At 38.8% G+C, this 57,671-nt stretch carries 51 protein-coding genes (1 of these 51 running past the window's edge); 27 read left to right on the forward strand and 24 right to left on the reverse strand.

The window, feature by feature from the left end:
• The 3 genes in view from BLR60_RS05850 to BLR60_RS05860 are tightly spaced (at most 20 nt apart) and all read right to left on the reverse strand, a layout consistent with a single transcriptional unit that may run on beyond the window.
• Nucleotides 1-623, reverse strand: the 5' portion of a protein-coding gene (locus tag BLR60_RS05850) for a DUF4957 domain-containing protein (protein ID WP_090497742.1). It extends 1,030 nt beyond the left edge of the window; 623 of the gene's 1,653 nt are visible here — the first part of the coding sequence; the start codon lies at nt 621-623; its stop codon lies beyond the left edge, outside the window.
• A 20-nt stretch (nt 624-643) separates the two neighbouring features.
• Nucleotides 644-2,488 carry a RagB/SusD family nutrient uptake outer membrane protein gene (locus BLR60_RS05855; RefSeq protein WP_090497744.1) on the reverse strand — a complete coding sequence of 615 codons (1,845 nt, stop codon included), beginning with the start codon at nt 2,486-2,488 and terminating at the stop codon, nt 644-646.
• Between the two features lie 18 nt (nt 2,489-2,506).
• The gene (locus BLR60_RS05860) at nt 2,507-5,737 is read right to left on the reverse strand and encodes a SusC/RagA family TonB-linked outer membrane protein (RefSeq protein WP_090497746.1); all 3,231 of its coding nucleotides are present in this window, start codon (nt 5,735-5,737) and stop codon (nt 2,507-2,509) included.
• A 263-nt stretch (nt 5,738-6,000) separates the two neighbouring features.
• Here BLR60_RS05860 and BLR60_RS05865 point away from each other — a divergent pair, with 263 nt between their 5' ends.
• Together BLR60_RS05865 and BLR60_RS05870 are read left to right on the forward strand one after the other, a co-directional pair.
• Nucleotides 6,001-7,011, forward strand: coding sequence for a LacI family DNA-binding transcriptional regulator (locus BLR60_RS05865; protein ID WP_090497748.1), 1,011 nt, complete (start codon nt 6,001-6,003; stop codon nt 7,009-7,011).
• A 175-nt stretch (nt 7,012-7,186) separates the two neighbouring features.
• Nucleotides 7,187-8,371, forward strand: a complete 1,185-nt coding sequence (locus BLR60_RS05870; protein ID WP_090497750.1) for a class I SAM-dependent rRNA methyltransferase — start codon at nt 7,187-7,189, stop codon at nt 8,369-8,371.
• A gap of 111 nt (nt 8,372-8,482) precedes the next feature.
• Here the strand turns inward: BLR60_RS05870 and BLR60_RS05875 are convergent, their stop codons facing one another.
• The 4 genes from BLR60_RS05875 to BLR60_RS05890 form a co-directional block, all read right to left on the reverse strand.
• Nucleotides 8,483-8,917 carry a carboxymuconolactone decarboxylase family protein gene (locus BLR60_RS05875; RefSeq protein WP_090497751.1) on the reverse strand — a complete coding sequence of 145 codons (435 nt, stop codon included), beginning with the start codon at nt 8,915-8,917 and terminating at the stop codon, nt 8,483-8,485.
• 276 nt (nt 8,918-9,193) lie between these two features.
• Complete coding sequence (locus tag BLR60_RS05880; RefSeq protein ID WP_090497753.1) at nt 9,194-9,763, reverse strand: Crp/Fnr family transcriptional regulator; 570 nt, start codon at nt 9,761-9,763, stop codon at nt 9,194-9,196.
• A gap of 97 nt (nt 9,764-9,860) precedes the next feature.
• The gene (locus tag BLR60_RS05885; RefSeq protein WP_090497756.1) at nt 9,861-10,634 is read right to left on the reverse strand and encodes a GLPGLI family protein; all 774 of its coding nucleotides are present in this window, start codon (nt 10,632-10,634) and stop codon (nt 9,861-9,863) included.
• Between the two features lie 53 nt (nt 10,635-10,687).
• Nucleotides 10,688-13,498 carry an outer membrane beta-barrel family protein gene (locus BLR60_RS05890; protein WP_090497760.1) on the reverse strand — a complete coding sequence of 937 codons (2,811 nt, stop codon included), beginning with the start codon at nt 13,496-13,498 and terminating at the stop codon, nt 10,688-10,690.
• Nucleotides 13,499-13,785: 287 nt separating this feature from the next.
• Here BLR60_RS05890 and BLR60_RS05895 point away from each other — a divergent pair, with 287 nt between their 5' ends.
• Entirely contained in the window at nt 13,786-14,424 is a 639-nt protein-coding gene (locus BLR60_RS05895) for a GIN domain-containing protein (RefSeq protein WP_090497763.1), read from the forward strand.
• Nucleotides 14,425-14,566: 142 nt separating this feature from the next.
• Here BLR60_RS05895 and amaB read toward each other — a convergent pair whose 3' ends face one another.
• Complete coding sequence (gene amaB / locus BLR60_RS05900) at nt 14,567-16,108, reverse strand: L-piperidine-6-carboxylate dehydrogenase (RefSeq protein WP_090497765.1); 1,542 nt, start codon at nt 16,106-16,108, stop codon at nt 14,567-14,569.
• Nucleotides 16,109-16,225: 117 nt separating this feature from the next.
• Here amaB and BLR60_RS05905 point away from each other — a divergent pair, with 117 nt between their 5' ends.
• Both BLR60_RS05905 and BLR60_RS05910 read left to right on the forward strand, forming a co-directional pair.
• Nucleotides 16,226-17,104 (forward strand): TraB/GumN family protein, encoded by an 879-nt coding sequence (locus BLR60_RS05905; RefSeq protein WP_090497768.1) that lies wholly within the window; start codon nt 16,226-16,228, stop codon nt 17,102-17,104.
• Nucleotides 17,105-17,183: 79 nt separating this feature from the next.
• The gene (locus BLR60_RS05910; protein WP_090497770.1) at nt 17,184-19,691 is read left to right on the forward strand and encodes a M1 family aminopeptidase; all 2,508 of its coding nucleotides are present in this window, start codon (nt 17,184-17,186) and stop codon (nt 19,689-19,691) included.
• A 93-nt stretch (nt 19,692-19,784) separates the two neighbouring features.
• Here the strand turns inward: BLR60_RS05910 and BLR60_RS05915 are convergent, their stop codons facing one another.
• Genes BLR60_RS05915 through BLR60_RS05925 form a run of 3 tightly spaced genes read right to left on the reverse strand, consistent with a single transcriptional unit; the run spans nt 19,785 to nt 25,324 of the window.
• Entirely contained in the window at nt 19,785-20,681 is an 897-nt protein-coding gene (locus BLR60_RS05915; protein ID WP_167354695.1) for a DUF1735 domain-containing protein, read from the reverse strand.
• A gap of 13 nt (nt 20,682-20,694) precedes the next feature.
• Entirely contained in the window at nt 20,695-22,197 is a 1,503-nt protein-coding gene (locus BLR60_RS05920; RefSeq protein ID WP_090497775.1) for a SusD/RagB family nutrient-binding outer membrane lipoprotein, read from the reverse strand.
• Nucleotides 22,198-22,213: 16 nt separating this feature from the next.
• A complete protein-coding gene (locus tag BLR60_RS05925; protein WP_090497777.1) occupies nt 22,214-25,324 on the reverse strand; it encodes a SusC/RagA family TonB-linked outer membrane protein in 3,111 nt (1,036 codons plus the stop codon).
• A gap of 269 nt (nt 25,325-25,593) precedes the next feature.
• Between BLR60_RS05925 and BLR60_RS05930 the strand changes: the two genes are divergently transcribed.
• Nucleotides 25,594-26,241 carry a hypothetical protein gene (locus tag BLR60_RS05930; protein ID WP_090497779.1) on the forward strand — a complete coding sequence of 216 codons (648 nt, stop codon included), beginning with the start codon at nt 25,594-25,596 and terminating at the stop codon, nt 26,239-26,241.
• A gap of 11 nt (nt 26,242-26,252) precedes the next feature.
• Here BLR60_RS05930 and BLR60_RS05935 read toward each other — a convergent pair whose 3' ends face one another.
• Entirely contained in the window at nt 26,253-26,435 is a 183-nt protein-coding gene (locus tag BLR60_RS05935; RefSeq protein WP_090497780.1) for a hypothetical protein, read from the reverse strand.
• A gap of 518 nt (nt 26,436-26,953) precedes the next feature.
• Between BLR60_RS05935 and BLR60_RS05940 the strand changes: the two genes are divergently transcribed.
• From BLR60_RS05940 to BLR60_RS05970, 7 genes are all read left to right on the forward strand, one after another.
• Nucleotides 26,954-28,357: a tetratricopeptide repeat protein gene (locus BLR60_RS05940; protein ID WP_090497782.1), complete on the forward strand. Its 1,404-nt coding sequence runs from the start codon at nt 26,954-26,956 to the stop codon at nt 28,355-28,357.
• A 60-nt stretch (nt 28,358-28,417) separates the two neighbouring features.
• A complete protein-coding gene (locus BLR60_RS05945; RefSeq protein WP_090497784.1) occupies nt 28,418-29,185 on the forward strand; it encodes a phosphosulfolactate synthase in 768 nt (255 codons plus the stop codon).
• 84 nt (nt 29,186-29,269) lie between these two features.
• On the forward strand, nt 29,270-30,013 hold the full coding sequence (locus BLR60_RS05950; RefSeq protein WP_090497786.1) for a shikimate dehydrogenase family protein: 744 nt from the start codon (nt 29,270-29,272) through the stop codon (nt 30,011-30,013).
• Between the two features lie 77 nt (nt 30,014-30,090).
• Complete coding sequence (gene gldD, locus BLR60_RS05955) at nt 30,091-30,678, forward strand: gliding motility lipoprotein GldD (RefSeq protein WP_090497788.1); 588 nt, start codon at nt 30,091-30,093, stop codon at nt 30,676-30,678.
• 48 nt (nt 30,679-30,726) lie between these two features.
• Nucleotides 30,727-31,365 carry an MBL fold metallo-hydrolase gene (locus BLR60_RS05960; protein ID WP_090497790.1) on the forward strand — a complete coding sequence of 213 codons (639 nt, stop codon included), beginning with the start codon at nt 30,727-30,729 and terminating at the stop codon, nt 31,363-31,365.
• An 88-nt stretch (nt 31,366-31,453) separates the two neighbouring features.
• Complete coding sequence (locus BLR60_RS05965; RefSeq protein ID WP_090497792.1) at nt 31,454-32,689, forward strand: ABC transporter permease; 1,236 nt, start codon at nt 31,454-31,456, stop codon at nt 32,687-32,689.
• 1 nt (nt 32,690) lies between these two features.
• Nucleotides 32,691-33,074, forward strand: a complete 384-nt coding sequence (locus tag BLR60_RS05970) for a hypothetical protein (protein WP_090497794.1) — start codon at nt 32,691-32,693, stop codon at nt 33,072-33,074.
• Nucleotides 33,075-33,509: 435 nt separating this feature from the next.
• Here the strand turns inward: BLR60_RS05970 and BLR60_RS05975 are convergent, their stop codons facing one another.
• From BLR60_RS05975 to BLR60_RS05985, 3 genes are all read right to left on the reverse strand, one after another.
• Nucleotides 33,510-35,177 (reverse strand): sodium/sugar symporter, encoded by a 1,668-nt coding sequence (locus BLR60_RS05975; RefSeq protein WP_090497796.1) that lies wholly within the window; start codon nt 35,175-35,177, stop codon nt 33,510-33,512.
• Between the two features lie 194 nt (nt 35,178-35,371).
• The gene (xylA, locus tag BLR60_RS05980) at nt 35,372-36,703 is read right to left on the reverse strand and encodes a xylose isomerase (protein ID WP_090497798.1); all 1,332 of its coding nucleotides are present in this window, start codon (nt 36,701-36,703) and stop codon (nt 35,372-35,374) included.
• Nucleotides 36,704-36,815: 112 nt separating this feature from the next.
• Nucleotides 36,816-38,297: a xylulokinase gene (locus BLR60_RS05985; RefSeq protein WP_090497801.1), complete on the reverse strand. Its 1,482-nt coding sequence runs from the start codon at nt 38,295-38,297 to the stop codon at nt 36,816-36,818.
• A 189-nt stretch (nt 38,298-38,486) separates the two neighbouring features.
• Here BLR60_RS05985 and BLR60_RS05990 point away from each other — a divergent pair, with 189 nt between their 5' ends.
• The 4 genes from BLR60_RS05990 to BLR60_RS06010 all read left to right on the forward strand — a co-directional run bounded on the left by BLR60_RS05990 (nt 38,487) and on the right by BLR60_RS06010 (nt 40,980).
• Nucleotides 38,487-38,822, forward strand: a complete 336-nt coding sequence (locus BLR60_RS05990) for a tRNA-binding protein (RefSeq protein WP_090497803.1) — start codon at nt 38,487-38,489, stop codon at nt 38,820-38,822.
• Nucleotides 38,823-39,072: 250 nt separating this feature from the next.
• Entirely contained in the window at nt 39,073-39,540 is a 468-nt protein-coding gene (locus tag BLR60_RS06000; RefSeq protein ID WP_090497807.1) for a nucleoside deaminase, read from the forward strand.
• Between the two features lie 274 nt (nt 39,541-39,814).
• Complete coding sequence (locus tag BLR60_RS06005; RefSeq protein ID WP_090497809.1) at nt 39,815-40,423, forward strand: superoxide dismutase; 609 nt, start codon at nt 39,815-39,817, stop codon at nt 40,421-40,423.
• Between the two features lie 95 nt (nt 40,424-40,518).
• Nucleotides 40,519-40,980, forward strand: coding sequence for a hypothetical protein (locus tag BLR60_RS06010; protein ID WP_090497811.1), 462 nt, complete (start codon nt 40,519-40,521; stop codon nt 40,978-40,980).
• Nucleotides 40,981-41,288: 308 nt separating this feature from the next.
• Here the strand turns inward: BLR60_RS06010 and BLR60_RS06015 are convergent, their stop codons facing one another.
• Nucleotides 41,289-42,221, reverse strand: a complete 933-nt coding sequence (locus BLR60_RS06015; RefSeq protein WP_090497813.1) for a hydrogen peroxide-inducible genes activator — start codon at nt 42,219-42,221, stop codon at nt 41,289-41,291.
• 227 nt (nt 42,222-42,448) lie between these two features.
• On the opposite strand from BLR60_RS06015, the gene BLR60_RS06020 reads away from it, so the two are divergent.
• Nucleotides 42,449-43,576 (forward strand): glycoside hydrolase family 130 protein, encoded by a 1,128-nt coding sequence (locus tag BLR60_RS06020; RefSeq protein ID WP_090497815.1) that lies wholly within the window; start codon nt 42,449-42,451, stop codon nt 43,574-43,576.
• A 186-nt stretch (nt 43,577-43,762) separates the two neighbouring features.
• Here BLR60_RS06020 and fcl read toward each other — a convergent pair whose 3' ends face one another.
• Complete coding sequence (gene fcl, locus BLR60_RS06025; RefSeq protein ID WP_090497817.1) at nt 43,763-44,689, reverse strand: GDP-L-fucose synthase; 927 nt, start codon at nt 44,687-44,689, stop codon at nt 43,763-43,765.
• A 113-nt stretch (nt 44,690-44,802) separates the two neighbouring features.
• Here fcl and trmB point away from each other — a divergent pair, with 113 nt between their 5' ends.
• Both trmB and BLR60_RS06035 read left to right on the forward strand, forming a co-directional pair.
• The gene (gene trmB / locus BLR60_RS06030) at nt 44,803-45,453 is read left to right on the forward strand and encodes a tRNA (guanosine(46)-N7)-methyltransferase TrmB (protein WP_090497819.1); all 651 of its coding nucleotides are present in this window, start codon (nt 44,803-44,805) and stop codon (nt 45,451-45,453) included.
• Entirely contained in the window at nt 45,453-45,785 is a 333-nt protein-coding gene (locus tag BLR60_RS06035) for an MGMT family protein (protein WP_090497821.1), read from the forward strand. Before trmB ends, BLR60_RS06035 begins: the two co-directional genes overlap by 1 nt.
• Here the strand turns inward: BLR60_RS06035 and BLR60_RS06040 are convergent.
• Nucleotides 45,775-46,134, reverse strand: a complete 360-nt coding sequence (locus BLR60_RS06040; RefSeq protein WP_090497823.1) for a hypothetical protein — start codon at nt 46,132-46,134, stop codon at nt 45,775-45,777. The genes BLR60_RS06035 and BLR60_RS06040 overlap by 11 nt on opposite strands.
• Before the next feature lie 52 nt (nt 46,135-46,186).
• On the opposite strand from BLR60_RS06040, the gene BLR60_RS06045 reads away from it, so the two are divergent.
• The 3 genes from BLR60_RS06045 to BLR60_RS06055 all read left to right on the forward strand — a co-directional run bounded on the left by BLR60_RS06045 (nt 46,187) and on the right by BLR60_RS06055 (nt 47,891).
• Nucleotides 46,187-46,540, forward strand: a complete 354-nt coding sequence (locus BLR60_RS06045; protein WP_090497825.1) for a carboxymuconolactone decarboxylase family protein — start codon at nt 46,187-46,189, stop codon at nt 46,538-46,540.
• Nucleotides 46,541-46,761: 221 nt separating this feature from the next.
• Nucleotides 46,762-47,349, forward strand: a complete 588-nt coding sequence (locus tag BLR60_RS06050) for a DNA-3-methyladenine glycosylase I (RefSeq protein WP_090497827.1) — start codon at nt 46,762-46,764, stop codon at nt 47,347-47,349.
• Nucleotides 47,349-47,891, forward strand: a complete 543-nt coding sequence (locus BLR60_RS06055) for a GNAT family N-acetyltransferase (protein ID WP_090497829.1) — start codon at nt 47,349-47,351, stop codon at nt 47,889-47,891. The genes BLR60_RS06050 and BLR60_RS06055 overlap by 1 nt, the downstream gene beginning before the upstream one ends.
• A gap of 36 nt (nt 47,892-47,927) precedes the next feature.
• Here the strand turns inward: BLR60_RS06055 and BLR60_RS06060 are convergent, their stop codons facing one another.
• Nucleotides 47,928-48,608 (reverse strand): hypothetical protein, encoded by a 681-nt coding sequence (locus BLR60_RS06060; RefSeq protein ID WP_090497831.1) that lies wholly within the window; start codon nt 48,606-48,608, stop codon nt 47,928-47,930.
• Nucleotides 48,609-48,664: 56 nt separating this feature from the next.
• On the opposite strand from BLR60_RS06060, the gene BLR60_RS06065 reads away from it, so the two are divergent.
• The 4 genes from BLR60_RS06065 to BLR60_RS06080 all read left to right on the forward strand — a co-directional run bounded on the left by BLR60_RS06065 (nt 48,665) and on the right by BLR60_RS06080 (nt 53,328).
• Nucleotides 48,665-49,363: a CPBP family glutamic-type intramembrane protease gene (locus tag BLR60_RS06065; RefSeq protein WP_090497833.1), complete on the forward strand. Its 699-nt coding sequence runs from the start codon at nt 48,665-48,667 to the stop codon at nt 49,361-49,363.
• Between the two features lie 95 nt (nt 49,364-49,458).
• Entirely contained in the window at nt 49,459-52,269 is a 2,811-nt protein-coding gene (polA, locus tag BLR60_RS06070; RefSeq protein WP_090497835.1) for a DNA polymerase I, read from the forward strand.
• Between the two features lie 63 nt (nt 52,270-52,332).
• A complete protein-coding gene (locus BLR60_RS06075; protein ID WP_090497838.1) occupies nt 52,333-52,803 on the forward strand; it encodes a hypothetical protein in 471 nt (156 codons plus the stop codon).
• A 183-nt stretch (nt 52,804-52,986) separates the two neighbouring features.
• Entirely contained in the window at nt 52,987-53,328 is a 342-nt protein-coding gene (locus BLR60_RS06080) for a hypothetical protein (protein ID WP_090497841.1), read from the forward strand.
• 294 nt (nt 53,329-53,622) lie between these two features.
• Here the strand turns inward: BLR60_RS06080 and BLR60_RS06085 are convergent, their stop codons facing one another.
• The 5 genes from BLR60_RS06085 to BLR60_RS06105 form a co-directional block, all read right to left on the reverse strand.
• A complete protein-coding gene (locus BLR60_RS06085) occupies nt 53,623-54,300 on the reverse strand; it encodes a metal-dependent hydrolase (protein ID WP_090497844.1) in 678 nt (225 codons plus the stop codon).
• 74 nt (nt 54,301-54,374) lie between these two features.
• Complete coding sequence (locus BLR60_RS06090; RefSeq protein WP_090497846.1) at nt 54,375-54,680, reverse strand: YbaB/EbfC family nucleoid-associated protein; 306 nt, start codon at nt 54,678-54,680, stop codon at nt 54,375-54,377.
• Between the two features lie 20 nt (nt 54,681-54,700).
• Entirely contained in the window at nt 54,701-55,684 is a 984-nt protein-coding gene (locus tag BLR60_RS06095) for a hypothetical protein (protein WP_090497848.1), read from the reverse strand.
• Nucleotides 55,685-55,688: 4 nt separating this feature from the next.
• A complete protein-coding gene (locus tag BLR60_RS06100; RefSeq protein WP_090497850.1) occupies nt 55,689-56,918 on the reverse strand; it encodes a serine hydrolase domain-containing protein in 1,230 nt (409 codons plus the stop codon).
• A gap of 68 nt (nt 56,919-56,986) precedes the next feature.
• Entirely contained in the window at nt 56,987-57,538 is a 552-nt protein-coding gene (locus BLR60_RS06105; protein WP_090497852.1) for a cupin domain-containing protein, read from the reverse strand.
• Between the last annotated feature and the right edge of the window lie 133 nt (nt 57,539-57,671).

Raw genomic sequence — 57,671 nt, forward strand, 5'->3', positions numbered from 1 at the left:
GTGCCAGCAAAAAGTTCGGCCGTATATTTTGTGCTGGCAGTTAAGCCTGCTATCGCTTTAAAGCCATCTACAGTAGCCTCATTGTTGCTCAATAAAACAGTTATGGCTGTACCAGTGGTTGGGGTTAATACAATAGAGGTTAAGCCTGTTGTTTTGGTAAAATACAGTTTGGCAGTTATTTCTTTAATTTCATTGTCGCGAACCGCGGTAAATAATTGAATCCCGGTTAACTGAAAAGCACTGCTACGTACGTATTTAGATTCTGGCTGACTTTCGGTTGCATTGGCCTTAACCCTTGCATAATATTTTGTCCTAACAGCTAAATTGTCTTCAGTTACTGTTACGCCTGCCGTATCGGCTGTCGTAGTATAGTTTACCGTTGCAAACAACGAATCGGTAGAAACATCGATACTGTATTTGAAGGTTTTTCCTGTCGACATTAAAGGGGTGGTCCAGGTTAATTTAGCAGAAGTTTCTGCTGCCGTAATTTTGATATCGCTCGGCTTAAATATCCTTGCCGGATCTGTTGGTACATCATCTTCCTTTTTACAAGCAGAAACCATCACAACCATTAATGATAAAATGATCAGTTTAAGCCCTAATTGATTGATAATTCTTTTCATGATTGATAATATAAATTGCGTTAGTAACCAAAGTTTTGAACCATGCTTGGGTTTTCGATCAATGTCGTTTTTGGATATGGGAAAAGCTCTTTTTTGTTGGCTTCGAAGTAAAATGCAATACCGGTTGAAGTACTGGTAATTGAATTGTCTTCAGTTACTGCTTTACGCCAGTTCTTGGTAGTATATCCCGTTGGGGCTGTTGAAGTATTCAGGCCCGGAGACGCAAAAACATTGTTTGGAACGCCGCCATAAAGGTCGAGCGTGGCCACTTCATTTACGCTGGTTCCCAATAAATAATTGCCCTCTTTAGCATAAATATAATTAGGTACGCTGGCATAATCGCCTGTGCCGGCAATTAATGCACGTATTTTGGTGCGCGTTTCATCAAATTTGCTGGCCAGTAAATTCCAGCGGATTAGATCATATTTGCGGATTCCCTCACCACCAAATTCTAGTAAACGTTCTTTAACGAGAGCATTAAAAAAGCCTGTTTTATCCGTTGGTGTTACCGGAATTTGGCTTTCAAATCCTGCATAAGCTCTTTTTTGTACCTCTTGCAAAGCACTAACCGCTGTTGCAGATGGAGCACCATTAATTTCATTGTCAGCTTCTGCATACATCAGCAGCACATCTGAGAAACGGAGCATAGGCCAGTTTACCCCAAAAGTTTGCGAAGCAGATGAATTGCTAAAGGTAGTCCAAGATTTACGGAACTTGCCATCTGTCATGTTAAACAGCGTATTAATGATTTTTTTTGATGATGCCACAATTTCAAAAACACCAATGGTTACATCTCTGCGGCAATCTTTTGTTACGTCAAATTCGTAAAAATAAGTAGGGATGGCATTCATCCCGCCACCGCCAGAACCAAAAGTAGAGGCAGAGTTAAAACGGATCCCATTGTAATAACCCAGTTTACTATCAGTAGATGCATTACCGCCAAAAGCAGGTACTTCAAACATAAGTTCATGGGCGTCATCATAACGGGTTGTAGTATGCAGGGTTCTAAATACATTCTCATACACCGGATTTAGATTATGTTCCGAACGGTGGTTCATAATGTCCAGGCACTCATCAAAAGCAATTTTATAGTAAGTTAAATAATCAGAACTGCGTTCCATGGTATGGCTCGCTGATCTTAAAGAATAACCACCTCTTGCTAAGGCTATTCTGGCCCTTAAGCCTTTAATTGCTCCTTTTGTAAAACGGAAACTGCCATATTCGGTAATGCCACTTCTCCAGGGCACCAGGTCTTCAGCCATTTTTAAATCGGCAATAATCTGGTCGTAAGTTTTATCGCGGTTTACATTTGGGCCATATAAAGTTTCTGCATCTGCCGATGGTACGAAAGATGCAGGTACATCTCCCCAGTTGCGGATCAGTTCATATAAAAACTGTGCCCGTAAGGTAAGCGCTTCGCCATAATAGCGTTTCATGATGGTTTTCTCCGCGTCTGATCCATTGGCATAAAGTTTAGATGCCGGAATAAATTTAATGCAGATATTTGCTCTTTCTACACCTGCATACAATTGTAAAAATGGATTAATTAGATCGGTATTGTCAGAACTTGCCCCATACATGCTAATCCCCCTGCGGTCAGAAGAACTGTAGCTTCCTGATGTTTTAAAATCATCGGCAGTAAGACCAAATAAGGTCGAGATCCGGCTACCGTAACCGTTATCGCCGCATAGGCGGTTATAAATAGCAATAATAGCCGCATTTGTGTTAACAGTACTTTCGAAAACCACATCAGGTGAAGAGGTTGAGGGCGATTGTACATCTAAATATTTCTTGCAGGAAGTGGTTATGCTCAACGCTCCAACAGCAATTACCATTAAAGCCGATTTTATCAATTTATTGTTCATTTTCTTTAATGTTAAGAATTAAAATATCATGTTAATTCCAGCCAGAATGTATCTGCTGCGTGGGTAAGCCGCATAATCTATACCCGGTGTAAGCGGATTTGAACGACGCGTATTGGCTTCCGGATCGTAACCGGTATAACCTGTTATGGTATATAAATTGTTAACTGTCCCATACACCCTCAGCTTTGAGATAAAGCCTGTTTTTTTTATCAGTTTTTTCGGTAAATTATAACCCAATGTTAAGTTACTGATCCTTAAAAAGGAGCCACTTTCAACGGCGTAGGAGGTTAAGGCATAGTTTCCTCCTGTTGGCGTCCATAAGGTGGTATTGGCATTCATGGCCGTTAATAATGCCGGGTCAGTTACCTTTATGCCGTTGGCATCAAAGTTCTGCCATCTATCGTTCATCACTGAAAGTAAATTATTATCTTTTACATTGTATTGCGAAGTAAACTCTAATTTGTTGGCGTTGTAAACCTTATTGCCGTAGCTAAAGTTTACGAACACGGTTAAATCGAAGTTTTTATAGGCAAATTGGTTGTTCAAACCACCTGTAAAGTTCGGCTGAGCGGTACCCAGTACGGTCCGGTCGTCATCTCCGATCATCATGCTCGCTGAAGAAGAAAGTTTCTTAACTTTCATATCTCCCGGCTGTGGATCACGGCTTCCCAATAATACCCTGCTGTTGGCAACCGTTGGCTTAAGCGTATAGGTATAAGCACCTGTAGTTGTATTTTGGACATAGGTAAAATCATCAACCGTGTATCGCCCATCAGATATAAAACCATAAAATTGTCCTACAGGCTGACCTACCTCCACTTTAAAATCGCCTAAGCTGTTTACCCAGCCCGATTGCGTAATGTAAGAGTTTACGCCGTTCTGCAGTTCAACAATTTTATTTTTATTGAATGAGATGTTGAAACTAGTATTGTAAGTGAAGTTTCTGGTTTTAACGGCCTGATAGTTTAACTGTATTTCAAAACCTTTATTCTGGGTTTTACCAACATTTTGCTGCTGTGTAGAATATCCTGTAGTTTGTGGTACGTTTGCATTCAACAATAGGTTTTTGGTTCGGTTATCGTAATAATCTAAATTTAGTGATAGCTTGTTTTTAAATAAATCGATATCAATACCCAGGTTTTTTGAAATATTGGTTTCCCATGTGATGTTCGGATTGGATAAAATGTTTCCGGTTGCTGTACCCGAAATCAGGCCTGTTGAAATGGCGCCATCTGTAGCAGCATAACCTCCAGTAGTAGAACTTAGGTAAAACAGGGTTCTGAATAAATCCTGGCCAATACGGTTATTCCCGGCAGCACCATAACTAAACCTCACCTTAAAATTTTCCAGCCAGTTTAGCTGCATGTCTTTGATAAATTTCTCTTCTGTAACCCGCCAGGCCACCTGCGCTGATGGAAAATAGCCCCATTGTTTGCCTGCTGCAAATAATGATGAAGCATCGGTTCTAAAATTTACCGTGGCCAGGTATTTATTTTGGAAACCATAAGATGCCCTTCCAAAAATCGAAAACTGTCTGGTGCCTGAAATTAATGATGTGGGCCTATCTTGAATGGTATTTGCCGGAGCGCCGCTCACAAAAGCATCATCGGGAGAGATATTGACAGGTAAAAATTTAAGTACTGTTGTTCTTGAATCAATATCAACCATGTTGATTTCCTGGCCAACTAATAAGTCTAAACTGTGGTCTTTGCCCAGGTTAGGTTTATAGTTGATGGTATTGGTGTTGATAAATGATTTTTGAGCTACCGTATCTAACTGAATGGCTGGTAAGCCCGCATTGTTTCTGGCCACATTACTTACCGGACCATTAAAAGTATTGGTATGTCTGCTGGTTCTGTTATAACCCACGGTACTCTTTATCGTTAAGTTTTTAAGGATTGAATATTGAACATAACCGCTCGAAATTAAATCATTGCGGTAGTCGTATTTTAATTCCTGGTTGGCCAAAGTAATGGGGTTTGTCAATCCTGTAGTTAAATAATCGGCATCAAATAAATCGCCTGAATCTGATCCGCCCGAATAAGGTTGGTAACGCACTGAATTTCTTAAACGGTTGGTGCCTTGCGAGCCGGTAGAGCTTGTGCCTACACCATCAACCCGCTGACGGCTGTAGCGTGCATTTAATCCGGCCCTGAATTTATCTGAAAATTTATGGTCCAAACGCATCGAAGCAAATGTTCTTCTATAACCGGAATTAAGCATAATACCATCTTCCTTGGTATTGTTTACCGAAACATTATAGGTAGTTTTAGAAGTTCCGCCCGATAAATTTAAAACTTCCGTATTGCTCCATGCCTGACGGCCAAAAACCTTATCCTGCCAATCGATATTTGGAATATTTTTGTAAATGTCAAGATCTTCAAAAGTGCCGTATTTCTTGGTAAAAGTATCTTTTACATCCTGATTGGTATTGTTGTTATATAATTCATATTGATATTTGATAAACTCATAAGGGTTCATCACATCCAGCTTATTTACAATCTGTCGCGCACCTGCATAAGCATCAAACGAGACAATCGGTCTTCCTTTTTTACCGCTTTTTGTGGTAATGATCACTACACCATTGGCACCTCTGCTACCATAAATGGAAGTTGAGGCAACATCTTTTAACACATCAATGGATTGGATTTCGTTTGGAGATAAAATGGATAAGGCATTTTCAACCTGGATCCCGTCTACAATATACAAAGGAGAGTTATCGCCCGTAAGGGAGCTTCCACCACGTACTTTAATTACGATTTCGGCACCAGGGCTTCCCTCTGTTGTGGTAACTGATACTCCGGCAAGTTTGCCTGCCAATGCCTGTGCGGCAGTACTTACTGGAAACTGGTCGATATCTTTCCCGGTAATGGAAGAAACAGAGCCAGTTAAAGCCTCTTTACGTACAGAGCCGTAACCGATATTCACCGTCACCTCTTGCAGAGTGTTGGCATCTTCATCTAAGTTAACATCAACTTTGGTTTGATCGGTAATGGTTACATTTTTGGTTTTATAACCCACATAGGTGAAAATGACTACTGCGCCTTTTGCAGAAATACTGATTTTGTAAACACCATTGGCATCTGTGCTAGCGCCTGTCTTCGAATCTTTAACAGTTATGCTAACGCCAACCAAGGGTTCTCCCGTAGTTTTATCCTTTACCGTTCCGGTAATCTGCCTAGTTTGTGCGTGTGTTACAGAAGATCCAAAAAAAGAGAAAAATGCTAAAAAGAGTAGAACTCTGCTCATAAAGTTATTTATTTTGAAGTGATTTGGTTATTTAAGCTGTTGCAATTGCTTGCATATAGAATATAATTCTATTTCGAGATGTTATAGTTGATTTATATTTGGTTACATTAGCTTAACAATTTTACAAACTAAAAAGCAATTGAAATCAGATTTAACTAAAAAAGTGTGCAAACGTTCCCAAAAACGTTACATCAACGTTTATTAATGTTGTGGCGTAAATCGGCCTTAAGAGATATTTTTTGTAACTTGTACGCAATACGAACATGAGATTTGAAACATCTACCATCAAAGATATTGCTAAAGCGCTCGGACTGTCTACATCTACGGTTTCCAGAGCTTTAAGAGACCGTTACGAAATAAGCGAAGAGACTAAAAAACTGGTTTTGGCCTATGCCGAAAAGGTTAATTACCGTGCTAATCCTATTGCGCGCAGTTTGAAAGAACGCCGGAGTTATTCCATCGGTATTATTGTGAGCGAAATTGCCAACAACTTTTTTTCGCAGGTGATCAACGGCATCGAATCAATCGCATACGATAAGGATTACCATGTGATTATTTCTCAAAGCCACGAATCATACAAGCAGGAAAAATTAAACGTAGAGCACCTGGCATCGCGTTCTATTGATGGTTTGCTGATTGCGCTATCATCAGAAACGCAGGATATTGATTATTTAAGGCAATTGTATGCCAAAGGTTTACCCATCGTATTTTTTGATCGCGTGCCCGTGGATTTTGAAACCCATAAAGTAATTGCCAATAACTTTAAGGGTTCGTTTGATGCCACAGAACACCTTATCCTGTCAGGAAAAAGAACTATTGCCCATTTAACGAATTCCGAAAACCTCTCTATAACGAAAGAACGGTTGGCAGGTTATACAGCCGCTTTAGCTAAATACCATATCGAATTTAGGCCCGAACTGGTGAAATATTGCCAGCATGGCGGGATGCATAGCGCAGAACTGGAGCAAGCCGTAAAAGAACTTTTGCCGCTTAATCCTGACGGGATTTTTATTTCAAGCGACCGCTTAACCACAGGCTGTATTATGGCACTAAAGAAAACCAATCCGGAGGTAGCGCACAAGCTTGCCATTGCAGGTTTTACCAATTCCAACCTGGTTGATTTGTTTTCACCGTCGTTAACTTCCGTGAAGCAGCCTGCATTTGAAATGGGTCAGGTAGCTACCGAATTATTAATTTCGATGATCGAGGCTAAAAGGCCTGTTACGGAGTTTGAAACCAAGGTTCTGGATACAGAATTGGTGAAGAAGCGCTGAGCGCCAAGCGGTTGGCGATTTCTGCAAAGCATGGCGTATCTGCCGCAGAGCGTTCTGCGGTATAGTCCTGTTGTACAGCACTCCAAACTCCCTCGTCTCAACTCCAAACTTACCATCCATCGCTGAGCGCCAAACGCTCTACGCCAAACTCCCTACAAATTATTACCTTTGCAGCATGGTAGAAATCATATTAAAAAAGGGCAAAGAAAAAGCGGCATTACAAAGACATCCATGGGTATTTTCCGGAGCATTGGAAAAAATTAAGGGGAAACCCGAAGATGGTGATGTTGTAAAAGTTTTTGCTTTCGACCATGAATTTCTGGCCTATGGATATTTCAACAGCAATTCGCGTGTTGCCGTTCGTCTCTTAGAATGGAACGAAACACAGACCATTGATCATAGCTGGTACCAGAACCGTTTAAAACAGGCCATTGCTTCGCGTCAGTTTATTTTAAACGAAGAGACCAATACTTGTCGTTTGGTTTTTAGTGAAGCCGATTTTCTGCCAGGCTTAATTGTTGACAAATATGCCGATTTCCTTTCTTTGCAGATTTTAAGCTCCGGAATAGAGAAAGTAAAAGCAGAAATTGTAGAAATTTTAAAAACTGAATTAAATCCAAAAGGAATATTTGATAAAAGTGATGCAACTGCACGTACCCACGAGGGTTTACCAATTGAGAATGGATTACTTTGGGGAGAAAATCCACCAGAATTTTTGGAGGTAAAAGAAAACGGGATTATTTATCATATCAATATTGCAGAAGGACAAAAATCAGGTTTTTACTGTGACCAACGAGATAACCGAAGCATTTTAGCTAGTTACACAAAAGGTAAGAAGGTTTTGGACTGTTTTAGCTATAGTGGCGGTTTTAGCTTGAACAGTTTAGCAAATGATGCTGCAAGCATTACCAGCGTAGATAGTTCGGGTTTAGCTATTGAAACCCTGAAGCAAAACGTAGCCTTAAACCAATTTGATGGCGATAAAGTAACAGCTATCCAGTCGGATGTAAATAAACAACTCAGGGCTTTTAAAGAAGCTGGAGAATGGTTTGATGTGATTGTGCTTGATCCACCTAAATATGCACCATCGCGTTCAGCATTAGATCGTGCAGCGAGAGCATATAAAGATTTGAACCGTTTAGGGATGTTATTGCTGGAAAAGGGTGGTCTTTTGGCCACTTTCTCTTGCTCTGGTGCGGTTGATATTGAAACCTTTAAACAGATCATTGCCTGGGCGGCGCTTGATGCAGGCAAGGAAGTACAGATTATTAAACAATTCTGCCAGCCGGAAGACCACCCGGTTCGGATTTCTTTTCCTGAAGGAGAATACTTAAAAGGACTATTGCTAAGGGTGCTGTAAATTTCTTTCCTTTAGCATTCAACTTTAAATCACAAAGACACCAATTACCAGGTTATTTTAAACATTAACAAGTATTATCGTGTCTTTGTGATAAACTGAAAAGGAATCTAATTATCCAACCATCACTTTAGCGGTAATCGCTAGTCTGTTCCAGGCGTTAATGGTAACTATCGCCATAATTAGCTGTGCTAATTCCTGCTCATTAAAAAAGCTCGCGGCTTTTTGATAAGTGGCATCAGAAACATGATGATTAATTAACGTTACTTCTTCGGTTAAAGCTAAAACAGCTTCTTCTTGCGGTGTGAAGAGGGTAGTTTCACGCCAGGCATTTAACAAATACAAACGTTGTTCAGTTTCGCCGATTTTACGGGCATCTGTTGCGTGCATATTTAAGCAAAATGCACAGCCATTAATTTGTGATGCACGCATTTTAATCAATTCTAAAAGAATTGGATCTAGTTTGCTGGTTGACAGGTATTTCTCTAAACCATACATGGCCTGGTAAGCTGCAGGTTCTACTTTTGGGATATCAATTCTACTTTCCATTTTATTTGTTTTTTGATGACGATGTAAAGTTCCACATCCAGGTGTTTAAAAAACTTAATGTAGTTTAAGAAATGATTATTTAACCGCAAAGGCCGCCAAGTTTTGCGCGGAGCTACGCAAAGAGATATACTTTTATCCTCCAACACTACTACATTTATAAATTAACCACATAGTAAAAAGAGATTTTCACGGAGTTGGCACTGAATGAATTTGTATTGCACCCAACTCTGCGTGCTTCGCGTTTCTTTCTCTGCGAACTTTATAGTTAACAAACGATTATTTCTTTGCCCTGATTTTACTCAAAAACTCTGGGGTAAAACCCAGGTAAGAGGCCAGCATGTACTGGGGCACGCGTTGTACAAACTCAGGAAATAACTGGTTAAAATGGCGGTATCTTACTTCCGCTGTTTGGCTATAAAGGAATTTTATCCTTCTTTGCGATGCCTGATGATTTTTTTGGAGAATCAATCTAAAATACCGTTCCAGTTTGGGTAATTTACGGAACATTTCATCGTAATGGTGGTTTTCAATCGCGATCACTTCAGTTGGCTCCGCCGCCTGTATGTAAAATTCAGAATGCTCCTGAAAAAGAAAGCTGGTTAGATCGGTAATCCACCAGTTTTCAATAGCAAATTGAGTGGTCTGTTCGGCACCTTTTATATCGATGAAATATAGCCTAAGGCAGCCCTTTACTACAAAATAATTTGCCCTGCAGGTGTGCCCTTGTTCCAGTAAAAAGCCCTTCTTTTTAACAGATAATGATTGGAGAAAGGGGGCAAGAATTTCCTGCTCATCGGTACTCCAATTTATAAATTTATTAATGTGTTTAAAAAGTGCGCTACCCATTGCTGATTATTTACCAGACGAAAATAATGATAACCATCAGGATTTAACTGAAATTTTAGGGGCTGGTTTAAAAGTATTGCGAAAATCTTCAAGTTGCTTACATATCTGCGGCTTTTAAAATATCGTTTGCATAATTGCCCCAGTCTTTTAATGCACTTTTTAAAATATCGCTTAACTGTTTCTTATTAACAGGTTTTCCTTTAGCGGGTGTTTTAAGCTTATCATTAGCTATTTCTATATCCTTTACCGCAGTGGCGAACCAGGTAATATGTTCACGTGGTAATGCCACACCTAATATCATGCCCGGTAACCCATTAAAGGTTTCCGGCCCTCCCGATACGGGAATGCTTTCGGCGTAAAAAGCGACCACATAGATCGAATCCATAATCAAAGCATTTGCCCTACGACAATCGTAACCAGCAATGGTTCTAAATTCATCCGTTATTTTCCAGTTTATCTTACGAATTGAATCTTTAACCAGGTAGGTTTCTTCGTAAACTGATTTTTGATTGATGCTCGTGCCCGACTTTAAATTTGTTAATATAATATTGTTTTGTTTAGCAGACGCAAAATTGTTGGCCCAATTGTTAGTAGTGCTTTCATCAGCAAATGGATTAAAGAAAGTTTGGTCGTTTTTAAAAATAAGCTCACTTTTTAAAGTTTTAAATTGTGGATTATTTTTTTGATACTGTTCTAAGGCTTGGGCACTCCAAAAATTGTCGGGGTAACGCCGTGCCTGGTCTTTAAGCAATGCATATATATTAATCTTCTTTTCAAATTCAATAATACCCTGGTGTACAAACCTGGCATTTTGTGCCATTGCATAATTTATGGTGCAAATTAGCGTGAGTATAGCGTGTTTTAGTTTCATTTAAAATTTTCTAAAAGATCTGTTTTGTGCTATTTCTTTGTTAGCGGTGCAAATTATTTTTGAGGTGTTCCTCCACCCATTTTGTTAAAATCCCAAACTAAAGAAAACATAAAATATCTGCTGATATTATTGTAATTGGTTTGGGTAATCATATTTGAATAGGCATATCGCCTGAAGCCGCGGTTTTGGTTAAACAGATCATTTCCCCTGATGGTGAACTTCAAATCTTCTTTTTTAAAGAACGATTTTGTAACCGAAGCATTGATAATGACCTGTTCAAAACTGGTATCGAATGCCTGCGATTTAGGTGTATAGCTATACTCTCCATCGGCCTGGAGTTTGATTTTCTTTGGCAAATTAAAACTCATACTTCCCCAACCCTGTAAGCCCCATCCTTTATTAGATCGATCTTTTTGTAAAGAGGCTACCTGTGCATTGTAACTCGGACCAAAACTTAAAGAGATTTCACTTTTATCTTTATATCGGCTAATATTCAAAGAGGGACTAAAACGGGTACTGATAACCTGGTTTAATTCTACTTCTTTACCGAATTGACTTTTTACATAATTATAACTGGTATTACCTCCTGCATTTAAACTTAAGCCAACTTCCGTATCAAATAAAAATTTCAGTTTTTTACCAATACTACTGTAAATATTATAATTAAAAGGTGTTTTATCTGAGAGATTCACTGATTTGGCAATTGTTTTTCCTGAGGTATCGGTTTCTGTGTTGCTAACAATAGCTTTGTTTACGAAGCTGAAATTACCACTGATATATATTGATCTTTGACTTAGCACTTTATAAGAATTATAGCTTGCACTGAAGCGATTATTAAATGATGGTGCAAGGTCAGGGTTACCTAATGTTTGATACAATGGATTATCATTTACTTTTACAGGTTGCAATTGGTTTACTGTAGGTTGATCGGTGTTTCCGTTATAGCTGATGCGTAAAGATTTTTGTGCAGAAAATTTATACAGGTAGCTGGCCTGTGGCAACCAGTTAACAAAGCTTCTTTGATAACGCTGAGCGGAAAGCTGTTCCAACTGATCGAAATTTACGGCGCTTACCTTACTCCCAAAACTAACGGTTGTTTTAGGTTTTTTATAATTAAGGATTGCTCCGGCCTGATTAATGTATTGTGTGGCTTTAAAATCATTGCTAAACTCTTTATCTAATACATCGTAATTTCCTGGTGCCGATTGATTGAAAGACTTACGGTCTGAACGACTGTCGTTAAGGCTAAATCCATAGTTTAAAACTAATGCTAACGATTTGCTCAATGGCTCGTTATAGGTTACATTGGTATTTAAAACGGAATTATGTGTGTTGTTTGTTTTAAACTGATCGGTTACCTGACCTCCATTTTTTACGCCTGCTTCGTTAAAATACTGCACATCCGAATATAAAAATCCTTTACTATTGATCTGATTGATCATTTGACTAATGCTCACTGAAAAATTACGCCCCGGTTTTTTAAGCTTCTTGGTATAAAACGCAGAGATGTTAAAATTTTGCTCCTTACCATCATTGCTGTTCTTCTGATTATTACTATTTAACATCGTATTGTTGCCCCTTAAACCCTCGCTATTTGAGCTGGAAGTATTGTCGCTGTTTTTAAGCATGCCATCAACCGATAGCTTTAAATTACTTGTGGTGTCTAACTTAATGGTATAAATAGCATCTAGTTTTTGCCTAAATACATTCCGGTCAGAATTTTCATCGGTAGTGGTATTGATAATCCCGTCTGGCAAATTATTTTGGCTGATGGTATTTTTAGTCGTTTTAATGCCTAAAGCGCCAAGTTTGTAATTGGTGTTAATGGTTTCCTTGTCGCTATTCCATTTATTATCATAATGTGCACCACCGGTTATTGCCCTCGGTACACCCTCTCCATAATAATTACCACTTTCCAGTTCATCGCCACCGCCATAGCTAAACCACACACTTCCATCATCACCCATCTGCATGTTATCATTCCCCGTACCCAATTTATTATTGTCCTGCCAGCTTAGTCCTGTTGTACCATTGTTGCCAGCTGTGCCATAAACAGAAAACTTCTGTTTTGCTTTAAAGCGATTGAACAATACCTGTCCCTTATAAAAATCGCGAGTGCCATAACCAGCATCAACTTTGCCGAAATAACCGCTTTTTTTATCTTCTTTTAGTTTAATATTGATAGTCTGTGTTTTCTGTCCATCATCTACGCCGGTAAATGCTGCCTGATCGCTTGACTTTTCATAAAGTTGTACCTTATCTACCATATCTGCCCTTAAATTTTTGGTAACCAGGGTTGGGTCATCGCCAAAAAACTCTTCACCATCAACCAGTACTTTTGGTACAGTTTTACCTTGTGCAGTTATCTTTCCATCTTTATCTACCTGTATACCGGGTAGTTTCTTTAACAGGTCTTCTACCTTATCATTCGGTTGGATTTGATAATTTGAAGCATTGAATTCTGTCGTGTCGCCCTTAATTTTAATGGCTGCCTTTTCTCCCTTTATAATAACATCTGCAAGTATTTTGGCCATCCCGGTAAGGTTGATTTTGCCATAATCTTTAACTTGTGTAGTAGAATCGAGCGTAAAATGATCTACAAAATCGGCATACCTGGGGTAGGAAACCAATAAGATAAATTTCCCGTTTTTAATTCCGGTAAGTTCGAATGAACCATTTTCCGCCGCCCGCGTGAATTTCACCAAAGTAGAATCTTTTGCATTTAAAATGGCGATAGAAGTTCCGGATAAAAGCGTTGTCGATGCCGTGTCAATCGTTCGGCCTTTGATGGTATGAAGATGCTGTGCTTTGGAATATGTGGAGATAAAAATGAAAAGGCATAGCGAGAGTAACAGGCGTTTCATATATAGGATTTGGTTTTACTTACCGAATATAAACTAATAAATTAGTTTTTTTTGGAGATTTAACCTTTTTTAACATTCAGCTTTGAACAGGTTTATTTGATCTTCAGGTTTACTAACCAATCATTTTTCGTATAGGCTAATTCGGCGTTCGTCTATAAATAAAAGTGCATGGTATAATAGCCCATAACTGGCTGAAACGTTTTTGCTATACCGCAGTCTTAATTACAAAACCACCTAATAATTAGGGATTTAAAATAAAGATTTATAAACATAAAAATATTAAGATCATGAAAACTTTTATCAAAAATTTATTCTCAGCAGCATTAGTAATGGTTACTTTAAGCAGCGTAACAGTTGTAGCACACGCAACAGAAAATAATGCCAGCTACAGCACATTAACAAATGTGAGAAACATCAGCAAAATTGTAGTTTCAGGGAACGTGAAACTGATCCTTGTTCAGGATGCCAGAGAAAGTGTTGAGGTGTATGATCAGTACTACACTAAAAACGCTCTGGTGCAACAACAGGGTGAAGAGCTAAGAATCAGCTCTTTTGATAAAACTACCTTAACCGTAATTGCTCACGTAAACAACCTGACTGCTATTGAAGCTTCAAATACCGCAAATGTAATTACAGCCGGAAATTTTAACCTGTTAAACCTAAGTATTGTTTTAAATGATGAGGCATCAGCAAATATTAGAACCAGTACTGTTAGTTTATCAACAAACGTTAAAGATGGTGCATCCTTAAAATTAGAAGGGGCTACCGATTTACACCAGGCTGTTATGGGTATCGCATCCAAAATAGATGTAGCTGGTTTTACAGCTCAGGAAAGTAGTATCAGATTAACAGGAAAATCACTTTTAGCAAACAACAAGTCCCGTTATGACGACATACAGGTTTCTTTATTGGAAAAATTATTCTAACTCCATCATATATTTTACCACAAAGGCGCTGAATTTTAAGTTTAGCGCCTTTTTTATTAACGAAGGTTTCGAACATCCATAATTATGAATCTTAACCAATATAGATTGCTTCGTCGTTCCTCTTCGCAATGACGAATTTTCTTTACAAATCAAATTTAATTCCCTGCGCTAATGGCAGCGTATTCGAATAATTGATAGTATTGGTTTGTCTGCGCATATAAGCTTTCCAGGCATCCGACCCGCTTTCCCTGCCACCACCTGTTTCTTTCTCGCCGCCAAAAGCGCCGCCAATTTCAGCGCCTGAAGTACCAATATTTACATTGGCCATGCCGCAGTCAGAGCCATTAGCTGATAAAAATTGCTCTGCCTCTCTTAAATTCAAGGTCATAATAGCCGATGATAACCCTTGCGGAACAGCATTTTGTATGGCGATGGCTTCCGCTAATGTTTTGTATTTAATCAGATATAAAATTGGCGCAAAGGTTTCGTGTTGAACAATCTTGAAATCATTCTGCACCTCAGCAATGCATGGCTTTACATAACATCCGCTGGTATAGTCATCGCCGGCTAAAACACCACCTTCTACCACAAAATTACCACCTTCAGCCTTACATTTAGCTATAGAATCTAAGTAGGCTGCAACCGCATCCGTATCAATTAATGGACCTACGTGGTTATTTTGATCTAAGGGATCGCCAATGCGTAATTGTCCATAAGCTTTAACCAGTTTTGCGGTAAAAGCATCATATACACTTTCGTGTATAATTAGCCGTCTGGTAGAAGTGCAACGCTGGCCAGCTGTGCCTACCGCGCCAAATACCGCACCGATTAAACTCATGTCTAAATCGGCATGTTCTGAAATAATAATGGCATTATTGCCACCAAGCTCCAACAGGCTTTTTCCTAGCCTAGCGCCCACCGCAGCGCCTACTGCCTTGCCCATTCGTGTCGATCCGGTAGCAGAAATTAAAGGAATTCTTCCATCGTTGGTCATGAGTTCGCCAACTTCCCGATCGCCTAAAACCAGGGAGCAAACCCCTTCGGCTATAGCGTTATCCTTAAAAACCTTCGCCATAATATGTTGGCAGGCTATGGCCGTTAAAGGAGTTTTTTCTGATGGTTTCCAGATGCAAACATTGCCGCAAACCAAAGCCAGGGCTGCGTTCCAGCTCCAAACGGCTACTGGGAAATTAAAGGCAGAGATTATCCCCACAATTCCTAAGGGGTGCCATTGTTCGTACATGCGGTGGCTTGGGCGCTCGCTGTGCATGGTTAAACCATAAAGCTGTCTGGATAATCCCACTGCGAAATCACAGATATCGATCATTTCCTGCACCTCACCAAATCCTTCCTGCAAACTTTTCCCCATTTCGTAAGAAACTAAGGTACCCAGGGCATCTTTATTTTTACGTAATGCATCACCAAACTGACGGATAATTTCGCCTCTTTTTGGAGCGGGAACCGTACGCCATTCGGTAAATGCCGATTGTGCTTTTAATACAACAGCGTCGTAATCAGCAGGACTGGCAACCTTAGCCGAAGCAATCAGTTTACCATCAACAGGAGAAAAACTTTCTAGGGTATCGGTATTCGATTCGCCTCCCCAATGGCTACCTGTACTATAGGCTGAATTGACCGCTTTTACGCCCAATTTATTTAAAATGGATTGAATATCTGTAGTCATATATCTAACGATTTACACAAAAAAACAAAAAAATAAAGGAAAGCGGACTACGTTTTGCGCTTAACTTTATCACAATTCTTAATATCTTACCCTAATTTTAAGCATCACCAATATTTAATGAAAAACATTAAACTATTATTCATAGCTCTTTTAAGCTTCGGGCTCAGCCTTAACGCACAAACTAAAAAGGCTACCAATACGCTGCTTTGGGAAGTATCTGGAAACGGATTAAAGAAACCATCCTATTTGTTTGGAACCCATCATTTTACCAATAAGGAATTTGCAGATACCATGCAGGTTTTACAGGCCAAGTTAAAATCGGTTGATGGTGTAGTGGGTGAGCTAGTAATGGATGGCAGCCTACAAGGGCGGATGGCCCCGTTTTTAGTGATGAAAAACAATACGCTTGATCGTTTATTTACTGCCGCTGAATACAAGGAAGTCGATGATTATATTAAAGCCAGGAATCCGGCTGTAAACTTAAAACAACTAAACAGGTTTAAGCCCGCAATGGTTGGTGTATTGATGATGCTTCTTGATAACCCTGAAATGCAAAATATGACCAATGGCATAGACGAAAGTTTTCAAAAATATGCCAAAAATAATGCTAAATCCGTACATGGTTTAGAGACTGCCGAATATCAGGGTGCGCTTTTATTTGATGGCGATCTGCAAAAACAGAAAAAAGCCTTACTTAAATCAGTTAGGGAATCGGATAATAATAAAATTAAATTAAAGGAGCTTACCGCCTATTATCTGGCGCAGGATATGGACAAATTAACTGATTTCTTTAGAACACAAGAAGAGGAAACCCAGGAGTTTATGACGGAGATGCTTAAAAACAGGAACCAACGCTGGTTGGATCAGCTCCCTGCCCTGATGGAAAAAGAATCGTTGTTTATAGCCGTTGGCGCGGGTCATTTAGTGGGCGCTGAAGGGCTGATAAAAGGTTTACAGGCCAAAGGTTATGCCTTAAAACCGATAGCCACCAATTAGGAACGAGATAAAAAGTTGATGGAATTATCACAATTCTTAATATCTTGCCTTCGAGATACTGACTTATAAATCTTAAAAAATGAATAAAAAACTTATTGCCTGTGGTGTACTATTGGCCGCTGTTTTTGCAGCCAATCCGCTTTTCGCGCAGGAGCAAGCTGCAGAAAAATCAAACCTCAGCGTTTACCGCGTAACCCCAACCAAAATTAACGACCTGGTACATACCAAACTTGATGTTTCATTTGATTATGCCAAACGCTACCTGTACGGTAAAGCCTGGATAACGTTAAAACCTCACTTTTACGCCACCGATTCGCTAACGCTTGATGCGCAAGGGATGGACATTAAAACGGTTGCTTTGGTTGGTGCCAAAGGGAATACCCCGCTTAAATACACGTATAATGATAATAAGTTATACATCAATTTAAATAAAAAGTACACTAATGCTGAAAAATACACCGTGTATATTGCTTATACGGCCAAACCTGATGAGCTGAAAGTAAAGGGAAGCGCAGCCATAACCGATGCTAAAGGTTTATATTTTATCAATCCTGATGGTACTGATAAAAATAAGCCTACACAGATCTGGACACAGGGCGAAACGGAATCTTCATCGGCCTGGTTTCCAACCATCGATAAACCCGATCAGAAAACAACTGAAGAAATTTCGATGACGGTAAAATCGAAATACACTACCCTGTCGAACGGGAAAATGGTGAGCCAGAAAAACAATGCTGATGGTACAAGAACCGATACCTGGAAAATGGATTTACCCCATTCGCCATACTTATTTATGATGGCCATAGGTGAATTTAAAATCACCAAAGACAATTATAAAGGTAAAGAAGTAAGCTATTACCTGGAACCTAAATATGCACCTTACGCCAAACAGATTTTTGGTAAAACGCCTGATATGATCCAGTTTTACAGCAATTTATTGGGCATAGATTATCCATGGAATAAATACGCACAGGTGGTAGCGAGAGATTATGTTTCTGGAGCGATGGAAAATACCACAGCCACTTTACATGGCGAGCAGGTACAGAAAACAGACCGCGAGCTGTTGGATGGAAACGAAGAAGGTACCATTGCACATGAGCTTTTCCACCAGTGGTTTGGCGATTATGTTACGGCCGAATCGTGGTCTAACTTAACCATGAATGAATCTTTCGCCACCTTTGGTGAGATCATCTGGCATGGACATGATGCCGGCAAGGATGCTGAAGATAAGTCGCGTTACGAAAAATTACAATCTTATCTCGGTTCAACTAAAAAAGGCGAAAGTCCGGTTTTAGCTCGCTTCTATTACAATGATAAGGAAGATATGTTTGATAATATCAGCTATGCCAAAGGATCGGTTATTCTGTATGCCTTAAAAAACCAGATGGGCGATGAGGCGTTCTATAAGTCGCTTAACCGTTACCTGACCACCAATGCCTTTAAAAATGGCGAAACACACCAATTGCGTTTGGCAATGGAAGATATTACCGGAAAAGATTGGAGTCCTTATTTTAATCAGTGGTATTACAATGGTGGCCACCCAATTTTAAGCATTGATTATGGTTATGAAGACGGCAAGGCAACCATTAAAGTGAAGCAAACACAGGATACCAGTGTACAGACCTTTACGATGCCGGTTAAACTTGATATTTATGCAGGAGGCAAAAAGATAAGGAAAGAGATTCTGATCAATGGCCGTGAGCAGAATTTTAGTTTTGAGGTGAGTGCCAAACCAGATTTAATCGATTTTGATGTAGATAAAATTTTAGTTGGCGAAACTAATGACAATAAAACGGCTGAAAATTATTATTTTCAATACAGAAATGCGCCAAGTTATGCCAATAGAATTGAGGCCTTACAATTTATTATGCAGAGTAAAGCCAACAGCGGTCAAATGGTGTTGTTGGAAGGTTTAAAAGATAAATCGGCAGATTTACGCGCTTTAAGTATAGCTGGCATTAACTTAGAAGACGCCCAAATTAAAGCAGCTGCATTACCAATCCTACTTCAGATTGCCAAAACAGATAAAAATACCGAAGCCAGATCGGCAGCTATTTTGAAACTGGCTGAAACCGGAGACCAAACCTATAAAGCTTTAGTGTTAGAAAGTTTGAAAGATAGATCTTACAAGGTAATTGCTGCCGGTGTTGATGGCCTGGCCAAATTGGCGCCACAGGAAACGATGTCTGCCATAGCAGGTTTAGATGAAGATACGAGAACGCATATAGCACCTTCAATCGCAACCTTATACATCAATGATCCAAAAGACGACTATCAGGCATTTTATGATAACATCATGCTTACTGGCGATAGGGATAAGGTATTTGGTGTAGTTGGTCAGTATTTTCAGTATTTGAGAGCTAACACTAATCCTGCAGTTACCGAGCAAGGTATAACGAACATTGGCAACGCCATTGAAAGATTAAAGTTGCAGCCTTATTTAAACAAACAACTTGCAGGTGCTTATACTGCAACTGCACAGGGCAAAGCGAAACAGGCTGATGCTGCAAGCGGAGAAGCAAAAGCAAAATTGAACAAGCAGGCCGAGTTATTTAAAAAAGGTGCAGCTGATTTAGGAAAGGAATAGCATTAATACTAAGCTTTAATGATGTCCTAAAAAGAAGAAGCCCGTTTGATTGATTCAAGCGGGCTTCTTTATCGTTAAAGCGGTTTACATTACTTATCTAATTGAAACGTATTTAAGCGTATCGGTAGCCGATCGGCTTGTTGGGCTAGCTCCCCATTTGAAAGAGATGTAAAAAGTTTGTGTGGCCGGATCGTAACGGTTATCGTAAGCCGGATCATTTGCTAAAGTTGCATTGCCCTTGCTTTTCATTGTTACCTTGTTCGTTGCAGGATCAACATTAATGGTTAATCCATCAATACCGCCGGCTCCATTACCGTCTGCCCAGTTCTGAGAAAAATTGACCGCATTAGCGCCATTACTCGACAAATCTTTACTCAAACCTTTAAAAAAGCCAGTTAAGCCGCCAGTATCACCCTCTCTGAAAACATAACCTTTGCTGGAATATTTTCCGTCGTAACGATTTCTAACGGCTACATTAATAACTACAGCGCCAAAGTTTTTGCTGATTACCTCGCTTGAAGCATCTTTGATAATTATAGGTAAACCGTAACCAATGGCAGGATCAAGTGCTGTACTCACAAACTTTACCGGAACCTGCACCCTACGCCCATTCGCAGGAATCGTAATCGTTGTCGGCATTGTAAAAGCATTCGATGGTACTATCTTTAATGGAGTATCTGTTGGATGCGCCTTATTATATGTTAAAAGTGTAGCCGGATCAATAGCTAAAGTGACATTAATATCAGTTGGCTTTGTGCTTGATGCTGCATAGTTAATATAAAAGTAATAGTCAGTTGGAACATCTTTTTGAATAAGTGAGGTGCTTAAAGAGTTGATACTGCCATCACCAACCGGTGAGCCAACAGGAATTTCTACAACTGGTGTTGTTGATGAGAAATCAGGTTGCTCATTTTTGTTCTTCAGACAAGAAGACAGACTTATTATGCATAATGCTGCAATAAGTCCTTTAAATATATTTTTATTTTTCATCGTTTTAAATGATTTATTTAACATCCCAGAAAATTCTAGAGGTAAACTGGTTTATTGTACCTTCTGCAATTACATTTGTCGAGTTGGTGTTATATTCTCTTTGTGGATATAACATCCTTACCGGGATCTTTTTAGTCGTAACCGTAGAAGAAATAGATATCGGCATATCTGCAGGAAGCTCTAAACGTCTGTAATCTGTCCAGGGTTCAATATCATTTGTACCGTTCATGGCAGCCCATTTTTGTTTAATGATCAAGGCAATTTTGTCTGCGTTAGCACTCCATTTTGCTACATCCTGGTCAGCAAGGTAAGTTGCTGCATCTGTATCATTTAATCCCAGGTAAACAAAGTTCGCCGTTACAGCAGCTTCATAATTCGCCTGTGCACTGCCAGAAATATAACCCCTTTGTGCAGCTTCTGCCTGAAGAAATAAACTTTCAAAATCTGTCATAATAGGCTGCGATTGATCAAATGACTTTAATAGCCCTTTACCAATTCCAGATACTGTAGTAAGTGTTTGATCGAAATTTACATCCTGACCCCAAACTAAACTTACGTATGTACTTCCTGCTCCATCGTTAACTGTGCTGTAAAATTTGCCCAGACGTGGATCATTGTTATTTTTTAGGAAATCCATGCCGTAAGTGCTGGCCAGCATATAAGTGTGCGATGCAGTTTTGTCGCCATTGGCAGCATAACCATATACGCCCCAGAATGGATTTTGCTTGCCGGAAGTATTTAAATAACCTGGATTATTAAACATTCCCTCACCAACTCCGATGAATCCAAATCCATTTGCAGTGATTTTTGCAATTTCATCTTTGATATATTGCTCCTTTCCAGGCATTTCAGATTGGCGCAAAAGAATTCTGAGCTTTAAGGTATTTGCAAATCTACCCCATTTTTTCACATCTCCTTTGGCATAAATATCGGCTGTAACGTCTGATGGACTTACTGTGGCCGTTTTAAATAAATTGGCCGCTGTATCCAGTTGCTTTGCCAGATCTTCGTAAATAGCCTGCCCTTTATCGTATTTTGGGTTAAGAAACAGAACCGATTTAGACGCCTGCGTGTAAGGCACATTACCGTAAAAATCTACCAGGTATTGGTAGTCCCAGGCTTTCATTGTTTTGGCCACAGCAACGAAGAAATTTTGCCCAGTTGCTTTCCCCTGTTTTTCTAATGAGGCATAATCGTTAAGGTTATCGTACAAATTGCCCCAAAGTGTAGTAGAACCACTCCAGTTGGTGGTAAAATTGTATGAACGCTCTTCGTACCATCCAGAAACGCCTCCTGGTGTCATCCAGTAATTCATCCACAGGGCTGAAAAGCTGTAAAAAATAGAGCCGCCGGTAGTATAGGCAGCAGTATTGTTTAAAGCACCTGTTAATATTAAAGCAGGCTTAACATTTGTAGCGTTGTTGGGATTATCATTAATATCTAAAAAACCCTTTTTACAGGCACCAAGCATTAATACTGCCGATACCGTAAACATATATATTAATTTCTTTTTCATGTTTTTTTATTAATTGTTAAAAGCCAATTGTTGCGGTAAAACCATAAATGCGTGTAGGAGGCGTTTGATTTAAGTTATTTACACCCTGAGCATTTCCCGTTCCAACGTTAATTTCCGGGTCGGTGTAAATGTTATCACTAGGTCTGAACATAAATAAGTTTCTTCCAATCAAGGCAATACTTGCATTCTTGATAAATTTGGCTTTGCTCTGTAACCACTGCGTTGGCACCTGGTAGGCCAAAGAAAGTTCTCTGATTTTCCAGAATGCAGAACTCATTACATAATTAGAAGCAGTATTATTACGAATACCATCAGCCCAAAAAGATCCATTACCATTTATAGTTGTAGTATTTGTATTAGGAACAAATACACCTGGTGAAGTTTGGATTACTGAATTTGGATAAACAAAGCGCTCGCGACCAGCCTGTGCCGAAGTGTAACTAACACCCGCAAAATCTAATGTACTTGCAAAACTATTATAGAAAACATTACCACTACGGTATTCTGCTACACCCGAAAGGGTAAAATTTTTAAAAGTAAAGCTGGTATTGATTCCCAGTACGCTGCTTGGGTTGGTTTGTCCAAAATCTTTGTTAATCGGGTTTGAAAGTGGTAAACCTGTATTGGCATCTACAATAACACGACCTTGCGGGTCTGTTTGGTAACTACTTACCTGTAATGAAGGGAAACTCTGGCCTACTACGATATAGTTATTGTCGCCGATACCCAATTGATTCTGACCTTGATATAGTGATAGCACTTTATTGGTGTTGTATGAATAGTTCACACCTACATTCCATCTGAATCCGTTTGAAAAACCAATTACAGGGGCCGCGTTTAAGCTAAACTCAATTCCTTTATTTTGGCCTTCACCAGTATTAATTACAGCACTGGTATAACCGGTGGTAGCCGACAAATCTATCCCGTTAATGATTTCCTGATCTTTGGTATTCTGCAGATAAGCCGAAGTTTCTAAGGTAATGCGGTTATTTAAGAAACCGATATCTACCCCAATCTCTTTTGAAATGGTCTGTTCTGGTTTCAAATTAGGATCATAAACTGCGTTATCTATAGCGTATCCTGCGGTACTGCCATAAGGGAAGTTTCCAGCCGGACTGGTAGTAGAAAGCAATTTATATGGATCGATCTGTACTGCGTACACTTTAGAAATACCGCCACGGATTTTTAAGTTACTGATGATTTTGCTTTCTTTGAGTGCAGGTATTGCATCTGTAAGTGTTAAAGCTGCATCAATGGCGGGGTAAAAGAAAGAACGGTTGCTTCTGGATAATCTCGAGTCCCAGTCATTTCTACCAGAGATGTGAATGGTTAAGTAATCATGATAGGTAGCGGTTAAATCTCCAAATAAACCCAGCTGACGGGAGTTGCGCTCGTTTTCAGAACCAACAATCTCACCCGAACGGTTGTTAAGGTTAAAAAGATTATCAACTACCAAATCATTTCCGGCTTGCGTCATGTACTTATAGTTCTTCTGAATCACCTGCGCGCCACCAATTAAAGTAAATTTGAATTGGTTAAACGTTTTAGTAGCTGTTGCAAGAAAATCGCCAGTGTACCTGCTTTCAAATTCATTGTAATCGCGTACCGATGATTTGTTGTATTGATTGGCTGCTATGCCTTTGCCGGAGTTATGTGCAAAATCAGAATAAGTGTAGGCATAGTTCCTGTCTTTACCTTGCGTATTTTTAGTACTCAAACCACCTCTCGCCAATAAGCTAAACCAATCAACGGGTTTATACGTAAACGAAACATTACCCAACAAATCATCTCTTCTTTCATTGTTGCGATTTTGCTGTAAGCCAAAATATGGACTGTTATAATAATCATTGTAGTAATCGTTAGGATTGCCGTATTTCGAATTTAAATCGCTGTACTCCGTCAATGGTACGTTTCCTGGGGTATTAATTACGTTATTATATACCTGATTAGTACTCTTATCGTAATTTCTCTGGGTATAGTTAAATGAGTAATCAGCTAAAAATTTGTTCAGTTTACGGGTCCCGTTTATACGGATTGCTGTTCTGTTCGATTTATCGCCCGGCACATAACCTTTACTGTTTACACGCTGAAGGTTGATATAGGTTGTTCCGTTTTCATTTCCTCCTGAGTATGTGAGGTCATTCTGCTCATCAATACCAGTTTCAAAGAAACTCTCTTTTTCGCCATCTTTATAAGTGTACGGAACCATCTGGTAAGTACCATCTTCTAAAATACGGCCCAACGGTCTGATGCTCCCGTCAAAACGCTCGCCAAAAGTCTGGTTCTCAAAAGGAGTATACAAACCAAATCCAAAATCATCCTGAGTAGTACCACCACCAAACTCTGTTTGTAGCTTAGGGAAGTAACTTAAACGATTTAGTAAAGTGGAATTAGTATAGCTAATGCCTCCTCCTTCAGAAGCCCCCCTCTTGGTGCTCACAATAATTACACCGTTAGAAGCATCTGAACCATAAAGTGCAGCAGCATTTGCACCTTTTAAAATGTTTACATTGTCAATGTCGTTCGGGTTAATTGAGTTCAACTGGCTCAATGGCACAATAATACCATCTAAAACCAAAAGCGCCTGGTTGTTACCGGTAAACGACCGGTTACCACGCAATACCACCCTTACCTGATCGCCTGCATCGATCTGGTTATTAGCCTGATTAATCTGTAAACCGGCAACCTTTCCTGATAAACCCGTTGCTAAATTGGTGGGTCTGCTTGCCGTTAATGCTTTACCGGTTACCTGCTGCGTGGCATAACCGATTTCTTTTGGCTTACGTTTAATACCCAATGCGGTAGAAATGGTCACCTCACTTAAAGTTTTCGAATCGGGCTCTAAGCTAACAACGAGATTTGATTGTGTACCAACCGTAATTTCTTTTGGCAAAGATCCAATGTAGGCGAACTGAAGGACGTCATTCGGACTGACATTGATGGAAAATTTACCATCGGAACCTGTTGTGGTGGCTTTTTTTGTATCCTTTACACGGATTGTTACTCCTGGAAGCGGAAGACCATCGTTAGATGCAACTACTTTACCAGTAATATTTTTACTTTGAGCATTAGTTTCTATAATGCCGCAAAATAAAAACATGAATAAACACATTACGAGTTTTCTCATAGTTTTTTAGAAGTTAGTTTAAGTTAATAATTCGCGAATTACAGTTTTTATTGTCAATAAATCAAAAAAAATCATGATTATCTTGAAAATGTTATAAATTTAGTTTAAATAATCACTAAAATGTTTTAGTAATTTTGAATTATGACTGATATCTGAAAGAAAATCAACTTATTTTTAGCTTTTTTTTCTCATTTTTTTCAATTTTCATTACAATGTCAGCACAAAGAACCAATCGAAATACACAAAATTTCTGTCTTATAAACGCAACCATGAAAAAACTTTTCTTGATTCTCATTTTAATCGGCCTCACTACTTATATTTTTGCACAGAATGTTACAGTTGGTTCAGGCGCAAAACCACTTTTAAAATCAGTGGTAAAAAATCCTGTTGAAGGAAGCCCTTATTTTAACACTAAGTACGCTAATGGGATCATTAAAACCGTGAGTCAGAAAGTGTTTGATATCAAAAATGTGAGGTATAACCTGGAAACGCAACAGTTGGAATACACAGAAAATGAAAATGTTTATGCCATTCAGGATTCCGTGCAATCTTTCAAACTGCTTGATTCTACTGGCAATTCTCACCAATTCATCAAATTAAAATTCGGTCAGGCAGAAGGTTTTTATGAAGCAGTTGCTGAAGGTAACGTTACACTGCTAAAAAAATACTCAGCTAAAAAAGAAATAGTGGAAGACTGGTTTACAAAGAAAAAAACCGACAAACTTGCACAGCATGCTGCATATTTCAGCAGTAAAGTCGGAACAATTCAAAAATTTGTACCTTCAACAAAAAATATTACAACGGTTTTGGCCGATAAAAAGGAACAAATAACTGCTTACATCAAAAACGAACAACTGGATCTAAAACAGGAAGATGACCTGATTAAAATCTGCAAATATTACAATACGTTACAATAAAAGCTGATGGCTTACTTACATCCAGTTTTTCTCCTCGTATCAATGAGATAAACAATCTGCCAGCCTTTATCGCCTTTAACCAATTGGAAGGGATTTACTCCGCAATGGCTAAATTTTTCGCCCAGGTAAAATTTATAGTCTGTCCAAACCGAAGTCAGAGCACCATCAATTAGTATTTTGGTAAAACAATGCATTCATCATATTTTTGCTGGTGGGGCATTCCGATAAATTTGACAAAATTGCCCACCGATTCAGTTCGGACATTTACTTTTCCATCCTTTTCAACTATTGTTTGCATGATGGCACTTTTCGCAAAAGCATCCTTGTTAAAGTACTGCCCAAAGTTCTCATCCCTTCGAAAGGCTTATTACCGCTTTTTTAACCGCGGCTTCCTCATCACGCTGTGCAAAGCTTTGAGTAACAAAACATAGTAAAAAGGATAAAAATGACTAATCCTTTCATGACTTCTTCATTACGTATATACCATAAATTTATAGTATTTTTGTAAAAGAAGGGAAAAGGAACCGCGATCTTGCAAAAAATCCATCGATTATCCACACATCTTAATTACAGTTAATACGCTTTATTTTCAGCTGTTTACATTGTTTTTGTCTGTTGGTGTTAATAATTATTTTAAAAACGGATAATTAAAATCGTTAAACTTATCATGTGTTTTTCTGCTAATTGGCACGGTTCTTTAATAGTATAATATATGGAAGAAGAATTCTTTTTTGAATCCAACGAAGATGCACAACGCTCGGTAGAACGTTACGAAGAAATGCTCCGGAACCAGGATCAGTATTTTTTCGACGCAGGTGCATTCGAATACATTGTAGATTTTTACATTGAGAAAAATGATCCGGTCAAAGCTTTGCAGGTAGTTGATTTTGCAATCAGTCAACACCCTTATGCAACAGTATTTTTAATTAAACAGGCTCATCTTTACATCTTAACCAACAACAACGAAAAAGCTTTTATTGCTTTGCAAAAGGCCGAACTTTTAGAGTCTTCTGAGCCAGATATTTATTTGCTGCGCGGTAATATTTTTCAAAATACTGAACGTTTTGATGAGGCTTTACAAAACTATGAAAAAGCTTTGGGGCTGGCCGAAAGTACGGATGAAATTTTATTACAGATGGCTTATGTTTACCAGAGCATGGGCGATTACGAAAGCGCCATTACCTATATCAAGCTCAGTTTAGAGCAGAATATGGAAAACCAGGATGGTTTATATGAACTTGCTTTCTGTTACGATGTGTTAGATAAACAAGAAGAAAGTATCAAATTTTATCAGCAATACATTGATACCGATCCCTATTCTTACGCGGCCTGGTACAATTTGGGTAATAGTTTCCACAAACTGAACCTTTTCGAAAAAGCAATCGACGCTTACGACTACGCCATCTTAATTAAAGAAGATTTCAGTTCAGCCTATTTCAACAAAGGAAATGCGCTTGTGCAACTTGATAAATACGATGAAGCGATAGCGGTTTACAAGCAGACTTTCGAATACGAACCGCCTAATGCCGATACTTATTGTGCCATTGGCGAATGTTACGAGAAGCTGGAGAAAATGGACGAAGCCCGTTCTTACTATAAAAAATCGGTAAAAATGGATCCTAAAATGGCTGATGCCTGGTTTGGGATTGGAGTTACACTGAATTTTGAAGAGCGTTATTTTGAATCATTACATTTTTATAAAAAAGCAATTGATTTAGAGGCTGAGAATGCAGATTTCTGGTTCGCTATGGCCGATGCTTATTATAAATTAGGCCAGATTGACGAATCGATAGAAGCATACGAAAAAGTATTGGAGTATAATCCTTTGGATATTGAAGCCTGGCTGGATTTTAGTACCGTACTTTACGAGCAGGGAAAATTATTAGAAGCAGCAGAAACAATGGCCGAGGCCATTAAGAATAACCCGGAAGCTGCAGAACTGTATTATCGGATGGTAGCCTATCTTTTTGCCTTGGGAAATTATGGCGATGCACTTGGATATTTAGAAACGGCTTTAACAACCGACCCTGATAAACACTATATATTGTTTGAATATTTACCGCAATTACAGGATAATAGTGCTATTCTGAATGTTATAAACAGATATATAAGGTAACGACCTTGTGAGAAAAATTTAACAAATAAATCTCAAAATTTTTTTCACTTTTGTACGCATATGAATTATCCATTATTAAACGTTCCCGAACGTCCAGCTAAACCGCGCCAAAAAGGCTTAACCATGGTTATGGATAAGGGATTGAGCCTACGCCAGGTTGAAGATTTTATTGAAGTTGCCGGCGTACATACTGATATCGTAAAATTAGGTTGGGCAACATCGCATGTAACACCAAACCTTAAAGAAAAATTAGCTTTATATAAAAGTGCAGGCATTCCTACCTATTTCGGAGGAACGTTATTTGAAGCCTTTATCATCCGTAACCAGTTTTCAGATTATCAGCGTGTTTTAGATCAATACGGAATGGAGTATGCAGAAGTATCTGATGGATCCATAGAAATTGAACACGACAAAAAATGTGGTTTTATCAGCGAACTTTCTAAGCAGGTAACCGTAATTTCTGAAGTTGGCAGTAAAGATGCCGCCAAAATATTTGCGCCATATAAATGGATTAAATTAATGCAGGCCGAACTTGAGGCAGGTTCCTGGAAAGTAATTGCAGAAGCCCGGGAAGGTGGTAATGTAGGTATTTACCGTGGAAGCGGCGAAGTAAGAGAAGGATTGGTTGATGAAATTTTAACGCAGATTCCTGAAGAAACCATTATCTGGGAGGCTCCTCAAAAAGAGCAGCAGGTTTGGTTTATTAAATTAATCGGTAGCAATGTAAACCTGGGCAATATTGCCCCGGCCGAAGTAATTCCTTTAGAAACCATTCGTTTAGGATTAAGAGGAGATACTTTCGACTATTTCCTTAACCAGGTAAAATAAAGACAAAATTCGTCGTTTCGAGACGCATAGTTAAATAAACCTTACAGGTTTCAAAAATCTGTAAGGTTTGCTTGTTATATCAATATGAAAACATACGGTCTAATCGGGTATCCGCTTTCTCACTCCTTTTCGAAAAAATATTTCACTGAGAAATTTCAGAATGAGGGCATTACCGATCATCAATATGAGCTTTTTCCTATTGCCGATATTAAAATGCTGCCTGATCTGCTAAGTGAGAATCCATCACTATGTGGCCTTAATGTTACTATTCCGCATAAAGTGAACGTGCTATGTTATTTAAATGAGGTAGATGAAGCTGCAGAAAAAATTGGTGCCGTAAATTGCATTTCGATCAAAAACTTTGAAGGTGAAACCTATTTAAAAGGTTATAATACCGATGCATATGGTTTTGAAGAGTCGCTAAAACCTTTGTTAAAGCCGCAACATACAAAAGCGCTTGTTTTTGGTGATGGAGGCGCTGCAAAAGCGGTAAAGTACGTTTTAGAAAAGTTGAATATCGAATACCAGGTGGTGGTAAGAACTGCTGTTCCTGGTGCTATTCTATATTCAGAAATTACACCAGAAATTTTAACTTCTCACCAGTTGTTAATCAATACCACGCCTTTGGGGATGTCGCCAAATATTGATACCTTTCCCGAAATTGATTACAGTTTAGTTGGATCAGGGCATCTGGCATACGATTTAGTGTACAATCCGCTCGAGACCGCATTTTTGGCAAAAGCTGCTGAACGTGGTGCGGCAGTTGAAAACGGTTTGGAAATGCTTTACAAACAAGCCGAAAAAGCTTGGGCAATCTGGAATAAATAATGATATCCTTGCCGTAGCTGCTAGATTAGCTATAGCCTGCTCCCGACGATCACGGAAACAATCTTTGATAATATGCTATGAAACTAAAACAACTGATCTGTGTTCTATTTGTAATGCTTTTGTTCATAACAGCTTGTCAGGATCATGATTATAGCCCTAAGCCAAAAGCTTACTTTAGGATCATATTTCCTGAAAAAACCTATACAACATTTACCAGGCCTGTTCCCTTTACGTTCAAATATCCTACCTATTCCGTAATAGAGCAAGATCAAAGCCGCGATGCTCAAAAGGACTGGTACAATTTACACTTTAAACAGTTTAATGGCTTCTTGCATTTAACTTATTACGATGTTTCGGGTAAGCGCGAATATGATGAAATGGTAGAAGATGCAAGAAAGCTGGCTTTCAAACATACCATAAAGGCAAGTGCGATTGATCAGAAGATCATCAACTACCCTGACCGCAAAGTTTATGGCATTTACTACGCCATTGAGGGGAATACGGCTTCTTCTGTTCAGTTTTTTTTAACAGATAGTGCTAAACATTATTTTAGAGGGGCTTTATACTTTAATGAACGTCCACAATACGATTCTATTGAGCCCGTTGTTAAATTTATTAAAAAAGATATCGATACCTTGATTTCTACCTTCAGGTGGAAAAATTAATTTATTAATGATTATCCTGTTTTTGGAAACAGGCTTTTTCTAAGAATTATGATTACAATAAAAACCTTTACCTTTAACGCTTACAGCGAAAATACCTATGTGCTTTACGATGAAACCAAAGAATGTGTCATTATCGATCCGGGTATGTACGAAGGGGTTGAGCAAAATGAATTGGCGGCTTTCATTAAACAGGAAGGTTTAAAACCTGTTTTATTACTTAATACACATTGCCATCTTGATCATGTTTTCGGCAATAAATTTGTGTACGAAACCTATGGCTTAAAACCACAGTTTCATCAGGGCGAATTACCGATTTTAAATGCGGTTCCCGGTTATGCGCCATCAATGGGCTTTACCCGTTATGAGGTATCCCCTTTACCAGATACATTTTTACCCGAAACAGGAACTATCTCTTTTGGCAATAGCGAACTGACTTTAATTTTTGCTCCCGGACATTCCCCGGCACATTTATGTTTTTATAGCGCTGCCGATCATATTTTAATAGGCGGTGATGTGCTTTTTTACGGTAGTATCGGCCGTACCGATTTGCCAGGCGGTAGCCATCAGCAATTAATCCAAAACATTTCCGATAAGCTTTTTGTCTTACCTGATGAAACCAAAGTTTATCCTGGCCATGGACCAGCAACAAGCATTGGTTTTGAAAAACAACATAACCCGTTTTTTTAGGGGAATTAACGGTTTATAATTTTTAAAGGGTTTATAACCTTAAGCCTTTTACCTTTAAACCCTCAACCTTTTATTTATCTTTACTGCTGTGAATACATCGTTTTACATTGCCAAAAGGTATCTTTTTGCCAAAAAATCAACCAATGCCATTAACCTGATTTCGGGCATATCAATGGTAGGTGTAATGGTGGGGAGCGCAGCTCTAATTATTATCCTTTCGGTATTTAACGGTCTGGAAACTGTGGTATTGAATATGTTCGATACCATTACACCGCAAATTGCGATTACGCCAACCAAGGGCAAAACCTTTGATCCCAATACAAGCTATTTTAATCAGCTCAGAAAAAATAAGGATGTTGCTGCTTTTACTGAGGTGTTGCAAGAAAACGCCTTGTTAAAATACAATAACAAGCAGGCTGTTGGGATGATCAAAGGGGTAAGTTTGGATTATTTAAAAAACGCCAAATTAGACAGTACCATTAAAGAAGGCCGTTTTATACTGCATAATAAGAGTGGTGATAATGCCGTGATTGGTTCGGCTTTACAAAGTTATCTGGCTGTTAATACGGTTGATCCTTTTACCGAACTGGAAATTTATTCGCCAAAGAAAAATATCGCTGTAAATACAATAAATCCGGCCGACGATTTTGTGGTAAAGAATATTAGGGTAAGTGGTGTTTTTGAGGTACAACAAGATTTTGATAATGGGATCATTGTTCCGCTCGGTTTCGCCCGCGAGCTACTTGGAGAAGACAAAAATGTGTCTGCTATTGAGATCAATCTGCAGCCTGGTGTTGATGTAGATGATTTTAAAAACGAAATAATTGAAAAGGCTGGTAAAGATTATGAAGTCAGAAATCAGGCCGAGCAAAATAAATCGCTATACCACATTTTAAACACCGAAAAATGGGCCGTGTATATTATCCTTACTTTTATCCTCGTTATCGCTATATTTAACATTATAGGGTCGTTAACCATGTTGGTAATTGATAAGGTAAAAGACGTTGCCATTCTAAGCAGTTTAGGCGCGGGCAAAAAATTAATCAAACGAATATTTTTATTTGAGGGAATGATGATTACCATGTCTGGCTGCCTGCTGGGTTTAATTATAGGAATTATATTTTATTATTTTCAGCATACCTATGGTTTTATTAAAATGGGAGATGAGGTAAACAAAACACTGGTGAGTTCTTATCCAATTGCATTAAAATGGAAAGATTTTGTTTTAGTCTTTGTTACGGTAGGCATCTTCTCATTTTTGGCATCTGCTTTGTCATCCAATTTAAGTGTTAAAAAGATAGATCAAATTAATCAAACTATATAAAATGAAGTTATTTAAACAGGCAATTGTATTCGTTGTGCTCCTTGGCGTAGCCGCTACAGCTTGTAACAGGAACGATAAAGCCGAAGGAGAAAAAAGTAACCTGAAAACTGTTAAAGGTTTGTATAGTTTTGGTCCTGAAGTAAAATCTTTTACCTTATGCGAAGACGGGCGAGAGTATTGGGTAAAAGACAGCGTAAAAAATTTAGAACTTTCTTATAGCAATTTAGGTTTCGAAAAGCCCTACGAGCCAGTATACGTAGAGTTGGAAGGTTATTTTGCGAAATCTGATACCAGTATCGTTTCCAGTGATTTTGATTCGACTTTAGTGGTGATGAAAGTGATTAAAATCAGTAAAGAAATTCCTGACGGGCCTTGCGCACAATAATTTCATGCCTTTACTGTCCGTAGAGTTAAGCGCAGCATCTCTACGGTTAACCAATAAAATTGAGGTTTCAAACTCAATATTTCGAGTTAAACAGAGGTCAATTTTATCGAGGTAAGTTCGAGTTAGCTAGTTTGGTTAATCAAATGATCTAAACCATTATATCTATTTTTTTTGAAGCGCAATTACAGTGCTGATCGGTTATTTTAGTCCTGCTTTCCGTTACAAGTCCGTGCTCATGCTTCGCTTGCGGGCTTCCACTTCAATCAGGGCTATTTTGGCCTGGTTCTGCTACTATCTAACTACCATCTTACCAGAAGAGTTAAGCGCAGCGTCTCTCCGGATTGATGAAATTAAGCATTGTTTTACCCTTAGTTGAAAACAAGAAAGGCCCGCAATTTTCATTACGAGCCTTGTAGATATCATTGACTTTTAATTTTACCAGAAAGTAGAGTAAAGGGCAACTAAGATTCCGAACACAATGATTGATCCAACGGCAAATGAAGGATGTACTTTGAACATGCTAGAATCGACTTCTAAACCATTAGATTTATCGCCTTTGCTATTTTCGAACATACTGATGGCAAACATCACGATTATACAGACTACAAATACAATTCCCATTCTATCCAGGAAAGGTATTTCATAAACGCCATCTGCATTGGCTACCGAGAATCCAAAATTGTGAAGGAAAGACAAGTCCATCATTCCTGGCAAGAATTTCAGCAATACCGATAAACCAAAACCACCGATGGTTGCAAATAAAGCTGCATTTGAAGTGGTTTTTTTCCAGAAGAAACCCAATATAAACATGGCAAAAATACCAGGACTTACAAAACCTGTATACTCCTGAATAAATTCGAAACCACCTTTTTTATCGATACCTAAGAAAGGTGAAATAGCGATTGCGATAGCCATTGCAATAATTACAACCACACGTCCGGTACTGACCAGTTTTTTCTCACTCGCTTCTACATTAATGTGTTTCTTAAAGATATCAAGGGTAAAGATGGTAGAGATACTATTGATTTTACCGGCTAATGAAGCAACGATCGCTGCGGTTAAAGCGGCAAAAGATAAACCTTTAAGTCCTGTTGGTAAAATACTCAATAAAGTAGGGTAAGCCCTATCCGGACGAAGTTCTCCGCCAGGCATCATCGAATTCACATCAATACCTGTTTTTTCCTGATATAACATATACACTGCAATACCCGGTAATACTACGATTAAAGGCATTAAAAGCTTTAAAAAGGCAGCAAATAAGATACCTGCTCTCGCCGTTTTCAGATCAGCACCTAATGCACGTTGGGTGATGTACTGGTTACAGCCCCAATAGTTTAAGTTGACAATCCACATCCCACCAAGCAATACCGTCATACCTGGTAATGAGGCATAATTGGCACTATCTTTCTTGAATATCATGTGGAAGTGATCTGGTGCCTTTTCTCTTAAGAACGATAAACCATCTAGTACGCCATGGCCACCAAAATGATCACTTACTAAATTAAGTGCTAAATAAGTAGTTGCTAAACCGCCAAAAATTAAAAACGCTACCTGGATTACGTCCGTGTAACCAATTACTTTCATGCCGCCTAAAGCTATAATTACAGAAAAAATGGCCAGGCCGATCATACAATACCAAAAGCCAATACCAGAAATACTGCTCACAGCTAATGCACCCAGATACAAGATAGAAGTTAAATTTACCACAACATATAATAACAACCAAAACACAGCCATAATCATAGCTACGGTACCATTGTAACGCTGACTTAAAAATTGTGGCATGGTGTAGATCTTATTTTTAAGATATACGGGGATAAAAAATGTGGCTACAATGACCAGTGTTGCAGCTGCCATCCATTCATAGGTGGAAATGGCTAATCCCATTTTAAATCCATCGCCGCTCATGGCTACAAATTGCTCGGCACTAATATTCGAGGCAATTAAAGATGTACCAATAGCCCACCAGGTGAGTGAACCTTCTGCAAGAAAATAATCCTTGCTGCTCATCTGTTTTTGTTTTTTACGATGGTAAATCCAGAAACCGTAAATTGCTACAATGGCAAAGTAGGCTAGAAAAATAATGTAATCTGTGACTTTCATTTAAGTTATTTGGTTTAGAAATCTAAATGTAGTAAAATCATAAATTAATCTCTGCTTTTTTTGAATTAAAAAATGTTAAAGTGACGTTTATTAATTCAAGCTTCCCTTAAAATACGATCATACCTGAGGTATCGTCATTGCAAGGCCAATTTTTCGTTGTTCCCCCGCAATGACGACTCTTGATTATGCCTCTTTTAAATATACCTGTTGATTAGGTTTTCAAGATATTCCTGCTTTCCGCTGCGTACCTCTGGTTCGCCATTTTCTGCAGCGTAATTTCTTAAGTCTTCTAAACTTAATTTGCCTTGCTCAAATTCGGCACCCTTTCCGCTATCAAATGAAGCATAGCGATCGGCCCTTACTTTTTTGTAATCAGATTTTTGTAGAATGGCATCTGCAGTAACTAATGCCCTTGCAAAGATATCCATTCCGCCTACGTGTGCATAGAATAAGTCTTTCTGATCAGTAGAATTACGGCGGATTTTAGCGTCGAAGTTTACACCGCCACCTTGTAAGCCACCACCCTCTAAAATAATCAACATGGTTTCCGTTAGCTCGTTAATATCGTTCGGGAACTGGTCGGTATCCCAGCCATTTTGATAATCGCCACGGTTTGCATCGATAGAGCCTAATAAGCCATTATCAACTGCAACCTGTAATTCATGCTGGAAAGTATGTCCGGCCAGTGTGGCGTGGTTTACTTCTAAATTTAACTTAAAATCTGCCAACAGATCGTATTGTTGTAAAAAGCCTTTTACTGTAGCTGCATCGTAATCGTATTGGTGCTTAGAAGGCTCACATGGTTTTGGCTCAATAAAGAATGTTCCTTTGAAACCCTGTTTGCGTGCATAATCTTTAGCGGCATGTAAGAATTTTGCCAAATGCTCCTGCTCACGTTTCATATTGGTATTTAATAGGCTCATATAGCCTTCTCTTCCACCCCAGAAAACATAATTTTCGCCACCAAGGGCAATCGTAGCATCTAAAGCTGCTTTAACCTGGGCAGCGCCATGTGCCAGTACATGAAAATCCGGATTGGTAGAGGCACCGTTCATGTAGCGCTTATGGCTAAATAAGTTAGCTGTTCCCCATAATAATTTTACACCACTGTCTGCCTGTTTCTGTTTTGCATATTCAACAAGGGCCTGTAATCTGCGCTCGTTTTCGGCAACATCATCGCCATAATCTACCACATCCACATCATGGAAACAATAATATGGAATCTGCATTTTGGTGATAAATTCAAAAGCGGCATCCATTTTATCTTTTGCCCGTTCTACCGCATCTTTTTTTTCATCCCATGGGAAAACGTGTGTTGCACCTCCAAACGGATCTGCGCCATTACCATTAAATGAATGCCAGTATGCACAGGCAAACTTAAAATGCTCGCTCATGGTTTTGCCAGCTACTACCTTGTTGGCGTCATACCATCTAAATGCTAATGGATTATCGCTTTCCAGTCCTTCAAATTTGATTTGCTCAATGCCTTTGAAAAATTCCGTTGCTCCGGTTACTACTTTTGTCATGTTTTTTGTTTTTTTGGGTTGATGGCTCGCGGCCTATAGTTAATTAGTCAATGGTTGATAGCTTATAGCCGACTTATCGATGTGACATTAAACCATGAGCCATGAACCAAATTTATTTTGCTAATTGTTTTTCTAATATTTTTTTCCAATCCTGATAGATTGGCTCGTACTCAGTTGAATGTTGCGGTATTAAAGTTTTGATTACTTCGTGGTTGCTAAAAGCTTCTTCAGCGTTTTTAAAAATGCTGGCACCTATACCTGCACCTAAGGCTGCGCCTACACTGCCGTCGTTTTCGTAAAGTTCTACTGGAATGCCGGTAACATCTACAAAAGTTTGTGCAAATACATCACTTAAAAACAGGTTGGCCCTCCCGGCGCGGATAACTTTAGGCTCCATGCCATTTTCGCGCATAATATCCAATCCATAACGGAAAGAAAAAGCAATTCCCTCTTGTACCGCCCTGAAGATATCTGATTGATTGTGAAGGTTTAAATCGATCCCTAATAACACTGCCCCTGTGTATTGGTTATTTAACATCCGTTCTGCACCGTTGCCAAAAGGAAGTACTTTTAAGCCATTACTACCTATTGGTGCTTTTGAAGCCAGGATATTCAGGTCGGCATAGCTAGACTGTGGTGCGAAAATATGCTTTGCCCAACGGTACATGCTACCAGTTCCATTAATACAAAGCAAAACGCCTGTATGCTTTTTCTCTGCTGAATAAGTTACGTGCGCAAAGGTATTCACTCTCGATTGTTTATCGTAAGTAAGCTCATCGCTTACGCCATAAATTACGCCCGATGTTCCGGCTGTAGCGGCAACTTCCCCAGGTTTTAATACGTTTAGAGAAAGCGCGTTATTCGGCTGATCGCCTGATTTGTACGCTACCGGAATACCGGCTGGTAGATTTAATGCGTTTGCAATATCGGCTTTTAAATAGCCATGTTCCGAAAATAATGGTTTAACCGTTGGGATCAGGTTTCCCGAAATACCATAATAATCCATTACATCTTTAGAAATTTCATGGTTTTCAAAATCCCAAAAAATACCTTCAGATAGTGCCGAAATACTTGTGGTGATTTCTCCGGTTAATTTCATGGCGATAAAATCGCCAGGGAGCATGATTTTATCGATGCGGTTATAGATGTCTGGCTCGTTTGTTTTAACCCAGGCCAGTTTTGATGCCGTAAAATTGCCAGGAGAGTTTAACAGGTGTTTTAAGGACTTTTCATGACCAATTGCCTCAAAAGCACTATTGCCCAGTTCAACTGCCCTGCTGTCGCACCAGATGATACTATCGCGGAGTGCTTGCTGGTTTTGATCGACCACAACCAATCCGTGCATTTGGTACGCAATACCAATGGCTTTAATTTCTTTTGGATCAAAAAGACCTGTAGAATTTAATTTGAGGATGGCTTGTTGAACATTGTGCCACCAATCATCAGGTGATTGCTCTGCCCAGCCCGACTGTAAAGATTTAATGGCTGTTTCCTCTTCCGGATATTGAACGGAGGTTATATTTTTTTGTGTAGCTGCATCAACAATGGCTACCTTAATGGATGAGGTACCTAAATCAATGCCTAATAAATACATGCTTTCATCTAATTTTAATATTTGGTTATGCAAACGGTTGCATAAAGATAGTGCTAAAAATATAAAACGCAAATTTTTTATAAAAAGCTGTCAAATTAATGCAAACGGTTGAATCGCAATAATTTGTTTTTAGCTGGATATGGAATGCCCGATAATTTATATTTTTGCCTCCAGATAGAATGATGATACATGGAACAGATTACATGGGGCGATTTCGAAAAAGTGGAATTGAGGGTAGGTACTATTTTAGAAGCCTTCGAATTTCCTGAAGCCAGAAGACCAGCATATAAGGTAAAAGTAGATTTTGGCGAATTTGGCATTAAAATGAGCAGCGCGCAAATTACCAAACATTATACATTGGAAGAATTACCCGGAAAACAGATTGTTGCCGTGATAAACTTCCCTAAAAAACAGATCGGCAAATTTATGTCAGAATTTTTAGTGACCGGTTTTGCCGATGAAAATGGCGATATCGTATTAACTACGGTGGAGCGTGAGGTGCCGAACGGAAGTAAATTGGTTTAATAGTTAGCTTCCGAAGTTTACACGTAATTGCTGCGGCCAATTAGCCCTGATTGCAGCAGAAAGCCCGCAATCCCGGTTTTTCACCGGGAGAGGACTTGGAGCGTAAAGCAGGACTGAAGCAGCCGATAAGCGCTGATGCTGCGCTCCAAAACCTAACCAATTTTCAACTTAGACTTCAGCAGTTTTGCCGGCCCTTTGCCTTTGGAACCTTCGGAAGTCTTTTTGGCCATTATTACCCTATATTTGCCTCATGAGTTTTTACAATTTCGAAAATACCGATCCTGAAGAAGAAGATATTCATTATATGAAACTGGCTTTGAAAGAAGCAAAAAAAGCTTTGGCTGAAGATGAAATTCCGATTGGTGCTATTGTGGTAAGTAAAAACAGGATTATTGGCCGTGGTTATAATTTAACTGAGCGCTTTAATGATGTAACTGCACATGCCGAAATGCAGGCTTTCACTTCTGCGGCACAAACTATTGGTGGCAAGTACCTAAGAGATTGCACTTTATATGTAACCATTGAGCCTTGCGTAATGTGTGCGGGAGCAAGTTATTGGACACAGATTGGCCGCATTGTATATGGTGCCAGAGAAGAAAAAAGAGGGTTTATCTCCAAAAATACAAACCTGCTTCATCCTAAAACGGTATTAAAAGGTGGTGTAATGGCGGAGGAGTGCGGGATATTGATGAAGGACTTTTTTGCTAAGAAAAGGTAGTTAGTCTAATTGTCCTTGTTTTTAACAAGGATTATTGACCCGCGCATTTGTAATGCATTAAGCGCTGTTACGGCCATTCAATCGCTAATATTGAGCATCCTTCGTTGCCAAAGGAGAAGATGCTGATTTTCCAAAAACCTTCCAATATTAGAATCTTCAACATGATAGCATTAGCCCGGAAAATGATTTGATGATAATAACATGAACAAATCTTAACGTTCTAATGTTATATTTGCTACAAGAAATATTTTTAAATCTTTAAACATAAAACGTTATGGCTTTTGAATTACCTGCGTTACACTACGCAACCGATGCATTAGAACCGCATATTGATAAAACTACCATGGAGATTCACCATGATAAACACCACCAGGCTTATGTTACCAACCTAAATAAAGCATTAGAAGGTAAGCCAGAGGCAAATTCAAGCATCGAAGAAATTGTAAAACACATTTCAAAATTTCCTGCTGCTGTTAGAAATAATGGTGGTGGTCATTATAATCACTCTTTATTCTGGAACATTTTAGGACCAAATAAAGGTGGTGAGCCAACTGGCGATTTAGCTAAAGCAATTAACGAAACTTTTGGTTCGTTTGCTGATCTTAAAACTAAATTACAAGAAGCTGGTGCTACCCGTTTTGGTTCAGGATGGGCCTGGTTATCAGTAGGTGCTGATAAAAAACTTCAGGTTTCTTCTACTCCAAATCAAGATAATCCTTTAATGGATGTTGCTGAGGTAAAAGGAACACCAATTTTGGGTATCGATGTTTGGGAACATGCTTATTACTTAAAATACCAAAACAAACGCCCTGATTATTTAGCGGCAATTTGGAATGTAATTAACTGGGATGCTGTTGCAGAACTTTACAAAAAAGCTTTGTAAGCTAACATTCTATAAAATTTAAGAGCAGTCCCGGTGCAAACCGGGACTTTCTTGTTTTAAGATAATTAAGTAACTTCGCATATAAAATATTCGGAATGAAAAGGCTTGTAATCTTATTTTTAATTATTGTTGGTGTAAATGGATTAGTGCGTGCACAACAGAATAAAGTACCTACCCCAGCAGAAATTGCACAGAAGAATGTTGATGATCTGGAGAAACGATTAAAACTTAATGGTACGCAAAAAAGTGTAATCTACAGTTTTACTTACAACCAGGCTAAAGAACAGGCTGATTTAATTAAAAGGCAACAGGCAGGTAACTCTCGTGAGGAGGATGTAGATAAATTTTACAAACTTCAGAACGAAACCTCAAAAAATATCCGCAATGTTTTAAGGCCGGAGCAACAAACCGAATATGATAAAATTATTGAGGAGCGTTTAAGTGGCAAAGGATTAAAATCTAAGAACAAGAAAAAGAAAAAAGGCGAAGAGGAAGAAGTAGAAAGTGATATTAAAGGATTATTATCTGCACCTCCGGTAGAGAAACAAAATCAGTAATCCTGTGGGAGGAAGTATCTTTATCCCTATTGCGTCCGATAACTATCTTATCATGGACGCATTTATTTTTTATTAAACATATTCCTAAGGCGATCGTCATGCTGAATTTATTTCAGCATCTTTCCAGCTATTAAGTGATACTTATTCCTTAGGAAGCAATATTTTGGGGATAAATGTTGATTTTTTTCAATCTTTGCCTGGGCATTGTAGTTTTTCGCAGTTCCGATTGTTTTAGCAGTGTTTATGAATGCGGCGATAGACTTGGTAAGTTTTTCCTACGCTCTATCCTCTTAAACCTCGCAAGAAAGCTAAATTCCCACCACATCTTTTTTCTTTTTCTGCTTCATTGCTTTAGGTATAATGGCTAAAATCTCGTCTTTTAAAGCATTAAGCATTCGTTTTTTAATAAAGTTTTTGTGTGTAACCAAACTAATCTCGCGTACAGGTTCAGGCGATTTAAAATGGCGTATTTTGCTGGATTGTTTAGCGTTAAGCTCGGCTATGGCCAGTTCAGGTAGTAAGGTAGCCCCACCATTTAAATCAACCATACGCACTAGGGTTTCTACACTGCCGGTATTATACTCTAATCCCTGCAATCTATTGTTTTTTGTAGAGCGGCAAATGTTTAATACCTGATTGCGCATGCAATGACCTTCATTCAAGAGCCAGATATTTTCGTCGTTCAGGTCTTCGGCATCAAGAGCCTTCTTTTTATACAGCTTACTGTTTTTGCTGATATAGCTTACAAAATTTTCGTAATATAACGGTATTTCCGTAATGTTCGGGTCAGTTAATGGGGTAGCTAAAATACCGCAATCGAGCACACCGGTTTTTAGGTGGTGGATAATGTCTTCAGTGGTATATTCCCAGATCAAAAGTTTCAATTCCGGATATTTATCCAGCATGGCCGAAATCACTTCAGGTAGTAAGTATGGGGCGATAGTTGGGATTACTCCAATTTTCAGTTCGCCAAGTACATCTTGTTGCTGACTGCTAATCAGTTCTTTAATTTTCCCGCTTTCTTGTAGGATGATTCGGGCCTGTGCAATAATCTGTGCACCAATTTCTGTCGGACTTACAGGTTGTTTACTTCTGTCGAAAATTTTAACGCTAATTAATTCCTCCAGTTTTTGCACCTGCATACTTAAGGTAGGCTGAGTTACAAAACACTTTTCAGCTGCGGTTACGAAACTTCTATAAGTATCTACGGCAACAATATATTCGAGCTGAACTAAAGTCATATAGGCAAAATTGATTGATGATGTCAAATATATCAATTTTAACTATAATGGAAAACGTTTTACATTTGGAATAACTACATCGTTAATTCTGAATAGATTGAACCGGGAAATTTTAATTAAAATGAGCCGTTTAAACAAAAGGTTGATCAGTTATTTTAATCTGATTGATTTAATTTAGGGTAATTATACTATCACCATCTAAGCAGATTAATTAGTATTTTAGTTTTATGAATAGAACCAGTTTTCGCTTATTCCTACTTGTCGTTTTTCTTCCGCTAGCCATTGCGGTAAACGCTCAGACTAAACTCCCCGAGTGGGCATTAGGACCATTTGTAAGGACAGAAAATGTAAATCCCATTATTTCGCCAAAAGCAGAAAGTGTTTTTTTCGACCCGATGAGTAAACAAAAAATACCCTGGGAAGCTGGTGATGTGTTTAATCCGGCCGCTACGGTACACCAAAATAAGATTTATGTACTATATCGCAGTGAGGATCGTTCTGGCACTGGAATAGGCATGCGTACGTCCAGAATAGGAATTGCGGAAAGCAATGATGGGATTAAAATGAAACGCAATCCTGAACCAGTACTCTATCCGGACGAAGATGAGCAGAAGGCAAACGAATGGCCGGGTGGTTGTGAAGACCCGCGCATTGCTGTTACAGCAGAGGGGTTATATGTAATGTTGTATACGCAATGGAACCGCAATATATTCCGCCTGGCAGTAGCTACTTCCAAAGATTTAAAACACTGGGACAAACACGGCCCTGCGTTTAGTAAAGCCTATAATGGTAAATTTAAAGATCTCAAATGCAAATCCGGTTCAATTGTTACGAGGTTAGAAAACGGTAAACAGATTATTGCCAAAATAAACGGTAAATACATGATGTACTGGGGCGAACGTTTCATGAATATTGCGACCTCTGTTGATCTCATCAACTGGCAGCCGGCTTTAAACACAGCAGGTGATCTGGATTTAATTGTGAAACCCCGAAAAAAACATTTTGATAGCGACCTGACCGAATGCGGTCCGCCGGCCATTGTTACAGATAAAGGTATTTTAGTTTTGTATAATGGCAAAAACAGGGGCGATGGCGAAAGAGATGCTAATTATGTTGCCAATACCTATTCGGCCGGACAGGTGTTGTTCGACCTGAAAAATCCCTCAAAAGTGATTGCGCGGCTCGATCAACCTTTTTTCGTGCCTACTGCGCCGTTCGAAAAAAGCGGACAGTACCCCTCTGGTACGGTTTTTATTGAAGGGCTGGTTTATTTCAAAAATAAGTGGTTTTTATACTATGGCTGTGCTGATAGCCGGGTGGCAGTAGCCATTTATAATCCTCGTGTTAAAAAATAAGGTGTAAATAAAAATGAGGCTATATCATAAATTGTAATTCCATCAGATTTGGCACGTCGAGCTTAGCCTGTACTGAGCTTGACGAAGTATCGAATGCCATGTAAGACATTTAAAACTGGTCTTTCGGCAAGCTCAGGATTGACAATTCTATATTTATAAGACAAGCCCCACCATTGTAAAATTCATTTAGTACCGGCTTTCGAAATCCTGATAAGCCAGGGAAATACCTTCTCTAAGCTCAATTTTATGTTTCCAGCCCAAACTATGGAGTTTGCTCACATCCATTAATTTACGCGGCGTGCCATCTGGTTTAGTGGCATCGAATACCAGTTCCCCATCGAAACCCAAAACAGCTGCAATCAGCAAAGCCAGATCTTTAATGGTTAAATCGTGCCCGGTACCAATATTGATCAGATTTGGCTCATTATAGTTTTGCATTAAGAAATAACAGGCGTCTGCTAAATCATCGGCGAATAAAAACTCGCGCATCGGTGCGCCAGAACCCCAAACCACAACTTCTTTTTTATCGTTAACTTTTGCCTCATGTACCTTACGGATCAAAGCAGGTAGAACATGCGAATTTTGAGGATGATAGTTATCATTAAAGCCATATAAATTTGTTGGCATTACAGAAATAAAATTACAGCCATACTGAGCGCGATAGGCATCACACATTTTAATCCCTGCAATTTTGGCAATGGCATAAGGCTCGTTGGTGTGTTCTAAAGTACCTGTTAAAAGGTAATCCTCTTTTAAGGGTTGTGGCGCCATTTTAGGATAAATACAGCTTGAGCCCAAAAACATAAGCTTTTTAACACCATTTACGTAAGCATTGTGGATTACGTTATTTTGTATGGCTAAATTCTCGTAAAGAAAATCGGCCCGGTAGGTATTGTTGGCTTCAATGCCACCCACCTTTGCTGCTGCAAGAAAAACATAATCTGGCTTTTCTGCGGCAAAAAAGTCGGTAACTGCCTGCTGGTTGCGCAGATCAAGCTCTTCTGACGTTCTGGTAATAATGTTTTCGTAACCCTCTTTTTGCAGTTTGCGGTAAATGGCCGAACCTACCATACCGCGATGGCCTGCAACATATATTTTCGCGTTTTTTTCCACAGTAATTTTTATAGGTTACAAAAATACGATTACTAAAGAAGATTGCCGCTAATCTTTACAGCAAAAGAAACTTCGATTATTGATTTAATTGTATTTTTGCAGAAAAAAAACTTTTGGGTAAAGATAAACTTAGGCGTTTTGCAGAAATAGAAACATTCGCAAACGTATATCAATTAGAACAAGGAAAAGCTTTAAAGGGGAACTGGGCTTCAGCACATTTTAAAAATACAAACCCTATTGTGCTGGAACTGGCCTGTGGAAAAGGCGAATATTCAGTAAATCTGGCCAGGCTGTTCCCAGGGAAGAATTTCATTGGTGTTGATTATAAAGGTAACCGCATCTGGCGCGGGGCCAAAACCGCTATTGAAGATGGAATTGATAATGTTGCTTTTTTAAGGATACAGATTGAAAACTTATTGGACTACTTTAATGAGGGGGAAATAGACGAAATCTGGATCACCTTTCCCGACCCACAGCCACAGGATAGCCGTGAGAAAAAACGTTTAACTTTTCCGGCATTCCTGAATCGTTATAAACTGGTTTTAAAACCGGGTGGATGTGTTAATTTGAAAACCGATAATGATCAGTTATATGCATACACTTGCGAAAAAGTTGCAGAATTGAATTTACCTGTGCATAAAAATACCGATCATCTGTATACTTCAGATCTGGTTGATGAGGTATTATCGATCAAAACCTATTACGAGAAGAAATACTTGTTGCACGATAAAAATATTAATTATATTCAATTTTCTTTTGAATAATGGATATCAACTTTTACGAACAGGTTTATGAGATTGCCCGGTTAATTCCGAAAGGAAGGGTTACGTCTTATGGCGCTATCGCGAAAAGTTTAGGTGCGGCAAAATCATCAAGAATGGTCGGACATGCTATGCTGTATGCCGGAACAGCCCATCCGCAGGTACCGGCACATCGGGTAGTAAACAGTAGTGGCCTGCTTACCGGTAAGTTTCACTTCAAGCCACCAGCGTTAATGGAAGAACTGCTAAAAAAAGAAGGTGTTGAAGTGAAAAATGATAAGGTGGTAAACTTTAAACAAGTATTCTGGAATCCGCTGGAAGAAATTACAATATAACGGGTAAATTCCGTTTATAATCAGTAAGGGTAAAAATGATCAAAATCAATAGGCCAAAGCTGGCAAAGAAGATTTCGTCTACTAAATTCCCTTTAAAAATTGTAAACGCTAAAACAACAAGTATAACACTAACGAAACACTCGATAAGGCCGTGAAGTTTAAGATGGATAACTTTAAAAATACCACCACTAAAGTTAGTCATGATCGTTAATAAAAAATGAACGATACCTAACGCATAAGCCAATGTAGAGGCTGTTTTAGAAAGACCGAAAACATCTGGTGAAGCCAACAAAAGCATAATTAACAGGTAATCTAAAACCGCATGAAATTTTGGAGATATTATTTTCATAATCAAATGTTTATAGCCTTAACAAATAACAGTTAAAAAAGATTTTTAAAATATGGGAAAGCTTGTAGAAGAGTTTAACGGCTATCGTGAAAAAATGAACGATAGGATTATGGAAACGGCAAATACGAATATTAGGCGTTTTTTTGCCCTTGATACAACCACCTATGCCGATGGAGCCTTAGATGTTAAAACAAAAGAAATGTTGGGTCTTGTTGCTTCTATGGTTTTGCGTTGTGATGATTGCATTAAATACCACCTGGGCAAATGTTTCGATGCCGGCGTAAATCATGATGAAATGAACGAAATTTTCATGATCGCCAACCTGGTTGGTGGTAGCATTGTAATACCGCATTATAGGAGGGCTGTAGAGTATTGGGATGAGTTGAGTTCGGAGTTGGGAGTTTAGAATCTTCAGTGTACACGTCATGCTGAATTTATTTCAGCATCTTTTGTGAAAATCAATTAGAGATAAAGACCCTGAAATAAATCCGATAGCTATCGGATCAGGGTGACGATCTCCATTTGAGATTTCTCTTTGAGAAGTACGAAACCCTTGAAACAAACCTACCATTAAATGTAACCTGTGTGAAGTTTCAAACTAAAAACTCCCAACTCAATTCGCATAATATGACTCACGACTCTGGACTCACGACTAAGGACTCCGTAGTCCGCTGTAGCTGGGCCACTTCCGATCTCCTCTACATCAAATATCACGATGAAGAATGGGGAAAGCCTGTTTATAATGATAAAATTTTATTTGAATTTTTAATCCTCGAAGGCGCACAGGCTGGTTTAAGCTGGATTACCATTCTCAGAAGACGCGAAAACTACCGTAAAGCTTTTGTAGATTTTGATGTGAATAAGGTTGCTGCTTTTACCGAAAAAGATGCAGAAAGGTTAATGAACGACGAAGGTATTATCCGTAACCGTTTAAAGGTGAATGGTGCCATTACCAATGCCAAACTGTTTATGGAGATTCAGCAAGAATTTGGCAGCTTCTCTAAATACATGTGGAGTTTTGTTCCTGATGGTAAGCCCATTTTAAACCACATTGAAAAAATGAGCGATGTTCCGACAAGAACCGAACTATCCGACCAGATCAGTAAAGACATGAAAAAACGTGGCTTCAAGTTTTTTGGCACAACCATCTGCTATGCGTTTATGCAGGCAACGGGCATGGTAAACGATCATTTGTTAAACTGCTGTGCAAGATAATGTTTGATTCCTTTACACTGCATACGGAAAGATTTTTATTAAGGCAGTTCTGCGCTAGCGACCTGGCATTTGTTTTTAAAGGATTATCCCATCCAGATGTCATTCGTTATTATGGGGTAAGCTATATGAGCCTGTCCCACACCAAAGATCAACTTATATGGTTTGACGAAATTCAAAAGAATGGAACAGGCATTTGGTGGGCAATCTGTGATAAGGAGAGACTGACTTTCTTAGGTGGAATAGGACTTAATGATCTAAATAAATCAGATCAAAAGGCTGAAATAGGTTTCTGGCTGTTGCCAGAACATTGGGGGAAAGGAATCGTTAAAGAGGTAGCAAATCCCATTTGCAATTATGCCTTTGAGAATTTAGGTTTAAGGAAAATCGAGGCCATGGTTGAAACAGAAAATGAGAACAGCAAAAAGGTACTAAAAAAAATTGGTTTTGATTATCAAGAAACGCTAAAGGGTTACGAAATTAAAAATGATGAGTCTATCAGTTTAGAAATCTATATAAAACTTAAGGTTAATGATATTACTTAAACGATTTTTCCATCCCAAACTTCATTAATCCTGATTTTATTTTTTTGTAGCATTATACTCCTTTACCCATTCAATAACATCTCTGCTATTAAAATCTGTTCCGGCTTCAACTTTAGCTTTTAAAGCAGGCTGATCGCCTATTTTCTGCAACAGGATATTTTTAACCTCCATTTTTTTGGTGTCGTCGGTTATTGCTTTCATCGGTACTTCCTGTAATGGCCCTGCGCCAGGTTTCTCAATAAAGTAGCGAACAGTGGGTGCGCCTGCAGGTCTTTCCGGTGCGGCATTACGTCCGCCGCCGATGCTAATGCCCCCGCCCATACCCATGCCACCAAAACCTCCGGTGCCTGTTCCAATCCCAATTGAAGGTCTGAATTTTACCTTTTTCTCTTTTGCCTGTGGAACCAGGGTTCCGCCACCAAAAGAATAAAGATTTACGGTTCCCATTTCAATTACCTTAACAAAACGATATTCGAAATTGCGCCCATTTGCAAAGCCTTTGCTCACAAAGCTATCGCCATTCCAGAAGAAATTTTTAACATCCTTTGCTGGCAAAATCACATCGGCTTCATCGTTGGCACTAATAAAAACAGAAAAATAATCCGTGCCTTTTATGGTTCCGCGGATGACATCGTCATTATTTTTAACGATAAAATCCTGGGCATAGGTGGTAAACGTTATTGAAAAAAATAAAATAAAAAGGTTAAAAATCTTCATAAGTTAGCAATATCGGATACAACGTAAATTATTTAAAAATAATATCCAAAACAGTAATGATTGAAACGCTCTCAGCATTTTGGGATTTCTTAAAAAAGCCAAAACTTCTAAAACTCAGTAAAGATAATAAATCTCTTTGGAGAGATCTAGTATGGTTGATTATACTCGATTTATTATTTGCCGGCATAACAATGGGCATTTATTATACGCTGATTCATTTCGAAATTATAGATGAATATGTTGAAAAATTCGATATTCTGAAAAAACTCGGTTTAACTGTAGCGCTGCTTACTGCTTGTATTTTAGCTCCTTTATTAGAAGAATCATTGTTTAGGTGGCATTTAAGAAGTAAATACCTACCCATATATTTTGTTTGTTTTACTTTAGCCTTAATAGCCGATTATTTTATAAACAGCCCCTTTCTAAAATGGCCAATTTATACTTTTTTCTTTTTCATATCCCTCATTATACGCGGATATTTTAAAAGAATGAATATCCGTAAAAAGGTGGTTTTCCAGCGGCAATCTTTTGGATACCTCTTTTATTATTCAGCCATCATATTTGGTTTAATCCATTTAACCAACATTAAAGACTTAACGCTTAGCGATCCGGTCTTCATTATATTTGTAATTTCGCAATTCTTTTCCGGACTATCTATGGGCTATATGCGAATTAAATATGGTTTAATCTACTCCATCTTACTACACAGCATCTTTAATTTTATAATGATATTACTAGAGTTCTTTTTCAGTTAAATTGAAACTATATCTTTTCTAAACCTTTAACTTTGGTTACTTTTATCATCCGGTAAATTCATTTATCGGTGCTATCATTAAATCGGTGAAATCACATGAATAATAAAAAACTCTTTCTTCTAGACGGTATGGCGCTAATGTACAGGGCGCATTTTGCACTCAGTAAAAATCCGCGTTTTACCTCAACAGGCATCAATACATCCGCAGTGATGGGCTTTACCAATACCTTATTGGATGTTGTGAAGAAGGAAAAACCAACGCACATTGCAGTGGTTTTTGATACCGATGCACCTACTGAAAGACACACCTCTTTCGAAGCCTATAAAGCGCACCGCCAGGCCATGCCCGAAGATCTGGCTGCAGCCATGCCTTATGTACTTAAATTGATTACCGGTTTTAATATCCCTGTAATTACCTCTGATGGTTACGAGGCAGATGACATTATTGGTACACTAGCCAAAAAAGCAGAACAAAAGGGCTATCAGGTTTATTGTATGACACCTGATAAGGATTTTGCCCAGTTGGTTTCTGAAAATATCTTTATTTACAAACCTGCCCGTATGGGTAATGATATGGAAATATTAGGGGTAAAAGAAGTGTTGGCCAAATGGGAGATCGAAAACGTATTGCAGGTGATTGATATCCTGGGATTATGGGGAGATGCCGTAGATAATATTCCGGGTATTCCGGGTATTGGGGAGAAAACCGCAAAAGCGCTGATTAAACAATACGGTTCGATGGAGAACATTATTGCGCACTCGCATGAGCTAAAAGGAAAACAACGCGAAAACGTAGAAAATTTCGCAGAGCAAGGTTTAATATCCAAAAAACTGGCCACGATTTTATTGGATGTTCCGGTCGAACTGGATGAAGCCAGTTTAGAACTTTGCGATCCGAGCAGGGATTTATTAGAGCCGTTGTTTACTGAGCTAGAATTCAGGACATTAGGTCGCAGGGTATTTGGTGATGAATTTTCGGTAACCACAGCACGCTTTCAAGAGGGCACACAGACAGATTTATTTGGCAATCAATCAGGAGAAGCCATCCAGTATACCAATACGCTGCAAGAAGAGCCCGAAGAAAAACTGCCGGCTAAAACCATTGAAAATACCGAACATGATTACCAGCTGGTTGACTCGGCTGAGCAGCGCGCCGATCTGATTAAATTGTTACTTGCTGAAAAGCGGATTTCATTCGATACCGAAACCACAGGTACTGATGCAAACATGGCCGATTTAGTGGGTTTATCGTTTTCTGTTAAACCTGGAACAGGTTATTATATTCCGGTTCCTGCAGAAAGAGAAGAAGCCCAGTTAATTGTTGATGAGTTTAGAGTGATATTGGAAAATGAGAATATTGAGAAAATCGGTCAGAATACCAAATACGATATTCTGGTTTTAAAATGGTATGGTGTAGAGGTAAAAGGAAAACTTTTTGATACCATGCTGGCGCACTATTTAATCGATCCGGATACCCGCCATGGGATGGATGTTCTATCAGAGAACTATCTTGGTTATTCCCCAATTTCTATTACCAGGTTAATTGGGCCAAAAGGTAAAAATCAGCTTACCATGCGCGATGTTCCTGTAGTGGATGTGGTAGATTATGCTGCTGAAGATGCCGATGTAACGTTGCAATTGGCGCATATTTTTGAACCGAAATTAAAAGAGTTAAATGCAGCCAAACTTGCCGAAGAAATTGAAAATCCTTTGGTTTATGTATTGGCAGATATAGAGAAAGAAGGAGTTCGCATTGATATCGAAACTTTACAGGCTTATTCTAAAGAGCTGGAGACCGAAATCATCAAGTTTGAACAGAATGTGTACGACAAAGCGGGAATAAAATTTAACCTGGCTTCACCAAAGCAATTGGGAGAGGTTTTATTTGATAAACTTCAGCTTGATCCTAAGGCTAAAAAGACTAAAACAGGTCAGTACCAAACTGGAGAAGACGTTTTGACAGCCCTGGCCAATAAGAGTGATATTGTACAGGATATTTTAGATTTCCGCCAGTTACAGAAACTAAAATCAACCTATGTTGATGCATTGCCGCTCATGGTCAACCCTAAAACTGGGCGGGTGCATACATCCTACAATCAGGCTGTTGCAGCAACGGGAAGATTAAGCTCTAATAACCCGAATTTACAGAATATCCCCATCCGTACAGAACGTGGAAGAGAAGTGCGTAAAGCCTTTATTGCAAGGGATGAAAACCACATTTTGTTATCAGCCGATTATTCGCAGATAGAATTGCGCATTATTGCCGAAATCAGTAAGGAAGAGAATATGCTCGATGCTTTTAACAAAGGAATCGATATCCATACGGCAACAGCGGCTAAAGTATATGGTGTAAGTATCGAAGAAGTAGATGGAACGCAACGCAGAAATGCCAAAGCGGTTAACTTCGGCATCATTTACGGTCAATCTGCCTTTGGTTTATCGCAGAACTTAGGTATTCCGCGTAAAGAAGCAGCCGAGATTATTGAACAGTACTTTGCACAGTACCCTGGCATTAAGCGTTACATGAGTGATACCATGAATTTTGCACGCGAGAATGGATTTGTAGAAACCATTATGGGGAGAAGACGTTATTTGAGAGACATTAACTCGGCTAACCAAACAGTAAGGGGTTTTGCCGAACGAAATGCCATTAACGCACCCATACAGGGCTCTGCGGCCGATATGATCAAGATTGCCATGATTAATATCCATAAAGAGATGAAAGAGCAAAAATTACAATCGACCATGACCATGCAGGTACATGACGAGTTGGTTTTTGATGTACTGAAATCCGAAAAAGAAACAATGAAGTCGATTATCCAGGATAAAATGGCTAATGCGATTAAATTAACTGTACCAATTGTGGTAGAAATTGGTGAGGGCGAAAATTGGCTGGCTGCACATTAATAACGACATTGCAGCATATTTTTGGACAACTTTAAATTTTTACCTAATCATATTACTTTTAAAATGAATTTTGTTTTATCTCTTTTGTTATTATGCTTTACGGTTCAGCTTTCTGTTGCCCAAACAGATACATCATTTTTGAAAATACAAGAAACGGTTCGCACAGATATGCAAACTGTAAACCTACTTAAGGGGCTTACAGTTAAAGATCAGGCGGCAAAAACCTTAATGGCAGAGAAGACTGCAACCTATTTAAATGCTATTGATTCTATTGACGTGGAAATAGTCAACAATAGGGTTAGATCCATTTCGGTCTATTCCCAAGATCAGGATTCTTATACCAGAAATATTTATTTTACAGTAGTAAATCCGGCCAATAACTCAATTTCGATAAGCGAAACCTGCAAATCAGATTTTAACCTCAAGAGTAAAAAGGATAAAGCGATAGCAAGGGGTATGGATTCTATCACTGATATTGTTGCTACAGGAAGTAGAACTGGCTACAGGCTTGTTTTCAGAAGATTAAAGGCTTAAACCGTGGAATAAAGGTGTTGTTGATCGCAAACAGATCAAATTTTATGATCTTCATTAAAACTTCATATCGATTTAGGAATTTTATATCATTAAAAATAAACGAGTAAAACGAAAATCAGAAATTATGAAACCTCGGAGTGAAACGAAGAAGCTTCATAACAATTAAAAACAAATCTAAAAAAGATGAAAAAGTTATTGAGTTTAATCGCAATCGCAGCATTTGGTTTAACAACAGCATTTGCTCAAACACCAGCAACAACAACTCCGGCTAAAGCTAAAACAGTTGCAAAAAAAGAAGTAAAAACAACCACAGCACCGGTTAAAGCGGGTGCAAAACAAGAGGCTAAAAAAGTAGAGACAAAAACCACTACTACGGCTACTAAGGTAAAAGCAGATGGTACGCCAGATATGCGTTTTAAAGAAAATAAAGCAAAAGCAGTAACTAAAGTTGCTGGTCCAACTAAAAAAGATGGAACTGCAGATATGCGTTACAAAACAAACAAAGCTGCTGCTAAAAAGAACTAGGTTCAGGTTTATAATTTGAAGGGTCTCCAATGAAAATTGGAGGCCCTTTTTTGTTTAAGATAATTTAATATTAATAGCGTCACCCTGATCCGATAGCTATCGGATTTATTTCAGGGTCTTAATAGCTGGAAAGATGCTGACCACGCAGTAGCTACAAGACAATTGAAAATACTAACTTCTACTTGTAAAATAAATTCAGCATGACGATCATATCAGGTAAATCATCAAAATATTTTCGTTGGCCTTGATTTGTAATTACGGCCTTTGAAACGCGGATTTGTAATCCGCATGAGATCATAAACTTATGGTTTCACCAATTGCTGGTAGTAATAAGGTTTTCTTTTCGCGTGCAAATTTATCTAAAGCAGTCTGGGTATCAATTTCGATTACCGGGAAAGTATTATAATGTACGCCGATCACCTTGTCGCAATCGAAATATTTGGTCGCAATTAAAGCATCGTCCACATCCATGGTATAATTCCCACCAATTGGTAAGATGGCATAATCCAGGTTGTAAATCTCAGCTAAAACTTTCATCTCGATGGTTAAACCCGTATCGCCTGCAAAATAAATTTGTTTGCTGTCTACTTCAAGCACAAAACCAGCAGGATTTCCGCCGTAACTTCCATCAGGTAAACTAGATGAGTGTGTGGCGGGTACCATTCGTACAACTCCCCAATCGAAAGTGAATTTACCAAAATTCATTCCGTGCACTTTTTCTATGCCCTGTTTTGAAATCCAGTCGATAATCTCAGGCATCGCAATAACCGTAGCCTGTGTTTGTTTAGCCAGGGTAACTAAGTCGGCTACGTGGTCTGCATGGCCATGACTCACCAAAATATAATCAGCCTCTATCGCTGTAGTGTCTATGTTTTTAGCTATTGGGTTGTGTGATATAAATGGGTCGAATAATAGTTTTTTACCAGCTGCTTCCAACAAGAAACAGGATTGGCCGTAATAGGTATATTTCATAATTACAATATCAAGTGATGAGATTCTAGTGTCAGGTATTAAACGCGGATCAAGATCGATTTAGTGTAACCACCTTATTGGCCAAACATACCGCCCAAGCCACCCAGCATATCTTGCGCCGATGCCTGCATTTCGGCTGCACTTACTTGCTCGGCGCTTGCCATGGCTTTGTTAATAGCGGTTAGCAGCAGTTCTTCCAGTTCTTCTTTGTCAGCACCTTTTAAAAATTCTTCATCAATAGCAACCCCGGTAATGGCTTTGTTTGCCGTTGCAGTAATTTTGATGGCGCCATTTTCAACTTCTCCATATACCGAGATCGTATCCAGGCGTTTTTTAATTTCTTCGGCTTTTTGTTGCGCCGCAAATAATTTATCGAACATAATCGTTTTTTATAATGAAACTAAATTCGGCCTAAAATCGTATTGGCCTCATCAAGGAAGCGCTCAATCTTTTTAGTGCCTATAAAGCTTTTAAGGTTTAAGATGGTTGTTTTGTTTTTGGCAGGCAAAAAAATCTCCGCCCTAACCTCGGTACCAGAATAAATTAGATTGGTAGTTTTCCGGATAACCTGAAAGCGGATCAGATCATCAAAAGGATACTCTTTTACCACACGGCCTGCAAAGGTTGAGCGGATAATCATTCTTTGGCTTTTATCAAAGCGAATATTGGAGGTTGCTGCAAAAAGAAGCGCGAAGCCTATCGCCGCCGGGAAATAGGTGAGAAGTATTTTTTGAATAGATCCTTCGTTTGCCAAAAAATCGGGGCTAAACAATATGGCAACGGTAGCGCCGATAAAAATCAATCCAATAATAAAACTCCCTATCTTATTATCCCGCAAGAGGTAAACACCACCTTCTTCTCTGAAGAATTTAAAGTCGTAAATGGCCTGTTTATAAATTACTGGTGCATTGGCGAACACGAGTTCATCAATTTTTGGTAATACCTCCTGCTGATAAGCAATGAGATTGGCATTAGTAGCCTTACTATATCCGGCAGAAACCAGTAAACCTCTTCCATGCCTGTTACTTTTTCTGAACAGTTTATAATTAAAGCCGCTTCCTAAAATTTCGTATGGTTCTATTGAGGCGATATCATCAAAGGGAATCGACCCAGTCGGTAAAAATCCAATCTTCTTGTATAAAATCCTGCTGCTTCCGTCAAAAACTACCTTTGTTTCGGCAGCAAAGATCAGCATTAAAGGAATCAATAAAAGAACGCCATAATACCCGAAAGTAAAACCAGTAGAATAACCTTGCATTGATCTTGATAAAAAGAAAATGAAGGCTGCAAATAGTACAAAAAAAATAATACCAATAATCCTTAAATTCCTTTTAGGATAGATGGTTAATGTACCCGGTCCGATTATCCATTTTGTTTTTGCCATAAATCTAATCTTCGTCTGAACCAGGCAAACTGCCGTTGCCATGGTATGCACCCTTACGGATAATTGGCATGTCGAAGTGTTTATAAAGATCGTCGAGATGCATTAAACTTCCGTTGGTCAGGTTGCCTAAAAACACAATAACAATGTTTTTGTTTAGATCTCTTACATAAATATGGCGGAAACCATGCCACCAACCTGTATGGTACACCACTTTGTCCATTTTTTCACCATCGAACATTCTCCAGCCATAACCATAGTTAAAATGGCCATTTACAGGCTTATTGCGACCTACATAAGCAGAATCAAGACTCTTTTTGGTCAATAATCTGCCATTCTTTAAATATTTATCAAAGAGCACTAAATCATGTACGGTGCTATAAATGCCTTTATCTCCAACCGGACCATCTAAAAAGTTCTGTGCTACAGAATAACGCCATGTACGATCGTGGCCAACTACATCAACCGGAATTTTTTCATACTCCGTTGTGCTGTATACGTGTGTATGTTTTAATCCGGCTGGTTTAAATACATGTTCCATCATATACTGTGAGTAACGCTGTCCGGTTACCTTCTCAATAATGGCACCCAATACCATAAAGTTTGAATTGTTGTAATGGAAACGGTTATCTGGCTTGGTGTATGGATTAGGTTTACGCTCGGCAATAACATTCATTACTTCCTGGTTGGTAACGCCTTTTTTCATGTTGCGTTTTTCTTTACGCCAGATATCATCGATAAAATATACGTAATTCATCATACCGCTCCGGTGCGAAAGCAGCAGTTTTACCGTAATGCCATCATAAGGGAAGTTAGGGTAGAACTTTTTTACATTATCGTTTAACGAAAGTTTTCCGGCTTCTACCAGTTGCATAATTGCTGTACCGGTAAAAGTTTTGGTAATGGAAGCCAATTCGAACTCTGAATTGATGGTTAAACTATCACGGTGAAGGTAATCTGCCCATCCGATCGCTTTTTCGTAAAGAATTTTCCCATCTTTTGCCACCAGCATATTCCCGTTAAAGCCATATTTTTTATGAAGATTATCTACAAAATCTGCAATCCATTTGTCGCCTTTTTGCGGGTTATAAACCAATAAAAGGCTGTCTGCCTTATCGTCTTCTTTGGTGCGTACTTTTTTTTCAGCTGCCTTTTTCTCTTCAGTTTTTTTACTGGAGCAAGCAGTTAGTAAAGTGGCTGAGAGGGCTAATGCTGAACATATGTATCGAAAATTCATTTATATTAGGGATAGTGTATTTAAAACCCGAAAATTAAAGAATTTTAGACGGTTGCAACAAAAGAGTTTTACACATTTTCGCAATTTTGGCCATACCAGCATTCAAATAAGTGGCCTTTGCTTCCATAAACAGGATCGCTATCTGGATTTTTCACTTTAGCAATGGTTTCATCTGCTTCAGGACGCTCCTCAGCCTTGCCATATTTAATATCGTAATCTGATCCATTCGGATATGCCCCAACAACCGTGAAGTCATCGGTTGAGTTTAGTTTTTTATGCGCTACACCTGCCGGGATGATAATCACATCGCCTTTATCCAACTCGATGCAAACACCGTGCTCACCACCAAACTGCACATCAGCTTTGCCGCAAAATACGCCCATTACTTCGTGTGTATTGCTATGGTAATGGTGATAATCGAAGATACCATCTACCCAGGAATTGGTGTAGCCATTTTGTGCAAAAACCTTTTTAATTACCTCTTCAGTATCATCAGGATGCAACCTGAAGGTGCCTTTGTAAATCATCAGTGGCAAATTTGGATTATTCGGGAAATGGCCATTCTCTTCTATCTTATGTGCAACCAGATAAGCTTCTTGTATCAATTTTTCTTTGTCCATGATTTTCAGGGTGTTTTAATCATTAACAAAGGAATTGGAAAAGGGTTTCGAGATTTGATGAATTGGGATGATAGTGATTTGGTCGGTTGGTTCCAACAGATTTCACAGATAAGATACGCAGATTTATATAAAA

This window comes from Pedobacter terrae (assembly GCF_900100705.1).
In the GTDB taxonomy this organism is placed as follows: domain Bacteria; phylum Bacteroidota; class Bacteroidia; order Sphingobacteriales; family Sphingobacteriaceae; genus Pedobacter; species Pedobacter terrae.

Coding starts and splice junctions, on each gene's coding strand:
- BLR60_RS05855 (WP_090497744.1), bottom strand. CDS start 2,488: ATGAACAATAAATTGATAAAATCGGCTTTAATGGTAATTGCTGTTGGA.
- BLR60_RS05860 (WP_090497746.1), bottom strand. CDS start 5,737: ATGAGCAGAGTTCTACTCTTTTTAGCATTTTTCTCTTTTTTTGGATCT.
- BLR60_RS05865 (WP_090497748.1), top strand. CDS start 6,001: ATGAGATTTGAAACATCTACCATCAAAGATATTGCTAAAGCGCTCGGA.
- BLR60_RS05870 (WP_090497750.1), top strand. CDS start 7,187: ATGGTAGAAATCATATTAAAAAAGGGCAAAGAAAAAGCGGCATTACAA.
- BLR60_RS05875 (WP_090497751.1), bottom strand. CDS start 8,917: ATGGAAAGTAGAATTGATATCCCAAAAGTAGAACCTGCAGCTTACCAG.
- BLR60_RS05880 (WP_090497753.1), bottom strand. CDS start 9,763: ATGGGTAGCGCACTTTTTAAACACATTAATAAATTTATAAATTGGAGT.
- BLR60_RS05885 (WP_090497756.1), bottom strand. CDS start 10,634: ATGAAACTAAAACACGCTATACTCACGCTAATTTGCACCATAAATTAT.
- BLR60_RS05890 (WP_090497760.1), bottom strand. CDS start 13,498: ATGAAACGCCTGTTACTCTCGCTATGCCTTTTCATTTTTATCTCCACA.
- BLR60_RS05895 (WP_090497763.1), top strand. CDS start 13,786: ATGAAAACTTTTATCAAAAATTTATTCTCAGCAGCATTAGTAATGGTT.
- amaB (WP_090497765.1), bottom strand. CDS start 16,108: ATGACTACAGATATTCAATCCATTTTAAATAAATTGGGCGTAAAAGCG.
- BLR60_RS05905 (WP_090497768.1), top strand. CDS start 16,226: ATGAAAAACATTAAACTATTATTCATAGCTCTTTTAAGCTTCGGGCTC.
- BLR60_RS05910 (WP_090497770.1), top strand. CDS start 17,184: ATGAATAAAAAACTTATTGCCTGTGGTGTACTATTGGCCGCTGTTTTT.
- BLR60_RS05915 (WP_167354695.1), bottom strand. CDS start 20,681: ATGAAAAATAAAAATATATTTAAAGGACTTATTGCAGCATTATGCATA.
- BLR60_RS05920 (WP_090497775.1), bottom strand. CDS start 22,197: ATGAAAAAGAAATTAATATATATGTTTACGGTATCGGCAGTATTAATG.
- BLR60_RS05925 (WP_090497777.1), bottom strand. CDS start 25,324: ATGAGAAAACTCGTAATGTGTTTATTCATGTTTTTATTTTGCGGCATT.
- BLR60_RS05930 (WP_090497779.1), top strand. CDS start 25,594: ATGAAAAAACTTTTCTTGATTCTCATTTTAATCGGCCTCACTACTTAT.
- BLR60_RS05935 (WP_090497780.1), bottom strand. CDS start 26,435: ATGCATTGTTTTACCAAAATACTAATTGATGGTGCTCTGACTTCGGTT.
- BLR60_RS05940 (WP_090497782.1), top strand. CDS start 26,954: ATGGAAGAAGAATTCTTTTTTGAATCCAACGAAGATGCACAACGCTCG.
- BLR60_RS05945 (WP_090497784.1), top strand. CDS start 28,418: ATGAATTATCCATTATTAAACGTTCCCGAACGTCCAGCTAAACCGCGC.
- BLR60_RS05950 (WP_090497786.1), top strand. CDS start 29,270: ATGAAAACATACGGTCTAATCGGGTATCCGCTTTCTCACTCCTTTTCG.
- gldD (WP_090497788.1), top strand. CDS start 30,091: ATGAAACTAAAACAACTGATCTGTGTTCTATTTGTAATGCTTTTGTTC.
- BLR60_RS05960 (WP_090497790.1), top strand. CDS start 30,727: ATGATTACAATAAAAACCTTTACCTTTAACGCTTACAGCGAAAATACC.
- BLR60_RS05970 (WP_090497794.1), top strand. CDS start 32,691: ATGAAGTTATTTAAACAGGCAATTGTATTCGTTGTGCTCCTTGGCGTA.
- BLR60_RS05975 (WP_090497796.1), bottom strand. CDS start 35,177: ATGAAAGTCACAGATTACATTATTTTTCTAGCCTACTTTGCCATTGTA.
- xylA (WP_090497798.1), bottom strand. CDS start 36,703: ATGACAAAAGTAGTAACCGGAGCAACGGAATTTTTCAAAGGCATTGAG.
- BLR60_RS05985 (WP_090497801.1), bottom strand. CDS start 38,297: ATGTATTTATTAGGCATTGATTTAGGTACCTCATCCATTAAGGTAGCC.
- BLR60_RS05990 (WP_090497803.1), top strand. CDS start 38,487: ATGGAACAGATTACATGGGGCGATTTCGAAAAAGTGGAATTGAGGGTA.
- BLR60_RS06000 (WP_090497807.1), top strand. CDS start 39,073: ATGAGTTTTTACAATTTCGAAAATACCGATCCTGAAGAAGAAGATATT.
- BLR60_RS06005 (WP_090497809.1), top strand. CDS start 39,815: ATGGCTTTTGAATTACCTGCGTTACACTACGCAACCGATGCATTAGAA.
- BLR60_RS06010 (WP_090497811.1), top strand. CDS start 40,519: ATGAAAAGGCTTGTAATCTTATTTTTAATTATTGTTGGTGTAAATGGA.
- BLR60_RS06015 (WP_090497813.1), bottom strand. CDS start 42,221: ATGACTTTAGTTCAGCTCGAATATATTGTTGCCGTAGATACTTATAGA.
- BLR60_RS06020 (WP_090497815.1), top strand. CDS start 42,449: ATGAATAGAACCAGTTTTCGCTTATTCCTACTTGTCGTTTTTCTTCCG.
- BLR60_RS06035 (WP_090497821.1), top strand. CDS start 45,453: ATGGATATCAACTTTTACGAACAGGTTTATGAGATTGCCCGGTTAATT.
- BLR60_RS06040 (WP_090497823.1), bottom strand. CDS start 46,134: ATGAAAATAATATCTCCAAAATTTCATGCGGTTTTAGATTACCTGTTA.
- BLR60_RS06045 (WP_090497825.1), top strand. CDS start 46,187: ATGGGAAAGCTTGTAGAAGAGTTTAACGGCTATCGTGAAAAAATGAAC.
- BLR60_RS06050 (WP_090497827.1), top strand. CDS start 46,762: ATGACTCACGACTCTGGACTCACGACTAAGGACTCCGTAGTCCGCTGT.
- BLR60_RS06055 (WP_090497829.1), top strand. CDS start 47,349: ATGTTTGATTCCTTTACACTGCATACGGAAAGATTTTTATTAAGGCAG.
- BLR60_RS06060 (WP_090497831.1), bottom strand. CDS start 48,608: ATGAAGATTTTTAACCTTTTTATTTTATTTTTTTCAATAACGTTTACC.
- BLR60_RS06065 (WP_090497833.1), top strand. CDS start 48,665: ATGATTGAAACGCTCTCAGCATTTTGGGATTTCTTAAAAAAGCCAAAA.
- polA (WP_090497835.1), top strand. CDS start 49,459: ATGAATAATAAAAAACTCTTTCTTCTAGACGGTATGGCGCTAATGTAC.
- BLR60_RS06075 (WP_090497838.1), top strand. CDS start 52,333: ATGAATTTTGTTTTATCTCTTTTGTTATTATGCTTTACGGTTCAGCTT.
- BLR60_RS06080 (WP_090497841.1), top strand. CDS start 52,987: ATGAAAAAGTTATTGAGTTTAATCGCAATCGCAGCATTTGGTTTAACA.
- BLR60_RS06085 (WP_090497844.1), bottom strand. CDS start 54,300: ATGAAATATACCTATTACGGCCAATCCTGTTTCTTGTTGGAAGCAGCT.
- BLR60_RS06090 (WP_090497846.1), bottom strand. CDS start 54,680: ATGTTCGATAAATTATTTGCGGCGCAACAAAAAGCCGAAGAAATTAAA.
- BLR60_RS06095 (WP_090497848.1), bottom strand. CDS start 55,684: ATGGCAAAAACAAAATGGATAATCGGACCGGGTACATTAACCATCTAT.
- BLR60_RS06100 (WP_090497850.1), bottom strand. CDS start 56,918: ATGAATTTTCGATACATATGTTCAGCATTAGCCCTCTCAGCCACTTTA.
- BLR60_RS06105 (WP_090497852.1), bottom strand. CDS start 57,538: ATGGACAAAGAAAAATTGATACAAGAAGCTTATCTGGTTGCACATAAG.